Source organism: Microcoleus sp. CAWBG640 (genome assembly GCF_020883015.1).
In the GTDB taxonomy this organism is placed as follows: Bacteria; Cyanobacteriota; Cyanobacteriia; order Cyanobacteriales; family Microcoleaceae; genus Microcoleus; species Microcoleus anatoxicus.
The window spans coordinates 1-57,262 of record NZ_JAHRFC010000039.1; the positions used below are offsets into that span (position 1 = coordinate 1).

Sequence of the window (57,262 nt, forward strand, 5' to 3'; positions counted from 1 at the left end):
ATTCGAGCAAGGCCGCAGCAGCCGTACCACACGGGCCAAGGAAAAAGTTGACCTGCACCATTCCTCCTGTCACGGCCAAATTACTTGGAATGTTCTCCCCCCAGACTTACACCACGAATTTGAGACGGAGTTCGCATCAGTAGTCGTACACCTGACGGAACGGGAAAGGGTTGCTGAGGACGCTGAAAGCGATTTGCAAGGCTTGAAGAAAACCGGATTGATGAAAGAACGTACCGGTCAAACTTTCCAGGGTTTGATTACAGGTGTTCAGTCTTACGGTTTCTTTGTGGAAATTGAGGTGCGGCCACCGGAGAGTGAGATTCTGCGTGTTGAAGGATTGGTGCACGTTTCTTCCCTGAAGGATGATTGGTACGAATATCGATCGCGCCAACAAACTCTAGTCGGCCGCAAAAACCGCAATCAGTACCGTTTGGGCGATCGGGTAGAAGTTCAAGTTAAGAGTGTTGACTACTATCGCCAGCAAATTGATTTAGTTGCTGTCGGTGGCGGTAGTCAAGCTTTTGATGATGATGAATAACTCAGTTGATTGTTGACAGTTGATTGTTGACGGTTAACCCTTTTTATTTTGTAGGTTGGGTAGAGCGATAGCGAAACCCAACTATACTTAGAAAAGCTGCGTAAGTTCCTGAAAAATAGGGCAACGATAACGCTGGTTAGCATAGCCGCATACTTCCTTGCCGTATCCGGCGGCGTTGCAGGTGGCTATAGGTTTCCCCTTGCTATTATGCTCATAATCGGTCTGCTGGGTGGATATGGTTTGTGGTTGATTGTAGATAAAATTAAGCCAAAAAATATTCAGGAGTAAGGCGACATTGGTAATTTTACTGCTTTCGTGCCAGAAGAATTAGTATTATTGAACCGCGAAGACGCGAAGGACGCGAAGGAAGAAGTAAATAAGTAATATTGAGTCGGCAATGTTGGGGTAATTCGATCGCGGTATAATTAATGAGCTTATTGCTGGATCGTTGCCCATGACTAATTTTGTTTCAGTCCCCGCTAAGCCTCTAATCCTAGGAGTTACTGGTGCATCGGGACTGATTTACGCGGTGCGAACTCTCAAATATCTCTTGGAAGCCGATCGCGCTGTGGAACTGGTAGCATCTAAATCTACTTACATGGTTTGGCAAAGCGAACAGAACATCCGAATGCCCGCAGAACCAACGCTTCAAGAGGAGTTCTGGCGGGCACAAGCAGGAGTCCCCACAATGGGCAAACTCCGCTGTCATCCGTGGCAAGATGTCGGTGCTAATATTGCTAGTGGCTCCTTTCGCACCCAAGGGATGATCATTATTCCCTGTAGCATGAGTACATTAGGGAAATTGGCTGCTGGCTTGAGTTCGGATTTGCTCGAAAGAGCGGCCGATGTTCAGCTCAAGGAAGGGCGAAAATTGGTACTCGTACCCAGGGAAACGCCTTTTAGTTTGATTCACCTGCGGAATTTGACTACCTTGGCGGAAGCTGGAGCTAGAATTGTGCCTGCGATTCCTGCTTGGTATCACAATCCGCAAACTATTGAAGATTTGGTAGACTTTGTAGTGGCTCGTACTTTAGACCAGTTGGGGATTGATTGCGTTCCTCTCAAACGTTGGAAGGAAGATAGTTGACAGTTGACGGTTGACAGTTGACGGTTGACGGTTGACAAATAACAAAACAGATAACAGATAACAAATAACAAATAACAAATAACAAATAACAAATAACAAATAACAAATAACAAATAACAAATAACAAATAACAAATAACAACTGCCAACTGCCAACTGCCAACTGCCAACTGCCAACTGCCAACTGCCAACTGCCAACTGCCAACTGCCAACTGACAAATAACAATATTATTATTATGCGTGCTTTATTTTTGCTAGTAATTGTGGTGGGGCTGACTATTTTTGCCCTGCAAAATGTTGCTCCGGTATCCCTGGTGTTTTTAGGAATGCGATCGCCCGCTGTGCCACTATCCATCTGGATATTATTCAGTATCGGCACAGGAGTTGTCACTTCTTTGTTGATTTCTGGCTTGCTCGCTTTCTCAAATTACCTATCTCAAATGCGAGGCCGCACCAGTCGCAACAGTCCCCCTCGCAATACTTTTGCTCAGGATCGGAGGACACCTTACTCACCGTCTCCTGCTCCCAGAAAACAGGAAATTAACCCCGATCGCCCTAGGGGTAATCGGGAAACTCAGCCTACTTCTGGATACCAAACTGAGTATGGTACGCCCACTGCTTATAATGCTCAGACTTTCCAGCAGGATGTTAGGCCCCCAAACTCTGGTAATGCTACAACTTCTGCTCAAGCTGGAACTTCTATCGCAGCCGATGATGAGGACGATTGGGTTTCTGAACCCTCTAAAATTGGCTCTCAACAGGGTGATGATGATTGGGGGGACGAGCGCGAAATTGTCGATCGACCGCCTGTAAATGACGTTTTAGAGGCAAATCCAAGGGATTATGAAGCCAAACAGGAACCCAAAAGCCAGTCCTGGTCAGGATCTGTCTACTCCTATGGCTATCGCGATCCGAGCAAATCTGGGGTTGGACAAACAGAGTCTGTCTACGATGCCGACTATCGGGTGATTGTTCCTCCCCAAGGGACGCCGATTCCTGACATAGCTGATGGGGAAGTAGCTCCAAATAATACAGAAGATGAGGAGGATTGGGGATTGGATGAGGATGATGAGTTGGAGGGCGATCGCCCCAGTGGCGGCCCGATTAACCTGAAAAAATAGCACAATATCGGAGGATTTGATTGTGGATTTGTTGCGAGGAGTTAATCTCTATCTCGTCGGGATGATGGGTGTGGGGAAAACAACCGTGGGGCGGATTTTGGCGAGGGAATTAAACTACCGTTTTTTTGATAGTGATGCCGTAATTGCTCAAGTTGCTAATGAGTCGATCGCAGATATTTTTGCGAATCAAGGAGAGGAAGCGTTTCGGGAATTAGAAACTCAAGTGCTCGGTCAATTGTCGGCTTATACTAATTTAGTCGTTGCTACTGGTGGTGGCACTATTTTGCGATTGACTAACTGGAGTTATCTCCACCACGGTATAGTGGTTTGGTTGGATGTGCCTGTGGATCAATTGTGCGATCGGCTGCGAGAAGACACCACTCGCCCCCTACTGCGGGATGGGGAGATCAAATCCAAGCTGGAAACCTTGTGGCAGCAGCGAGAGCGTTTCTATGCTCAAGCAGATGTCCGAGTCAGCGCTAATATTAGGGAAACGCCGGAAGTTGTTGCTGCTAGGGCGATCGAGCAAATCCAAAAAGTTCTTAAATCAAAAATCCGAAATGATATTAATTAATTGACACGGTGTTAGCGCCGTCTATGTATGAACAAAATCATGAACCGACCATCAAAAGTCATGAAGTTGTAGGAGTTGATTTGGGAGTAAAAGAGTTAGCTACCCTTTCAACGGGCGTAGTATTTCCCAACCCAAAACACTACAAATCGCATCAGGCAAAACTCAAGAGATTATCAAGAGTTCTGGCGAGAAAGGTAAAAGGTTCTGGAAATAGACAAAAAGCTAAAGTCCAGCTAAGGAAACATCATGCAAAAATAGCAAACCGAGCGAAAAAATACTCTGCATCAAATCACTACTTATATCAAATCCGGTAACATCGGAATTATTCATCTCTCTTATCTCCCTCTGTGTTCTCTGCATTCTAGTAAGGTTAAATCATTCCGATGCAGCCGGAAACGATATCATGCGATGGACAGAGATTTGAACGCAGCAATTAATTTAAGCCAGTGCGGTCTTAGGGTGTCCCCAAGTGGAGTAATATCAAATCCGGTAGCATCTGAATGATTCAGATCTCTATTCTCTCCCTCTGTGTCCTCTGTGTTCTCTGCGGTTAAATCACCTGACGATGCAGCCGGAAACGATATAACTGGTGTATCGCGGTTGGCTAAACCGTGAAAGCTTGCTGAGGGATAGCCGCTCCCATGCTCCCGATGAAGCAAGAAGCAAGTGTCTAGACTTGTCTAGTATTTGTATAGCAGCTAGATACAAAGGCGACAGGGATGTCTGTCCAGAATCATTGAGTTGTGCCAAAAAATAAAATGGCCCCACACCGCGGTCGGGCTGTAGGGCGCAAGGACAGTTAAACGCTTCTTTAATTGTCGGGAAATTTATGCTCAACGCTATCTGCCTATGTGACGATTTTATAATCGTCCATGCACTGAGAAAATCTCTTGTATCAAAAAATGTAACCCAGCATCGATCGAATTTAAGCTGCCTTATTCTGAAAATAATACCTCATGCAATTCTGACTAGCAGCTCCTTCAAGCTGCTTTTTTATTGCAAATTGAAAGGCAAAAGCAATCCGTTGTTATATCGTTTCCGGCTGCATCGGAATGATTTAACCTTACTAGAACGCAGAGAACACAGAGGGAGATAAGAGAGATGAATAATTCCGATGTTACCGGATTTGATATTAGGTGACTTCTTGCTTCTTTCCGTGCCCATTCCAAACTAAAACAATACAAGTTTGCCACTTTTTGATAAAAACTCTAGGGTTCCTCCCAAACCCAAACCAGTCAGAGAAATAGTAGCTAACATCAAAAAAGACCGCCATCTCTTGAATCCGGATATTTGAATATCAAGTCTTGCCAAAGCTCCGGCTGATGTCAAGACTAAACAAGTAGTAAAAAGGTGCAGCCAAGTCACAACGATCACTGCTAAAAAAGAGCCAACAATAATAGAAAGAAAAGCACCCACATCTGTCGATAACCACCGCATAATGAAGGTTTTTGTGTTCCTCAATGGGAACGACAAGGCGATCGATAGGATTAAACTAACAGCTACAGTTAAAAACCAAACAATATGGGGAGGAACATCAAATTCCGATAATTTCCAGCCCAAACAAAAATAGGTAATAAAAAGTAGGGTGAGGGAAAGCCAAGAGTTTTTTCTCATCTGCTCAACTGTTTGGGGACGCTCGGTGAAGGGGGAGATGGCGGGCAAAAGGGGAGAGAATTTGATAAATAATTAGTGTTTAGGCCGCCTACAGGTTAGTAGAAATAGCTTGCACCGGACAGGTAGGGATGCACTGTTCGCACACTATACAGCGCGATCGAACAAAAGTTAGTTTAAAGCTTTCTGGGTTCAGGGTCAAGGCTTCTGTGGGGCAAACTCCCGTACACAAGCCACAGTGAACGCAGACATCTTCATCGATGAGTATTTCCCGGCTGGCGAGGGAAACTCCAATATTTTGCGATCGCAGCCAGTCGATCGCCGCTTCTAGTTGGTCTATGTCCCCTGCTAACTCTAGCACCAGTTTGCCCACTTGATTCGGAGCCACCTGCGCCCGGATAATATTGGCAGCCACATTAAAATCCTTTGCCAGTCGATAGGTGACAGGCGTTTGGATCGATCGTTGCGGAAACGTCAGCGTTACCCGTTTTTTCACGCCTTTAATCCTCGGTAATTTACAAGCAATTTTTCTGCTCTTATGTTTTAGCTTACTTGGCCTAGGCTGTGACGCAAGCCAAATTATTGATGGGAAATAGCTTATTATCTCAAAATATGGTATAATGTGAGACGGTTATTTAAAATAAAAACCTAGAATTAAAATTGCAATCAATTTTATGAGTCCCAATTCGCCAAACTCAAGTGCTGTCGAGGCAACCAAAAATTCCGAAACAAATTCAACAGCCTCACGGCTCAGAAACTTATTAATCGTGTTAGCAGCGATCGCCCTGGCGGCATCCATGTTTTTTGGACTACGGACCCAAACGCCATCGAGTAGTCTCACCGAAATGGCAAAAGCCTCCGCACCAATAGAAACAGCTTTAACCAATGGCAAGCCCACACTCATGGAATTTTATGCTAATTGGTGCGGTAGCTGTCAGGCAATGGCAAAGGATTTGAGCGAAATTAAACAAAAATATGCAGAACCGCTAAATTTTGTGATGCTGAATGTGGACAATGACAAATGGCTACCAGAAATTACCAAATATCGAGTAGATGGCATCCCCCACTTCGTTTATTTAAACAATAAAGGTAGCGCCGTTGCTCAAACGATCGGGGAAGCGCCCCGCAGCATTATGGAAGCTAATTTAGAAGCTTTAATTGCAGGGAAAGAGTTGCCCCACGCTCAATCAGTAGGTCAAGTTTCTAATTTTACTCCCGCCACAGGACCAACGAAAACCAGCAGTTCCGACCCCCGCGCCCACGGCAGTCAAGTACAGTAAATAAATCCTGGGGTTTAAAGTGCGATCGCTTAGTCTTGGAGTTGAAAAAAATCGGAAAAATAGCGAGTAAAATTATTAATCAAGAACAAGAACAAACTAGACCGGGTTTGCGTCAACTAATTAATAAAACTAAAAACCAACACAGCACAAACATTCCATCCCCTCCGGCAAAATTTCCCTGGTCAAATACTAATTAGGAATAGCCATGAATATAAATTTTTCCCGTTTCGATACCTTAAGCAGCATACTAGCAGGCACTACCGTCGCAGCCTTAACAATCATTATCAGCCAACCAGCGATCGCCAAAACTCCCCAAGAAGTAGCCAACATTGCCGGACCACTGACAGTACAAGTTAACAGCACCCTAGGAGACGGTTCCGGCGTAATTATTGCCAAAAACGGCAAAAATTACACAGTTTTAACCGTCAACCACGTAGTAGAAAAAGCCGATGTCAAATATACAGTTCGCACTTCCATTGGCAAAAACTATCAAGCAACCTCAGTCACCCGCTTGCAAACATCCCAAACCGAAGCCGATTTAGCCTTAGTCAAATTTGAAAGTCCAGAAGAATACCCAGTAGCAACGATCGCCGATTCCGATCAAGCCGTCATCGGCACTCAAATCTTCGTTTACGGCTATCCCGCTACCGGCGGACTTTTCGGCGCCGAAAGAGAACCAGAACTCTCTCCCGGACTCGTTACCAGCCGCCCGCGAAATCGACCCGAAGGTTACACTTTGCGATATCAAGCAGTAACTTGGAGTGGTATGAGTGGCGGGCCAGTGTTTGACTCCGAAGGTCGAGTCATCGGCTTACACGGACAAGGGGAATTTGGTTTCGCCCAAACCAGTTCCGGTGAAGTCGCCCCAATTAAAACAGGATTTAATGCAGCAGTTCCGATCAATACTTTTATGGCGAAACTGGCCATGACGGGAATGAAACCATCGGAATTGAAACTAGACAATACCCCCGCCATCCAAGGCCCGGTATCGAGCACTAATCCTCAAGATCCCCAAGCCTATTATTTTCGAGGACTTTCGCGGTTAGATCAAGGAGATGCTTGGGAGGCGATCGCGGATTTCAACAAGGCGCTTGCTTCTAAGTCTAACTACACTCCCGAAATATACTTCAATATCGGTAATGCCCGCACTCTCATCGGCAGCGTCAGCGTCGATCCCACCCGTGGTCCAAGCGCTATTCAAGCATACACGCGGGCGATCGCAGCCAATCCCGGCTTTGCCGACGCCTACTACAACCGAGCCCTAGCCCACCTCGAAAACAAAGACAAACCCCAAGCCATTGCCGACTTTCAAAAAGCAGCAGAACTTTACAAACAAGGTGGGAGAACAAGTGCTTATCAAGACGCCCTTAAAAGAATCGAACAGTTGCAATGATTGTTGAATGTTGACTGTTGTTATTAGTTATTAGTTATTTGTGAGGACGAATAACTAATAACTAATAACTCATAACTTATAACAAATTACCAATTCCCAATTACCAATTACCAATTCCCAATTACCAATTCCCAATTCCCAATTACCAATTACCAATTACTAATTACCAAGGCGAACCAATCATTGTAAAAGCCGCCCAATAATAAGGATGCGACAAATTTTTGTCTCCCCGCGCCGTCAACTCCCCAGGTAAAGGTAAAGCCTGACGATTACCCGATCGCACCAAATAACCATCCTCCAAACGTACCTCTCCCCGCAACATCGCCAACTGCGCCTGTCGTAAAGCCTCAGCCTTAATCGGAGCTACACGCAACTGCTGATAAAACTCCGTCATCAACCCCAAAGTACCAGCATCACTCACATACCACAAACTCGCTAAAGCCGACTTCACCCCCGCATTCACCGCCAATCCCGCAAAACCCAACTCAGCCTGTTCATCACCCACCGCCGTCGTACAAGCACTCAAAACCAACAACTCCACCTGCGGATTCGATAACTTCAACTCATCCAACTCGCTCAACCGCAACTTAGTATCCCAAAACTGAATATAAGAATTCTCAGCACCCCCAGGCTGAAACTCACCATGAGTAGCCAAATGAATAATTTTGTACTCCTGTTGACGCTTTTCCCTCAAATTTGGCAAAGTAAAGTTCTCATTCAAAAAAGACAAACCAGGCCAAATCTTACCCACAATTGTGGATATTTCCAGCGGCACCGCCGGCAAAGGATTTTGATCGTACTTTTCAGGAAATTTCGATGCACCCATCGCCAAAACCCTAGCATCTTTAAGATTGCTATAGCGAGTATCAGTTAAGCTCAAACTAGGAATCAATCCTAAACTATACTTCTCCACCAAAAATTGCTTGCCGTCATAAAGAGCAGCCAAAGGTAAAGTTCGCAAACCAGCATCCATCGAAAATGCTAGAGTATCAATTTTATGCAATTCCAAATCTGCTTCCAGGGGTGCAATTAACCACTGGTAAAGTTGCTCGCCCGGTTCCTTATAGTCAGCACTGCTTAATCTCCGGGGACTTCGCACAGCATTGGTAAATTCCTTGGCAACTTGCAGCACTGTTTCGCGGCTGGCTGGTATGCTTTTAAAGATATTTTTGCCATCGGGCAACAGCAGTACCAATTCTAAATTGTTGGCTTTCGCCCATACATAAACGATCGCAGGTTTTACTCCTGTCAAGCGATTAACGCTGCTGAGGGTATCTCGAATAGTTTGTGGCGTTACAGATTTTCCTGATAAATTGCTGCCAAAATAACGTTCAAATTCTTTCCCCTGAATTTGCTCTCTTTGCTGCACTGCGTCGATGGGATTTCGTTGAGTTATGGAATTGTTCGATCGAGAACTTTCGGCAACTACCACACTCTGATAACTACCCGGCTTTTGGGCAGTTGTCCCTCCGTCACTGTTGGTGGAGCTAGCGGTGTCTAGATTGTTATTTAACACCGATGTTGACTGTGGTTGACTTTCTCCGGGAGTGCTAGTTTTGCTGGTCCCCAGGGAGCTGACAGCCTGGTCTGAAGAGATGTTTGTCGTTGTGCTCTTTGATACCGGCTCGATCGCGATCGAATTCGGCGCCGTCACCAATTCTTGGGAATTGGTTGTGGTTTTTAGTTGGATGGTTGTCTTGGGTGCTGGACTCGGTTCGATCGCGATCGAGCCAGTAGTTGTATTTGTCGTGGTGTTAGGCTTAGAATTTGCAGTGGCCAGAGGCGTGACAGTGCAGGTTCCTGATTTGCAACTACTTTGCAACAAAGTCTGGGAACCCGATCGCACTTGGCCCTCTGTGGAGATGCTAACGGGGTCGCCCTCAGTGTTTGTGTTGGTAACTGTGGCTCGAAAAGCTCCTCCTGCGGTGATTTCCACATCACCCCCCGTATTCCCACGAGCCTTGATCGAAGTAACTTGAATATCTTTTTGCCCCGTGATGGTGCTAGAACCGGCTTTTCCTGACTCCGAACTAGAATTAATCACCCCAGTCGCGATCGAACCTGGTGCGGTAATGGAGATATCTCCGCCGCTTTTGGCACCAAAGGCATCGATGTTGCCCGATGCTACAGCATTAGCGCTGCGGATGTTGATATCTCCTGCCCCCCCGTTGGTGGAACGAGAAGATAAAGTTCCTGTGGTGATGTTCCCCTGACTGCTAGTAATGTTGATGCCTGCGGGGGAGGTAATATCCCCAATCTTGACGCTACCGGCGATTAAGGTAATAGAGGCGTTGTCAATCCCCGCGATCGCAGCCGTTCCCATGATAGTACCGGTTCCCAAGGGCGATCGAATCACGATCGGGTCTTGAAAACTAACAGTCGGTACTAGAGTAGAGTTAGGAGCTGAACTCGGCATGGGTGTTGAAGGCGATGGCCCAATCAAAACTTGACCATTACCATCAGAACGCCCGATCGCAATAGAAACAAACCCATTCCGCAAAGTCGCCAACTCAGCCCCAGTCAGATTCAAATCTTCTTTCTCCCCATCACCACCAAGGGTGATATTCTGACGCGCCTCCGTTGGTTGCAACACCAAACTACCATTGCTAGCCACGGAATTTTTGTTACCGGTCAGGTCAATTTCCCCACCAGTTAAAGTAATATTCCCCGCTGTTTGCAAACCACCAGCCTCCACCGGCCCGACACTTACTCCCTCCCTACCAGTCAGAGTCACATTACCAGCAATATTTCCTCTAGTATCGATCGCCCCCACGGTGACATTACCCGCAGCCGTCAGCGTCACATCCCCAGCCACTCGCGACACCGCCCCAGAATTAGAGGAAGTAGTGAGAGTCGCTTCTGTACCTGTGCGTAGTCGATCGGCAATAATGTTACCTGTTTGGCTGGTGATGCGAATCTCCTGACCGTTAGTTGAAATATTACCAGTTCTGATATTGCCATCAGCTTTCAGAGTAATAGAGGCATTATCTGTGCCGGTGAGGGAACTGGTAGTAGTGATTGTTCCCCGATCCGAAGGTGACTGAATAATCAGCGGGTCTGAAAAATTCAAATTATTAGCAACCAGAATCGAACTACTACCATCACTACGCCCGATCGTGATTCCGGCAAAACCATTTTGTAAACTTCCTAAATCGCTCGCCGTCAGATTCAAAAAACTATTACTACCCAAGTCACCCGCACCCGCGATCGCTATATTTTGACCAGGACTCCAAGGTTGCAACACCAAAAAACCAGTCCCACTCACCGAATTATTCCCACCCTTCAAGTCAATTTCATTGCCCGTCAAACTAATATTTCCCGAACCGCCCGCAATCCCCCCAACACTCAGAACATTCTGAGCAGTTAAATTCACAATTCCCGCACTTCGGGAACCACTCACATCAACTTTTTCTGCCCTTACGCTCAGCCCTTCCAGCAAAACATTGCCACTGCGACCATTGTTGGGATTCGATGCCGAAATATTATTACCAACAATCGCTCCCTGACTCGTCAAGCTAATATTTCCCCCTTTGCTCAACAAATTACCTACAGTAACTTGCCTGCCAAAAATTGCGATAGCCCCACCTTCAGTGCTAATAGTATCCCTACTATTCATTGCAAACAAACCCGTACCATTACCATCGGCATCAGCCCGAAAAGTCACAGAACCAGTAGTAGTTTGAAAACTCAACCTATCGTCTGCCAAATCAGAAATTTTAATATCATTGAAAGCTTCCAAAACCACATTAGTAGTCGCCGAAATACCCTCCAAAGCCCTCGCTGAAATAGTCAAAGAACTCCCTGAACTACTGGACAATCCTGGTGAAGTTGCAGCCCCCAAAATACCACCATTAGCCAAAATTGCAGCATCATCAGCACCGGCTGCGGCATCTGTCACCACAATATTTTCCGGGTCTAACAACAAAGTCCCCAAACCATTTGTACCCCTAGTATCTACACTCCCATTAAAAATCAACCCTTTTTTACCAGAAACCTCGACAAACCCACCCGCACCACCAACATTAGGAACTGTAGAAACACCCCTAGCATTCACATTCCCGGAAAACACGGTTGTACCATCCGCCCAGACGACGGCGCTACCCCCATTGCCCGATCGAGTAGCATTAATGGCGATCGAACTCTTGCCATCGACATAAGTCATATTTGCAGTAGGCAGAGTTCCCCCACCTCGATAATCTCCCCCAACTCGCACCGTACCCCCACCCTCAGCTCCCGAAGCATCAATCTTGGCGGAAAACAGCCCTACTCTTTCCCCCAACACATGAACAGTACCTCCTGTGCCATTGGGAGTTGACACATTGGCAGCACCCGATACTATAGCCGTTCCTGGACTTGCCGAAATAGCTTCTCCTCCAGTCAGTACCACTTGACCTTGGGAATTGGTGCCCAGTCCGGTGGCGTGGTCACTCCCTCCACCAGAAAGCAGCCGAGGTAAACTCAGTGGCGAAAACGGCAAAGAAGTTGAGTCAGAAACACCAGTAGGCCCAGAAACTTCCAAACTCAGCAACATCCCATTTTGGCTCAAGCGCACCAGATTCTCTCCCGGCACTGCTGCGACTGTGATTTTACCCCCAGGAGCCGAAAGTTCTCCTGTGCTGATGACTGTGCCCCCAAGCAGAGTTAAATTTTGTCCATTGCCAACGGCTAATTTACCAACATTAACTATGCTCCCTGACTGCGCTGAAAAAGCAAAAGCACTAGGTGTTCCCACCAGGGCTGCATAATCATTAATCCCTGTACTATTAAACCAACGATTATCAAAACCAATGCTGCTAGCAGTAGTAGCAAAAAAAGACCCCGGCACATCCAGGCGGGCATTACTGCCGAAAATGATTCCTGCGGGGTTGACCAAAAATAGATTGGAATTACCACCGCTAACTTTTATCAACCCATTAATAAACGAAGCATCGCCACCAACAACGCGGCCAAATATATTTTTTATGCCCTGATTTGAAATAAAATTCGCTGTTTCCCCAGAATTTAAACCAAATCGAGTGAAACTGTGGAATTGATTTTTACCATCCTTTGAAGCAGTGCCTCCTGTAATGTCATAGCGCCCTGTTACACCAGGGGTGACAGTCGTGTTCGTCTTGTCTGTAGCGGGAAGAATGGATTGGGCCCAGGCAATTTGAGATTGGGGATAAATTTCTATAATCACCCATCTAGTGCTGTTTTGTTTCGCCAACAGCAGACTGGGTGAAAAATCTAATATCCAAAGTCCGGCAATGGGAATTGCTGCCAGAATTGACCGTACAGCACGTTGAGCATTCATAATAGTTTGCCTCGGTCTAGACCTTAATTGGAGTAAAAAATGGAGATTTTAGCCAAAAAACAGTCGATCGCACCCCAATCCTCACAATTCCTAACGTGAGCTCTCGCTCTCAAATCTTAAATTCTTAGTCTAATTTTGAGTGTGTCACCAACATAGCAAACACTGGCAAGCACTGTCCAAACATAGAAATTCAACAAAAAGGCAATATGAGCGATCTAATTTTGCGGATCATTGGTTTGACAGGGGGCATCGCTACGGGTAAAACCGCTATCTCTAATTATCTGGGCGATCGTTATGGATGGAGGATTTTAGATGCCGATATTTATGCCCGCGAAGCTGTGTGTCCAGGTTCGCCAATACTGAGTTCTATTGTAGAACGCTACGGTGCTGGTGTTTTACTCCCAGACGGCAATTTAAATCGCCCAGAGTTGGGAAATATTATTTTTTGTAACCCAGCCGAACGGCAGTGGCTAGAACAACAAATTCACCCTTATGTCCGTCACCGTTTTGTTGAAGCCACTCAAAGTTACATTGCTCGATCGCCTCTTGTATCCACAAACACATTGCCTCTGGTTTTAGTAGTGCCACTACTGTTTGAAGCTAACATGACAGATTTGTGTACAGAAATTTGGGTAGTTTACTGTTCACCCTCTGTACAGTTAGAACGGCTAATCAAGCGAGATGGCTTGAGTGTCGATCTAGCTAATGCCCGCATTAATAGTCAGTTTCCCCTAGAGCAAAAGTGTCAGAAAGCTGATGTTGTTTTGGACAACTCCTCCAGTCTCGACTCCCTGTTTGTCCAGGTAGATGCCATCATTAGTCGATTTTAAATTTTCCCTTGAAAAATTTCTGCGCTCTCCCCGACTTCTTAAATAAGTCGGGGATATCAAGCCTAAAATTCTATGAGATTTAATTAGGTTAGTTTACTTAACAATAAATTATGAAGGAAATCTGAATAATTAAATAAATTTACAATTAGCGCTCTAGCATTCCTCACGCAAGTGAGGTTTTTGCCAGTTAATTGACGCCCCTTATTCCGGGGACACCAGTGAGGGGTATCACCCCCTAAACTGGAAGTGTGAAAAACTTGCAGATTGCATCGATTATTAATTGGTAATTTTGCAAAACTTGCATTTTTTTTACCCTGATATCAGAGCAGAGGCTGCGTATCAAGAAGCGGAAACTACAAACACCGAACTTTATGATGCGCACTTACTCTTCTATCCTAATGTCAACTCTGTTATTGAGCAGCACTCCAGTTAACGCTCAAAGCCTACAAATTCCTCAGACATTTTTTGCTGAGCACAAATCTGTTCCCGAATTGTTAACATCCCAAGCCGATCCAAATTCTTCCACAGAAACAGATAAAGATTCTGCTCCCGAACGAGGCAGTGGAAGATAAACAGTCCTCGACGCAATAGGCATCCGTAATATCGAATTGTAGAGTGCATCAGGCGAGTTTTTTGAACAATTTTTAGTGATTCTGGAACTCGCCCCCCTGACCAATTAATCCAGATATTAAAGTTACGCTACCTCGGTCAGTGAATTTAATAGCATTACCGATGAGATTAATTAATACTTGACGCAATCGCTTTTCATCGCCCTGAACTCCCAGAGGTAATTGCGGACGCTATCCTCGATATTTAACCGCACCCAGGGGAAAAGTGAGGGCGATTTATCCATAAAGTTGATTCTACCTTGGACTGACCACAAGATTCCTAAAATAAATAAAAAATTACTAGCACATGGTCTGATTGGGATTTTGTGTTACATTCAACAGAGAATCCTGTCCATGATACCATTTTTGTACGCTCCCTTAAATTATAGGAAAAACTAAAAATGAATATTGATTTGCCACAACTGATTACCACAGGCGGTTATTTAGGAGTTTGGGCGATTGTGTTCGCTGAATCTGGCTTGCTGATTGGTTTTTTCTTGCCGGGAGACAGCTTGCTATTTACCGCTGGCTTTGTTGCGTCTCAACCTGTAAGTAATATTAATATTTGGACTTTGGTATTTGGGGCGTTTGTATGTGCCGTTATTGGCGACAATTTTGGCTATGCCACGGGACATCGTTTTGGTCGGCGCTTATTTCAAAAAAAAGATTCGTGGCTATTTAAAAAAGAATATTTAGAAAAAACTGAAAATTTCTACGAAAAACACGGTCAAAAAGCAGTTGTCATGGCAAGATTCATGCCAATTATCCGCACTTTTGCGCCGATAGTTGCCGGAGTGGCGGCAATGAAATACAAAACTTTTATGTCTTACAACTTAGTAGGTGGGTTTTTGTGGACCTTTGGCATCACGCTGATGGGTTATTATTTGGGACGGGTAATTCCTGATGTGGATAAATATTTATTGCCGATAGTTTTGGGAATAATTGTGTTGTCTTTTGTGCCTTCTATTATTCATATCATTCAAGAACGCCGCGACAACAAAAAAGATTGAGGGCGAGGACCCCAGATCGATCGATGGAGCCGATCGCACTAGCAAGATAACACGACCGAAAGTAATGGGGTCTATTGCCCGATTCCGTAGATTCGCCTAGAAAATCGCCAATCTAACCTCCATTTAGCCCGTCTGCGTTTCACCAGCATCCAATCCGGGAACTTGCCGCTCCCTAGGTTAATCTGGTACAACTAACACAGTTGAATGATTTGTCAGAAATAACATAAATGGTTGCAACATCAGTTCAGATTAAACACGAAGTCAAAGACTTATCCCTAGCCCCCTTGGGAAGACAACGCATCGAGTGGGCAGGCCGGGAAATGCCGGTGTTGCGCCAAATTCAAGAACGATTCGCTAAAGAAAAGCCCTTCGCAGGCATCCGTATTTCAGCTTGCTGCCACGTTACCACAGAAACAGCTCATTTGGCGATCGCCCTGAAAATGGGCGGTGCAGACGCCGTGCTCATCGCCAGCAACCCCTTGAGCACCCAAGACGACGTAGCAGCTTGCTTAGTTGAAGACTACGGCATTTCCGTCTACGCCATGAGAGGAGAAGACGCAGCTACCTACGAACGTCACGTTTACACAGCCCTAGACCACCGTCCCAACATTATCATCGACGACGGTAGCGACGTAGTAGCAGCCCTGATCCAACACCGCCCCAACCAAATTTCCGACTTAATCGGCACCACCGAAGAAACCACCACAGGTATCGTGCGTCTGCGGGCGATGTTGAAAGATGGCGTGTTGACTTTCCCAGCCATGAACGTTAACGATGCCGACACCAAGCACTTCTTTGACAACCGCTACGGTACCGGTCAATCTACCCTAGATGGCATTATCCGCGCTACCAACATCTTGTTAGCCGGTAAAAATATTGTGGTTGCAGGTTACGGTTGGTGTGGCAAAGGCACGGCACTGCGGGCTCGCGGCATGGGCGCTAACGTAATTGTCACCGAAATCGATCCAATTCGGGCGATCGAAGCAGTGATGGACGGCTTCCGCGTGATGCCAATGGACGAAGCAGCCACCGTCGGAGACATTTTCATCACCGTTACGGGCAACAAACACGTCATTCGTGCCGAACATTTCGACACCATGAAAGACGGCGCAATGGTTTGCAATTCCGGTCACTTCGACATTGAAATTGACCTCAAATCCCTCGGCGCAAAAAGCACCGATGTCAAGACTGTACGTTCTTTCACCCAAGAATACCGTCTCAATAATGGCAAGTCGATTATTGTCTTGGGCGAAGGCCGTTTGATCAACTTGGCCGCCGCTGAAGGACACCCCAGTGCCGTGATGGATATGAGCTTTGCTAACCAAGCCTTAGCCGCCGAACATCTTGTCACCAACAAAGGCAAATTAGAGCCGGGTATTCACTCCATCCCAGTGGAAGTTGACAGAGAAATCGCGCGTCTCAAATTGGAAGCAATGGGTATTTTCATTGATACCTTGACTGCCGATCAAATTGAGTACACCAACTCTTGGACTTCGGGCACTTAATCATCGTATTGAGTTGTAGGGGCAATCCCATTGCTGACAACTTAATGTTAAACCGACAGTCTTTCTTGTTTGTGTCGAAGTCTAGATCCCCCCTAACCCCCCTTAATAAGGGGGGAACCGGAATCTTCTCAAAGTCCCCCTTATTAAGGGGGATTTAGGGGGATCTAGACTCAGGTAAAAACGAGATTTATCAGGGCTTTCAGTCTTAAGTTGTCACCAATTGGCAGAGCCTAGGAACGAGAAAACTAATGACTACTGACTAATGACTACTGACTAATGACTACTGACTACCTATTACCAAATTTTTAAATCAAAATGGTTGAATGGATAACTAACACAATGCAGTCCATGAGTTATCTGGGCATTGCATTATTGATGTTTTTGGAAAACCTATTCCCGCCCATCCCTTCAGAACTGATCATGCCCTTTGCAGGATTCACCGCATCGAAAAGTAATGAGATGCAGTTGGCACCGGCGATCGCAGCCGGAGTCATCGGCACCGTTCTCGGAGCACTTCCCTGGTACTATGCGGGTAAATTATTGAGCGAAGAACGGTTAAAACATTTAGCCGACAAATACGGCAAATGGATTACTGTATCAGGTGCCGATATTGACAAAGCAAATAGATGGTTTAACAGACACGGCAACAAAGCCGTATTTTTGTGTCGCCTCGTCCCCGGAGTTCGCACCCTGATTTCCCTCCCCGCTGGCATCAACAATATGCCTTTAATTCCATTCCTGGCATACTCAACAGGCGGCACTATTTTGTGGGTTAGTTTTCTCACCTTTGCCGGATATCAACTAGGGAAACTAGGGAAAAATTATGAACTTGTAGATCAATATCTCGCTCCTGTTTCCAAAATAGTTGTCGTGATTATAGTCATCTGGTTTATTTTGTGGATTATCAAAAAGAATATGCAAAAAGAATAGAATCACAGATAAATGCAGATATCACAAAAAATCTGCGTTTATCTGCGTCCATCTGCGATTTAAAATCAATTAATATAATCCCAATTTGGTTACAATAGATACAGCAGCAGATCGCATATTCAAAATTTAGACAATTATTTAAAATTTATTGAAGTTTAGACAGACAATCGTGGCAAAATAAGAAGAATTGCTATCCGCACTATTAAGATATGTACGAAAAGATTGTAGCCCCCACAACTGGTTCTAAAATTACATTCAAAGACGGTTTGCCGATCGTCCCCAATGACCCGATCGTTCCCTTCATCCGCGGCGACGGCACCGGCGTAGACTTGTGGCCAGCATCCCAGAAAGTGATGGATGCTGCGGTAGAAATGGCCTACGGTGGCGATCGCAAAATCAACTGGTTTAAAATCTATGTAGGCGACGAAGCCTGCGATATCTACGGTACATACCAATATTTGCCCCAAGATTCCCTAGACGCCATCAAAGAATACGGCGTCGCCATCAAAGGCCCGCTGACAACCCCCATCGGCGGCGGAATTCGATCGCTAAACGTAGCTTTGCGACAAATCTTTGACCTTTACGCCTGCGTGCGCCCCTGCAAATATTATGATGGCACCCCATCATTGCACAAAACTCCTGAACTTCTAGATGTCATTATTTACCGGGAAAATACAGAGGATATTTACCTGGGAATTGAATGGGCTAAAGACAGCGAAATTGGCCAAAAACTAATTGAATACCTCAATAATGAATTAATTCCAGCCACACCAGAACACGGCAAAAAACAAATTCGCCTCGATTCGGGAATCGGCATTAAACCGATTAGCAAAAGCGGTTCGCAGCGCTTAGTGCGGCGCGCCATTACCCACGCCTTGCGGTTGCCAAAAGAAAAGCAGCAAGTAACATTGGTGCACAAAGGCAACATCATGAAATACACCGAAGGAGCTTTCCGAGATTGGGGTTACGAATTAGCAACAACCGAATTTCGGGCCGAGTGCGTGACTGAAACAGAGTCTTGGATTTTGGGGAACAAAGAAAAAAATCCTGACATTAGCTTAGAAGACAATGCCCGCCAAATAGAGCCGGGATACGATGCTTTGACTCCTGAAAAACAAGCTAAAATTACTCAGGAAGTCGCCGATGTCCTAACTGCAATTTGGGATAGTCATGGCGACGGCAAATGGAAAGAGAAAATCATGGTCAATGACAGAATTGCTGACAGCATTTTCCAACAAATTCAAACTCGGCCCGGCGAATATTCCATTTTGGCGACAATGAATTTGAACGGCGATTATTTGTCCGATGCCGCCGCCGCCATTGTCGGCGGATTGGGCATGGGCCCCGGCGCAAATATTGGCGATGAATGTGCAGTTTTTGAGGCAACTCACGGCACTGCACCGAAACACGCTGGCTTGGATAAAGTCAATCCCGGTTCGTTGATTTTGTCTGGGGTGATGATGTTGGAATATATGGGATGGCAGGAAGCGGCAGACTTGATTAAGAAGGGTTTGGCTGCGGCTATTTCTAATGGTGAAGTTACCTATGATTTAGCTCGCTTGATGGAGCCACCTGTGCCAGAGTTGAAGTGTTCGGAGTTTGCGGAAGCGATTATTAAGCATTTCGCAGATTGAGTAACAGAGGAAGAGGACACAACAGTGTTCATTGGTGTCAACTTAAGCCTGAAACCCATGAGGAATATCGCTTTTGTTCGAGTCCAGATCCCCCCTAGCCCCCCTTAGGAAGGGGGGGACAGGAATCTTCTCAAAGTCCCCCTTCTTAAGGGGGATTTAGGGGGATCGAGACTAGGGTAAAAACTAGATTTCTCAAGGCTTTCAGTCTTAAGTTGAAACTGATGAACAGTGTTCTGTCCCTACCAATAATATCTATTTATTTTTGTGCAGCCGGAATTGCCATTCCGCGCTGTACTGCGGGACGCTTTTGCAAGGTTTCTACCCAACGTTTCAGATGGGGATGGTTGTCGAGGGTTAATCCTTGAAATTCATAAATAGCCACCCAGGGATAGGTAGCAATATCCGCAATTGAATAGTCGCCGCAGATGTATTCGTGTTTTGCTAGTTGATTGTCTAATACTCCGTAGATTCGCAAAGTTTCTTTTTCATAGCGTTGAATTGCATAGGGAATTGGTTCTGGTGCAAAGCGTTTGAAGTGGTTGAGTTGACCGAACATTGGGCCGACGCTGGCCATTTGAAACATCAACCATTCCATGACTTGAAAGTATTTTTCTTTGTCGGTGGGTAGAAATCTGCCTATTTTTTCGGCAAGATATATCAGGATAGCACCGGACTCGAAGACTGTGATGCCGTTATCGCGATCGACTATAGCGGGAATTTTGCTATTCGGGTTGATGGCGATGAATTCTGGGCTAAATTGGTCGTTTTTTCTGATGTCTATGACGTGCACGTTGTAGGGTAGGCCTATTTCTTCGAGCATGATGGAGACTTTGCGGCCGTTGGGCGTGGTAAAAGTGTAGAGGTCAATCATAAATTATTGGTTTGTTTCTCAAGAATATCAAAATTATATTATAATAACAGAGGAATGATGATTTATCAAAATGGATATTATTGAAATTCTCAAAGACGATTATCAAAGATTTCCCAAAAATCAGACCTACAGCATTTATGCAAAGGATGTCTATTTTGAAGACCCGGTGAATCGATTTACAGGAGTCGAGCGCTACCGCAAAATGATCGGGTTTATGGGGACTTTTTTTCAGAATATACATCTAGATTTGCACGGGATTTCGCAGTCGGGAGATAGCATAGAAACTCGCTGGACGCTGAGTTGGACGGCACCGCTACCTTGGAGGCCGAAAATGGCAATTAGCGGGAGGAGCGAACTTAAAGTCAATCCCGATGGTTTAATCGTTTCTCACATCGATTACTGGAACTGTTCGCGGTTGGATGTGCTCAAACAATTGGTATTTCCAGTCAAGACTAATGTTTGACGATTATGCTTTTGTTTTTTAGCAATAAAAGATCGACCCGTAACAGGTCGATATCAACAGTGGTATTTAGCAGAGCTTTTTCAACTCTCAGGACTTACGCAAAAAACCCGGTTTCTTCCAAAAATAGTCGCTTTTTTCGATAAATTTTGACGCCGAAACCGGGTTTTTGGCCCTTCGTGCGTAAGTCCTGACTCTCCTATCGTCAAAATTAGATTAGTGAGAATTAATCACGCGACAACCACCAAATGAATGCTCCAACAGCGACTACAGGTGCTGCAATTGCAATGGCGGGTGCGATCGCGACTGACATTGCTGTTCCTGTTGCTGTAGCCACAGTAGAAATACCAATACCACCAGTAGTAGTGGCAATCCCAGTGGCAGTTGCACCAGTAAGGGTGGCTAATTTACCGACAACTAATGCACCACCTACAGCAGTAGTGGTTAAACTGTTATTACTGTTCATAATCGAATGACTCCTTTTAATCCGAAAGTAATCAGGTTATTGCTTTATGGAAGCTTTACTTCACTGAACTTAGTGTGGCATTCATCTATTGATTTAACAAGGAGTAGATAGGGAGCAGATGGGGGCTATACGGCTGCCCCCATCTGCCCTTGACTAAAGAAAAGAGTAGAATGAGTTAAAATATGATGGAAAGTAAAAAAAAAGGTATTATTTATCATGCAATAAAATAGACCTCGTAGCATTAAGGCTAACGATCAAGGAAGAGAAAAACTTAAACAAGCAAAGGAATCTATAAGAGTCAGTAATGACGGACGCTTAAGTTTAGCTAAAATAGCTAAAAAAGCTTATGTAGAAGAGAGTACAGTTAAGCGTTTTTTTCGAGGAGAGCGAATTTATACAGATAATGCTGAGGCAATCTGCAAAGGATTAGGTTTAGATTTGGCTGATATTGTCGATCCAGAAGAATTAAATCAATTGGGGATTTTAAATGGGACTCAAATTACCCTCAAAGGTCGTGTCGATGAAGTGAAGCCAAAGCTAGACAATCTCCTTGATGCCTTAAGAAAGGATGCTGGAGATCAAACAATAACTATAAGAATAATCAAAGAGGGCAGTGTGATCATAATTTGGGATTTGGTAACGCATTTGGCGACGGCGCGTTTGGTAGTGAGTAATCGCAATGAAACGACTGAGATAGAAACGGTGGAAATTGTACATGAGGCTTTGATTAAAGCATGGCCAGATTTGAGGAAATGGATTGAGGAAAATGATACTTTTTTGAGATGGAAAAAGCGGTTAAAGGTGGCGTTTCTGGAATGGGAAAGGAATGAGAATAAGGAGGGTTATTTGTTGCAAGGCGCACCCTTGGGAGAGGCGGAGGGGTATTTGTTGCAACAGTTGGAGGATATAAGTAAGGCGGAACGGGTGTTTATTCAGTTGGGGTTGGGGTTGCGCGATCGCCAGAAACAAGAACAAGAACGCCTAAGACAGCGAATCATTTTAGGATTAAGTGCTGGTTTAGCCCCGATGGTAAAACCTTGGCTTCTGGCAGTTATGACAAAACCATCAAACTCTGGGATATCACCACGGGCAAGGAAATCCGCACTCTCAAGGGGCATAGCAATGGGGTTTATAGTGTCAGTTTCAGCCCCGATGGTAAAACCTTGGCTTCTGGCAGTGATGACAACACCATCAAACTCTGGGATGTCACCACGGGCAAGGAAATTCACACTCTCAAGGGGCATAGCAATGGGGTTTATAGTGTAAGTTTCAGCCCCGATGGTAAAACCTTGGCTTCTGGCAGTTATGACAAGACAGTGATTTTGTGGAATTTGAACTTTGACGATTTACTGGTGCGCGGTTGCGATAAGGTGCGTGCGTATTTGCACAACCCCAGTGCCAATGTCAGTGACAGCGATAGACACCTCTGTGACGGAATTAGTAAAGACCAATAAAAGAGCAAATAAAAATCAACTATTAGCGACAGGGTGCGATCAGTTAAAGGATTATTTCGTTACTCGTCCAGAGGAAAAACAAAAATTAAAAGTGTGTCAAGATTATCCCAAGTCTAAATAAATTAGGACTTACGCAGGGCCAAAGAAACCGGGTTTATGATGAGGGACTGTTGGGGAAAACTAGATATCTATGAGAAACCCGGTTTCTGACTTTTGGGGCGATTCAGTTGCGGATGATTTACAATAAGAGGCGAAGTCAGTTTGTCAAAGGTATGTGTGGAGTCGGGAGTAAGTTGGATCGTAGTTAAATTATTACCCGAACAGATAGGAGCATCAATAGATGGCTATTGTCAAAATTCCCAAAGATGGTTTAATGACTAAGGATAAAGATTGAATGACATTTTGCCAGAATGAATAAAATAACCTTTCACTGGGATGAGCAAAAAAACAAAATTCATCAACAAAAACATGGTATTTCTTTTGAAGAATCAGAATCAGTTTTCTTTGATGATTATGCCATTCAATTTTGGGACGAAGATCACTCCCAAGAAGAAGAACGTTTTTTACTTCTGGGCATAAGCTCTAAAATGAGAATATTACTTGTAGTTCATTGTTTTAGAGAAGAAGATTCTATCATTAGAATTATCTCAGCCAGAAAAGCGAATAAAAATGAAAGTCAAGAATATAGGATATAAAACAATGGAACCGGAATACGATCTGTCAAAAATGAAAAAAAGACCTAATCCTTTTGCCAAACAGTTAAAAAAACAGGTCACTATTTCTCTCGGAATTGATGTGATTGAATATTTTGAAACGATGGCTCAGGAAAAAGGTATATCTTCCCAGGAACTAATTAATCTTTATTTGCAAGATTGCGTTGTTTCTAAGCGTAAATTATCTCTGAATTAGCGACCGGGTGCGACTGGTTAAAAGATTATTTCGTTACTCGTCCAGAGGAAAAACAAAAGTTAAAAGTGTGTCAAGATCATCCCAAGTCTAAATAAATTAGGACTTACGCAGGGCCAAAGAAACCGGGTTTCTGATGAGAGATTCTTGGTGAAAATCAGAGATATCGCAGAAACCCGGTTTCTCAAGTCTCAGGCTGAGATGCGATCGCGCTTTTGATGCGTTTATTACTCCCCCTCAATCAAACGCCTTTTCATCACACAAGAAACTTCACCATATATACTACCTTCTAAACCCTCTAAATAATTATGTTCTATATCCTCATACTGACCTAATTTGCTAGTCCACTTCCCATTAGGAAGTTGTCGGGAGGCGTGTTGAGGTTTTCCATCTAAAACATAAATCGCTATCTTTTCAAAACCAGCTTCCAGCAAAGCATTTTCACAGACTTCATACCCTAAAGTTTGATAAGCCATCATAAAAGCAGTCAGAGATTCCTCTCGCAGTATATTAGGCGGCCAGTAGTCTCCACCTTTGGCATCTGGCCACCACCATTCTTCTGTATTTCCAGCAGCCCAAGCAATACAATTATAATCAGTTGTGTCTGGGCTGGTAATTTTATATCCCGTTGTCACTAAATTAGGATGATTTTGTTCAATCCATTCTTTAATATTTTGCATCCAAGCGTTATTTCCTACCATTTGTAACCTTTGGCTTTCCCCCAATCTAACCATAACTGAGTCATCTCTTTAGTTTTACCCCGTTTTTCTAAAGGTACTGGATCTTCTCCAGTAATTTCACACAGAGCATGAAACCAACGCCCCGATTTTCTTTCGACTTCCCTTAATAACAGAGGAATTACTACTGAACCCATCCTAATAATTTGTTGGTAAGCAGGGTGCATGACTAAATCTGTAGTGGAGGAAATACCTATCGTTTCATTGCGCCATTGTTGTACTAAATTTGTAAAAGTGCGATCGATTTCCTCCATCGCACTTGGCATTGCACTAACTGGATAAAAATAGCCAACTAATCGCCCATTATACTCTATTGCTAGAGGCTCAGTTTCCTCTAACAAAACTTGCTCATTTAATTCATGCAAATTTGTTTGTTTCATCAGGCATAAATTAAAATATTTAGTATTAAGTTTTATCGTAAGTGAAAAGGATATTTTTGTCAAGGACTAAATGCGTTGCGATCGCTGCTTTAGCTCCAAACCAGATATTTCTGAAAAACCCGGTGTCTGTCTGGTTCGCCTTTTATTGAACAAGCATTAAGTGCGATCGCCCTTTTTGAACACCTACAAATTAAATGCGATCGCCCTTTAAGCTCAACTTTCTATTGACATCGCACAGATTTAGTGCATCAGTGGAAATGTCCTGTATTAGCCCTGGACGCATAGATACCAAAGAAACCGGGTTTTTCATTTTATTTAAAGGCTGGGATGCAGTTTTTTGGTAAAAAACCCGGTTTCTGCCTCTGTGTGGCTAGTTGTCGCCCAAATTAATTCCCCGACTAAATTAATCTTCGTTACATAACGTTACAATATAGGCATAAACAAATTTCAGGCGAGCTAAACAATCAATGCGCTTAATATTAATGACCGGAAAAGGCGGCGTCGGCAAAACCTCCGTAGCCGCCGCCACAGGGCTGCGATGCGCCGAATTGGGATACAAAACCCTAGTGCTGAGCACCGATCCCGCCCACTCCCTAGCCGACAGCTTCGACATGGAACTCGGCCACGATTCCCGACAGGTAAAACCGAATTTGTGGGGAGCAGAATTAGACGCTCTCAGGGAATTAGAAGGCAATTGGGGAGCAGTTAAACGCTACATTACTCAAGTTTTGCGCGCCCAGGGACTCGAAGGCGTTCAAGCTGAAGAATTGGCCATACTTCCAGGAATGGATGAAATCTTTGGTTTAGTGCGAATGAAGCGGCATTACGACGAAGGCGAATTTGATGTTTTAATTATCGATTCTGCTCCCACTGGAACAGCATTGAGACTGCTAAGTTTGCCAGAAGTTGGCGGCTGGTACATGAGAAAATTTTACAAGCCGCTGCAAGGCATATCCGCCGCCCTTCGACCTTTAGTTGAACCTATTTTTAGACCAATTGCCGGTTTTTCTTTGCCAGACAAAGAGGTGATGGATGCACCTTATGAATTTTACGAACAAATTGAAGCGTTGGAAAAGATTTTAACTGACAATGCTGTTACCTCAGTTAGGTTAGTTACTAATCCTGAAAAAATGGTAATTAAAGAATCTTTGCGCGCTCATGCCTATTTGAGTTTGTACAATGTAGCCACAGATTTAGTCGTAGCAAACCGGATTATTCCCGCTGAAGTAACAGACCCATTTTTCAAACGCTGGAAAGAAAGCCAGGAGCAGTACCGTCAGGAAATTCACTCTGATTTCATGCCACTGCCAGTTAAAGAAGTGCCGCTTTATTCCGAAGAAATGTGCGGTTTGGCAGCTTTGGAACGGTTGAAAGAAACCCTTTACAAAGACGAAGACCCCAGTCAAGTTTATTACAAAGAAAATACGATTAAGATTGTACAAGAAAACAATCAATACAGTCTGGAACTGTATTTGCCGGGAATTGCTAAGAATCAGATTCAGTTGAGCAAAACGGGAGACGAGTTGAATGTTAGGATTGGGAATCACCGTCGCAATTTGGTGTTGCCGCAAGCTTTAGCGGCGCTGCAACCTTCGGGGGCGAAGATGGAGGATGATTATTTGAAGATTAAGTTTGCTTGATTATAGCAATCCTAAATCAGCAAGGGCGAAGCATTCCGGCACACAATTTATTAGTGAAAATCAGAGATTTACTGCCGGAATGCTTCTCCCCTACGAATATATTGGCAAAAATGAGATGCACCTACTTCACTTGTCAATGTGCTGAAGTTCTTCTCGTACAACTCTTCGCAAAGTTTCTTCCAAAGGCTCAGAACTCTGCTTTCAGGACTATTCCTCTCCTTCTTCTTTTCCATCCTCTGTGCTCTCTGTGCCCTCTGCGGTTCCTTAACTCTTTCCCCCATTAACCTCAATTTTTGGCGATCGACCATCACACCAATAAACAGTCTTGTTTGTGTCCCCACTAATTGTGTATCATATTGCAGAGAAACAAAACTGTTGTATCCCTACCTAATTATTTTCCTTCCGAATCATATCTTTAGCTAGTTTTCCATCCAGTCCTGAAAAAATTATGACTTACACTCAACCGCAAATTAAACCCCAAGATGTTAAAGTTAAAATCCTGCTCGCGGGCGGACATCAATGCACAATTACCCTCAAATCTGACGCCCCCTTATTGCACAATCTGGTTAAAACCTTAGTCGATCGCACCCAACAGAACCCCGGTTTTCCCACTTTATTTCAGATTCCCATAGACGAAGGGCGATCCGCACTTTGTTTTCCCAGCGAACACCTAGTGGGATTAGTCACCGAACCGCCCATTTACTTAGCTCAACTGCCACCGCCACAGCCAGAAGTTCCGGTAGAGATTCCGCCAGAAATTCCCCTAGAGATTCCTATAATTCCTGCTCATGTAAACGACGACTTAATATCTCGCTACGCCCAAATTGAGAACTTCCTCACAGCCAGTGAAAAAAATAAACTCATCAAATATGTTTTAGCAAAAGAATCAGAATTTGTGAGTACCAGCACCTCAACCAAGGCCGAAGATTATCGGCGTTCTATGGTTCTCCATTCCTTCCCCGAATTTTCACAACTGATGATTAATCGCATTAAAGCTATTCTCCCCGACGTGCTGCGAAAATTAAACCTGCCTTCATTTTCTGTTGGTGATATAGAAGCTCAATTAACGCTGCACAACGACAATAATTATTACAAACTTCATAACGATAGTGGCTCTCCAGAAACAGCAACCAGATTTTTCACCTATGTTTACTATTTCAATCGAGAACCAAAGGCTTTTACTGGCGGAGAATTGCTGATTTATGATAGCAAAATTGAGAACAATTTCTATGTAGCGGCTGATTCTTTTAAAACTGTTGAACCTCGCAATAATAGCATCGTATTTTTTCTGAGTCGCTATATGCACGAAGTTTTGCCAGTTAGTTGTCCCTCGAAAGCTTTTGCTGACAGTCGCTTTACGATTAATGGTTGGGTAAGGCGAACAGATTGAGGTTGGTAGTAAGGACTAAGGTCGCGATCGCTCGTCAGACAAAGAAAGGACAGAAGTCCTTACTACAAACTTAAGGATAACACCGATATTATTCTCTTGCTCCGGAACTTTTGAGCAGTTTCACCACATCTTTATAACCGTTAAATTCAGCCAGCATTAAAGCCGTATAATTCCCCTGATTTTTATGATTTATATCCGCACCGGCATCAATTAAAATCTTCACAGCACTGACAGCACCCCGATGGGCCGCCCACATTAAAGCAGTGGCACCGGAAGCATCCCGCCTATTGACATCAGCACCGTTGTCAACTAATAATTTGGCGATCGCCACATGACCTCGAATACAGGCTTTCATTAAAGCCGTTTTTCCTTGCTCCCCTGCGATATTAGGGTCAACACCACCTTCGAGCAAAGCCTTTACTGTCTCAGTATGTCCTTGAAAAGCCGCCAGAGTTAAAGCAGTCTCCTCAAAGTTTTTAGCATTCAGAAAATCAGCATTATCGTGATTGACTTTTTGCAACAAAGCTGATACTATCGCAGTGTAACCGTGAACAGCAGCCACCAGTAACGGGGTATCGCCCAACCGATTTCTAGCACCAACACTAGCGCCCCGGTTTAACAGCAATTCCACAACATCCTCATAGCCTTCGACAACAGCAAAATTTAAAGCAGTTTCATCATCTTTGTCCTTAGCATTGATATCGGCACCAGCATCGAGTAAGATATGGGCGATCGGCAAATTTCCCCCAGCAGCAGCCGCCATCAAAGCCGTTCCCCCATCCCCATTTTTCCCATTCACATCAGCACCAGCACGCAGCAAAACCTGCACCACATCAATATGACCAAAATCAGCAGCCAAAGTTAAAGCAGTTTCACCATCTTTATCGGGAATTCTGACATCAGCACCCTCCGCTAACAACACCTCTACCACGGACAAATTACCCGCAGCAGCAGCCTCCATCAAAGCAGTTTTGCTATCGGAATTTTTAACATTAGCATCAGCACCACAATTGAGCAAAATTCGGATAATTTCAGCGCGACCTTGACTAACTGCTAAAAATAGGATAGAATTATCTGCAACAGCACCCGCATCAGCCAAAGCTTTGACAATAGCTTGATTCCCCGATAAAGCAGCTATTTTCAGAGCAGAGTCTCCATCGCGATCGCGCACATTCACATCAGCATGAGCAGCAAGTAACAGCCGCACGACATTGATATCACCTTTCAGAGCAGCCGCCATCAAAGCCGTACTCCCATCATCATTTTTAGCATTAACATCCGCACCCCCAGCCAACAACAGTCGCACAGAATCAGCCTGCTTGTGAGCCGCAGCAAGCATCAAAGCCGTCAGCCCAAAACGCCTTCTGACATGATTGACATTAGCGCCATTATTTAGTAAAATACGCACGATTTCGGCATAGCCCTTTTGGGCCGCAAACATCAAAGCTGTCGTCCCCTCAGAGTCTTTGGAGTCTGGATTAACACCCTTAGCGAGTAAGGCTTGTACGTGAATAATGTTGCCAGTTTTGGCAGCTTGGATTAATAAAGCGTCTTGTTTAGTGGCAGGCATAACAGTGTCTCATTTTATATATTTGTACCGTCGCATGAGACGGCCTGACTGGTATGCTAAGTTTTATGAAGTATTTTTGCTAATCCTGAAAACACCATGAATCTGGAAATTCCGCAGTCTGTTAAAGTTTGGAGCCAATTTTTCCACCCAGTGTTAATGTGGGTACTGCTGGCCATCTCATTGTATGCTTTGTATCTCGGCGTTCAAATCCGACGCACCAGGAGTGCGGAAGGCGAAGTCAAAAAAGAGTTAATTAAGGGCAAATTCAGCATCAAGCACCACCAGATGGGTTCTTTGCTGCTAGCCTTGATGGTAACGGGTGCGATCGGCGGAATGGCCGTCACCTATATCAACAACGGCAAATTGTTCGTGGGTTCCCACTTGCTAGCAGGGTTAGGCATGACGGCAATTATTGCCATATCTGCGTCGCTGACTCCTTTGATGCAAAAAGGTAATGATTTTGCCAGATATACTCACATCTTTCTGAATGTGGCGCTCTTAGGGCTGTTTGGCTGGCAAGCGGTAACAGGGGTGGAAATCGTGCAGAGAATTATCAGTAAAATGTGATCGTTTGGGTAAGATTGCTAATTGCCTTGGGGCAATTAGTGATTAGCAATTGAGTGGCGCAAAGTTTAAGATCCCGCCGTTGTGGGCGGATAGCTGGCGTCAACGATGTTTTATGGGGTTTGGGGAGATGAAAGAGTATCAGAAATCTTGGTGATTCCTTGAGACAACAAGGTTCTGTATGCTTGCTGAGGATGAGTTGGTTCGTCAGGATATTTGAGTTCTAGTAATTTTTCTGACAACATTGGATTAATAAAATGAGTTCTAATTGTTTCAGAACTGCGATTCAATAGCTCAGCTAATCTTTTGACAGTTAAATATCTTTCCGAGCAAAGTTTCAGAATAGTATTTCTCATCAACTCAGGACTTACCCGATTCTTTTCTCGAACAGGAGTAGCTATTTCTAGTAAAAATAAGTTTTCATCATTATGCACAGAGTTAGGCTCGTTATGCACGGAGTTAGGCTCGTTACGCACGGAGTTAGGCTCGTTACGCACGGAGCTAGGCTCGTTACGCACGGAGCTAGGCTCGTTATGTTCGGAGTTTGGAAGCAGTGAAAGCAAATCCGATTGACCTTTATTTGGTAGAGCATACTGGGTTCCACGCCCACGTCCTGATTGCGCCAACCAGCCGTTATTGACCAAGTGCTTTAGGCACTCTCCTATGTCTCTAGGATGTTCCTGTCTGTAACACTGAATGTCACTATTACTAATTTCTCCAAACTGATGCGCTAGTACCAAAATAATCCGATCTAATTCTGTTAGTTGACAGTAGTTATCTCCCACTATTTCTTTTAGTTCTTGCTCAACGTCTTCGGGAATTAAACTAAGCATTGGTAGGGCAACTGATGTCATTTCTAAATCGAATTTTTCTGAAACGAGTGGCCTAAACCATTGTTGTTCTTTCCATGCTCTTAGAATCTTTCTAAAACCAGAGCCTGCTTTTTCACCTAAACCAAGCATTTGAAACATCGTTTGCAGTTTAGGATTGCGCGGATCGCTGATACCCCCATCATAAAGTTGCAAAAGAGAAATCCTTAATCGACCTGGATTAGTGAATAAAAAACCATTAGGAAACTTAGTTACTATAACAGGACGAGAAGATAAATGATCGGCATGAATTAAAGCATTGACCAGAGCCTCTCTAACAGCTTCATGCACATGAGTTTCTCCTCGTCTCACGGCATCTTTATCTAGTTTAAAGGGAATATCTAAATCATTAACTAAACGACTATAGACGCGATAATAAAAATTGAAAAGATTCGGCTCCCACTTGCCATCAAGTGTCAGCCGATATGTCCAGCGAACTTCTGGATCGTTAGACAGTCGTTCTTGATAGTCTAGTTGATAGCGGGGAAGTGCATCTAAAATACTATTTCCTCTCCCAAACATCAGTAAACCAGCTATAGTTAACCCTTCTTTATCAGTATTTCTATCGCGCCTCCATCCGCCTAACTGAATCAATAAATTGCGATCGTCGAATCCGAGCCAAGGATGATCTGGTTCTCTGGAACTAAACCGTTGGCGAAAAGATTTTAAAGTTTCTGGATCGAGGTCGCCAAGGTCAAAGTTATCTAAAATTTGGATATCTTGAGGATCGTTGCTGGCATCGCGCAACATTTGACGAACTTCATCATCAGTGCAAGGATAATCCCCGTCATGGTTACGTTTATAGGTTCCCATCATGGGATTTTTATTAATATAAACTGGGCGTTGCGTTCTTGTTGCTCTGGGAACTTTAATAATAACTAAATTACGATCTTCTATCTTCAAAGTTTGTACGTCAGAATTGCCGCAAATTGAGAAGCTCAGTTTTTGCAGATTATTATGATTATTCCAAAACTCTTTAAGTAAAACGTTAGGATTGCGGACACCTGAAATCTCGAACCTATTTCGATTTTCCGTGACACCCAGAACAATATAGCCGCCATCTGTATTTGCAAATGCTGATACAGTTTTCCAAACTTCCTTGGGGAAACCACCGTCAGCAGACTTAAATTCAATATCTTGGTCTTCTCCAAGGTTTATGCGATCGAGTAATGTTTCTAAATCCATTACCTTTATACCCTCCGAAATGTTAAAATCTCTGTAATGTCAGTCAACATAATTCGATTAGCTTTAGCTTTATTATTCATTCTAGCCATGTGTGGACTTTGGTTTTGCTGGATTCTTCGACTTGAATAAGCCTTATCGTGAAGAATATATAGCAATCCTAAATCATTTGTGAATTTCTTACTCCCTCCCCTTAATAAGGGGAGGGTTGGGGTGGGGTAAAAAACTTTACGACTCATTTAGGACTGCTATAGCCAGCAGACTCCCACAAAGAGCGGATTATATCTGTAACCATTACGATTAAACCATTGGCTACATCCCGATAATTTGGAGAAATAACAGTGCAAAGAGTTCCAGTTTTTTGTGCTGTGGCACAATTTTTAGCAATTCTAGCCATTGCTATCTGCCAATCTTCTAAAGACATATTGGCTAAATCTTCCGACTTATTAGAATACTGTTGGGCAACCATTCCATAATAAGGAATGTCCATAACAATATAATCAGGATTGGCAACTGGAAAACTTTTTATCAAATCATGTTGAGTAATTAAATCTTTGAATTTTGATTCATATCATATCATACCTAACATTTTCTAGTTTTTAAATTAAGGTTTACTGGCGATCGCACCTACCACCTCAATCGACTTACCAAACGCTGGTGTATCCGATCGCACCAAACCGGAATCACAAGCTCACCAGATTTTAAGGAAGCGATCGCCCTTGCCATATCAAACTCTACCAGATAGAGCGATCGCCTAAATGGAAAAAAGTCTGTCATGAGTGACAAACAACTTGTTACTTTATAAACTAAAAAGGCGGCACCCAGATTTGAACTGGGGGTGGAGGTTTTGCAGACCTCTGCCTTACCACTTGGCTATGCCGCCGTTACGTCAGAAATTTAACGCTTTACTATATTACACCAAATCTTGATTATTTCAACACTTTTGTCAAAAATTTCCATCGCCCTTGTTCCCACATCCCCAAAACCCCTGTGACAGGGTACTCTAGAACTAGATCGATCGCGCGCAACATCATCTATGACACCAGTTTCTCCCCTACTCGTCGCCCAAATCACCGATACTCACTTGTTTGCTGAGCCCGATCGCACATGGAAAGGCCTCTCAACCGCCCACACCCTCAAAGCAGTTCTCGAACACTTGCAACAGATTCAGCCCCAGCCAGACTTACTCCTGCTGACAGGGGATTTATCCCAAGATGAAACACCCGAATCCTACGAGCTCCTCGCATCCCTGATTTCTCCCCTCAACATCCCCGCTTACTGGATACCTGGAAATCACGACAACTTCTTGGTAATGCAGCAAATATTAGATAAGCCGCCGATTTCCCCAGAAAAATCGTGGAACCTCGGAAACTGGCAATTTCTCTTGCTTTCGAGTGTGGAAGCTGGATGCAGTGGGGGGCGAATTTCCCCAGAAAGCTTGGATTGGCTGGATTCTCAATTGCAACAAACGGGCGATCGAGCTGTTACGATTGCCTTGCACCATCATCCCTTGACGATCGACTGTGAAATAATGGATGGCATGATGCTCCACAATGCCGATGAATTTTTCGCAATAGTCGATCGATATCCTCAAGTAAAAATCGTCCTTTGCGGCCACATTCACCAAGAATTTCACCAACACAGAGGCTCAGTTACTTACTTGGGTACGCCCAGTACCTGCATCCAACTTTTACCCAAAAGCCATCCCATTATAGTTGACCACATCCCGCCTGGATTTAGATTGCTCGAATTGGCGATCGATGGCACTTGGAACACCAGAGTTGAGCGAATAGCCACAGAAGCAACAACCTCTTAATGTTTTTAAATGTTCTGAAATATTTTAACATCAACTTTATGTTTTTTGTCAATCTATCTATTGATAGATTGTTTCGATAGACCCCATATTTTATGATATCTATTGACCACAAATTGCAGGCATATCTATACTAATTAGTAACATAAACTAATAAGCCCGCAGCTTTACCAAACAGGAGAAACTAAATTTATGTCTGAAGTCAATGGCGTCATGATGCAGTATTTCCACTGGTATACCCCCGCTGACGGCAACCTCTGGAATCAGTTAGCCGAATCTGCCAAAGATTTAGCCAAAATGGGCATTACATCTCTGTGGTTGCCACCCGCGTATAAAGGAACGGGCGGCGGTATGGATGTGGGTTACGGTGTCTACGACATATTCGACTTAGGTGAGTTCGATCAAAAAGGCTCGATCCGGACGAAATACGGGACAAAAGAGGAGTATTTGCGAGCGATTAAAGCAGCACAAGATCTAGGAATTAAGATTTATGCTGATGTTGTCTTTAACCACAAATTAGGAGCTGATGAAGAAGAAGAAGTCGAAGCTACACCCTTCAATCCCGACAACCGCAATGACACCGTAGGCGAGTATCAAAAAATTAAGGCTTGGACTCATTTTACCTTCCCTGGTCGTGGCAAAACCTATTCCAGCATGGAATGGCATTGGTGGCATTTTGATGCCATTGATTACAATGCTTACGACACAAATGCCAATGCCATTTACTTGCTCAAAGGCAAAGAATTTGACCAAAATGTAGACTTAGAAAAAGGCAATTTTGACTACCTGATGGGTTGTGATTTGGATATGGACAACCCAGAAGTCACCGGGGAATTAAAATACTGGGGTGAGTGGTATGTCGATACAACAAACGTTGACGGCTTTCGCTTTGATGCCGTCAAACACGTATCAGCAGAGTTTTTCCAAGAATGGTTAGAACACGTTCGCAACTATGCCAAACGCGATCTATTTGCCGTCGGCGAATATTGGTCTTACGAAGTCGAAGCTTTGCACCACTTCATTACTGTTACCGATGGTAAAGTATCCTTATTTGATGCACCTCTTCACTACAACTTCTATGCAGCCAGCAAAGCAGGCAATAATTATGACTTGAGAACAATTTTTGACGGCAGCCTCGTCCAGCACCAACCAACTCTCGCCGTTACTCTAGTAGATAACCACGATTCCCAACCTTTACAATCCCTAGAGTCTGTTGTCGAGTCTTGGTTTAAGCCCCTTGCTTATGCTTTAATTCTGCTGCGTCGTGAAGGATATCCCTGTATTTTTTACCCCGATTATTACGGGACTCATTACAAGGATAGAGGAAAAGATGGTAACGAATACGAAATTTGGTTAGAGAAACATCAATGGATTATTGATAAATTCCTGTTCGCCCGCCAAACTTATTCCTACGGTAATCAATACGATTACTTTGACCACGCCAATACTATTGGCTGGACGAGACTTGGAGATGAAGAACATCCAGGTGGCATGGCTGTGGTACTGACTAACGGCGGTGATGGTACTAAGTTTATGGAAGTCGGACAACCGAATCGTACCTATATTGATCTTACCGAAAACATCAAAGAATCTATCACAACTAATGACGAAGGTTGGGCTGATTTTAGGTGTAATGCTGGTTCAGTTTCAGTCTGGGTTCCAGAATCCTAAAGACCCTATAACAACTAACAAGATGTATTTCTTGTTAGTTGTTATATCAAATCCGGTAGCATCGGAATTATTCAGAACTCTATTCTCTCCCTCTGTGTCCTCTGTGTTCTCTGCGGTTAAATCATTCCGATGTAACCGGAAACAATATTACTTGTTATTTGTTACTTGTTATTTTGATTGTTAGAATCCTTCAAATATTTTATATATAAAAATTATGAATCTTTTAGATAAAGTTGCCGTTATTACTGGTGGCGGGTCGGGGATTGGTCGTGCAGCAGCAATTTTAATGGCAAAGGAAGGAGCAAAAGTTGCTATTATCGATCGCCTTCTCGATAGCGGGCAAGAAACTGTCAGCCAGTTGGTGAATCAAGGAGGCAGTGGACTGGCACTTGTCGCAGATGTAGCAAATTCTGAACAAATGGAAGAGGCATTTAAAACAATTTTTGAACAATATAAAAAAATAGATACTGTGTTTGTGAATGCGGGGATTAATGGTGTCTGGTCGCCCATAGAAGACCTCGAACCGGAGGAGTGGGATAGGACAATTAATACTAACCTCAGAGGTACTTTTTTGACTGTCAAGTATGCTGTTCCTTATTTGAAAAAACAAGGAGGTGCTATTGTCATTACCTCATCGATTAATGGCACTAGAAATTTCAGGAAAGTTGGTGCCACCGCCTATGCTTGTTCTAAAGCTGCTCAAGTAACTTTTGCCAAAATGCTGGCGCTAGAACTTGCTGCTAGCAAAATCCGAGTTAATGTCATTTGTCCGGGTGGGGTGCTGACTGGGATTGAGGAAAGTACCACTAAGCGACATCTCGATCATATTCCAGGCTCGGCTGATTTCATTCACGATCTGATTCCTTTGACTAATAATACCGCAGGTTCTAGTGAAGAAGTTGCCCAATTAGTTTTATTTTTAGTATCAGATGCCTCCATGTTTATCACAGGTACGGAAGTCTGGATTGATGGTGGTGGTTCTTTGATTTAAACTCTCTATAGTTTATTATTTGATCCCTCGGCGGTTGAAACCGGGCAACCACGGGGGGATTGCCCCTACAGCAACGAAGTCCACTCCCAGCGGACTAATAAATTAGAATAATTAATGACTAACTCTCCAGTGTTTTACAGCAGTTTGTAATGTCTGGGGGAGCCAATTGTCGTAGTGAGGATAAACAGGCAAACGCTGCACGAGTTGCCATCCTGCGGCTGCTAAAATTTCTGTTAAAGTTTGGTGTTGGAGGTGAGGATAATCGGGATTAACTTCATCCACTGGCCCAATTCCTCCTAAATCTCTAGCACCTGCTTCTAAGCAAGCGATTAATATGTCTGGCTTGGTCACTAAATTTGGCGGAATTTGTAAGGCGATTTCATCAGGTAAAATGCTGCGGGCGATCGCAATTAATTCCGGCATTTTTGTAACATCAAAAACTTCACCATCCCAACTTTGCTTATTTCCCGGACTGTAAGGTTGCAGGATAACTTCTTGAATATGATTGTAACAGGAATGAATCCGGGCGATCGCCTCTAATGTCTCCACCCAATCTGCCTCACTTTCCCCGATTCCCAGCAGCAAACCAGTGGTAAACGGAATCTGCAATTCCCCAGCCCATTCTAACTGTTGCAGCCTCCGGGCAGGTACTTTACTCGGTGCGTGTCGGTGAACTGTTGTTAGCAAACTCGGTGTCAACTGTTCCAACATCAGCCCCATGGAGACATTCACCTGTTTTAACTGAGCCATCTCCTCAAAACTGAGCGGACCTACATTAGTATGTGGCAAAAATCCTAGAGCAAGTGCCAGTTCACAGAGCTCATAAATGCGCTGAAACCAAGCTTTGCGCCGTTGACTTTGGGGATGTACCTCGCCACTGAGGATGAGAATTTCAATCACACCTTGAGTTTGCAGTAGCTGGAGCCGTTTTTCGGCTTGTGGTAGCGTCAGCCAAGGACTTTCCAGCGGTTCAGCTCGAAAATTGCAGTATGTGCAGCGATTAAAACACTCATAAGTGGGAACGATGGTATGAGCAGGGCTGTAGGTGACGGTGCGGGACATTCCTTGGGGTTTTTAATAATTTTTAGTTTTGCGCTTGGCGATCGCCCCGCTTAACTTATCTTAACACTGACACCAGTCCCGCTCTCCTTGTGCAGCTACATTATCAGCATTCTGCTTCTGAGGCGATCGCCAACAAATTCCGCATCCTGCATTTAAAACCCATATACAGCAACGGCTTCGCCATTATATCAGCTATACTTATGATAGTCATAACAAAAGTTGTGCTGAGAAGGCCTTTACAAATTGAAATAAAAGGTTTATGTTATTTACATGGCGGAACAAACAACCGCCACGAACATTGAAAACCAAATAAAGCAATCATAAAACCATGACAACAACCTTACAGCAGCGCGAAAGCGCCAATGTCTGGGAACGGTTCTGCGAGTGGGTCACAAGCACAGACAACCGGATTTATATCGGTTGGTTCGGCGTCTTGATGATTCCTACCCTCTTAACTGCCACCATCTGCTACATCGTTGCCTTCATCGCTGCTCCTCCTGTGGACATCGACGGCATCCGCGAACCAGTTGCTGGTTCCTTGATGTTCGGTAACAACATCATCACCGGTGCTGTTGTTCCTTCTTCCAACGCCATTGGCTTACACTTCTACCCAATCTGGGAAGCTGCTTCCCTCGATGAGTGGTTGTACAACGGCGGCCCTTACCAGCTAGTGATTTTCCACTTCCTGATCGGCATTTTCTGCTACATGGGTCGTGAATGGGAATTGTCCTACCGCCTAGGTATGCGTCCTTGGATCTGCGTCGCTTACTCTGCACCAGTTGCAGCAGCCACCGCAGTATTCTTGATCTACCCAATCGGTCAAGGTTCCTTCTCTGACGGTATGCCTTTGGGTATCTCCGGTACCTTCAACTTCATGATCGTGTTCCAAGCTGAGCACAACATCCTGATGCACCCCTTCCACATGTTGGGAGTTGCTGGTGTCTTCGGTGGTAGCTTGTTCTCCGCCATGCACGGTTCCTTGGTAACATCTTCTTTGGTTCGTGAAACAACCGAAACCGAATCGCAAAACTACGGTTACAAATTCGGTCAAGAAGAAGAAACCTACAACATCGTTGCAGCCCACGGCTACTTCGGTCGTTTGATTTTCCAATATGCTTCTTTCAACAACAGCCGTTCTTTGCACTTCTTGTTAGGTGCATGGCCAGTAGTTGGTATCTGGTTCACAGCACTAGGTATCTCCACCATGGCTTTCAACTTGAACGGTTTCAACTTCAACCAATCGATTATCGACTCTCAAGGTCGTGTCATCAATACATGGGCTGATGTCATCAACCGCGCTAACTTGGGTATGGAAGTAATGCACGAGCGCAACGCTCACAACTTCCCACTCGACTTGGCCGCTGGCGAAACCACACCAGTTGCTTTGGTTGCTCCTTCTATCAACGGTTAATTTTTAACTTGAGATAATCAAAAAGCGCTCCTAGAAATAGGGGCGCTTTTTGTTTGGGCTTTTCCCCAAATCCAAGAAACCGGGTTTCTGCGACAATCTCGGAATTCCCACCAAAATTCAGGAAGAAACCCGGTTTCTAACAGAATCAAACTCGGCGGTTAAAATCGGGCAACCACGGGGGGATTGCGTCTACACAAACGAAGTCTGCCTCCGCAGACTAAAGAATAGAATATTAGGATAGGCTTATATTATGGAAGAGCGATCGTAAAAGGTAAGTCAAATGGTTGTCGCAGTTTCTAAAGCGGGATTGGGTACAGGTGCGGCTTTCCTGTCAAACGTGACATGGGAGACTCTGGAAAAATTGGATGCAGATTTGGCGGACACTGGGGCGCGTTTAACATATTTGGATGGGTGTTTAGAAATTATGGCTCCTTTATCTGAGGAACATGAAGAACCTAAAAATACTTTAGGTCAGGTTTTAGAGATTTATATGCGGACGAAGGACATTCGTTTCTACGGGCGAGGGAGCACAACTATCGGGATGAAGGAGTTGGGTGCACGGAAGGAACCAGATGAGTCTTATTGTTTGGGTACGCGCAAGTCGGTTCCAGATTTGGCGATCGAGATAACGGTGACGAGTGGTGGAATTGATACACTGGAAATCTATCGTCGGATAGGTGTGCGGGAGGTTTGGTTTTGGGAGGATGGGGTAATTTCGGTTTATTGTTTGCGTCCAACGGGATATGAGTTGGTTAGTAAGAGTGAACTTTTGCCGGAGTTGGATTTGCGATCGATCGAGTTTTATTCGCGGATGGCGGATCAATATGATGCGGTGAATGCTTTTGTGCGATCGATGTAGAAGTTGAGAAGTGCGATCGTATGGTTTAATTGCTTTTGGAGCTGGTGAAACCACCCATAGGTTATGTAAGATTTAACTTTCAACGAATGAATCTAAACGATATCATAGAAGCAATATTAGAAAATCGGGTGCGAATTACAGACCATGCTGATGAAGAAGCAGAGAATGATAATCTCTCATTTGATGAAATCTACTTTTCCGTCCTTTATGGTGAAATTATCGAAAATTATCCCAAAGAAAAACCCTATCCCCGATACTTAATTTATGGTGAAAGCTTTAGAGGCGATCCCATTCACAGTGTTTGGTCTTATGTCCCTAGTAATAAACTAGCCATCCTAATTACAGTTTATCGCCCCGATGCGAATCGATGGATTAATTGGATACAAAGGAGAAATTAACAATGCTATCTGTAGAAAAATGCCCTATTTGCGGTGGTGAAATAGTTATCAAAGAAGTCGATAAACTTTTACGGGGCGGCAACCATACTGCTATCTTAAAAGTGTCGGCTGAAGTTTGCCTAAGCTGTGGAGAACGGTTATACTCTGTGGAAACAGTTAGGAAATTTGCCAAAATTAGACAGCAGTTACAGCGGGAAGAAACTCAAGAATTTCAACCGATGGGGCAATCTTTTCGCGTCGGGTTAAGATAGTACCGGCGGTTGAAACCGCTACTCACAAACCCGGCGGTTGAAACCGCTACTACACAAACAAAGTCTGCCTCCGCAGACTAAGAAATAAAGAGGTGGAATGTTACTTAGATTGAATATATTGTTGAAATACACGATTAATCTGAAACTTCGATCGCGTTCCTACTAACACTTTTTCCACTAAGCCACGTCGGGCTAAGGATTGTATGGCTTGCCAAAATTCTGATTTGGATAAGAGGCTATCAGCAGCTTGTCGTGAAATATCTACAGCTTCATTTTGACTGGCTAACCAGTATAACGCCTTTTTTTCTGAGTCTGATAAACGCTCTAGGTGAGTTTCTAAAAGGGGTTCTAAGTCACCTAAAAATAAATCACTTCCATCTGCTAAAAACAGGGAAACGCTACCATCAAATAATTCTAAAATTGTTGCAGCGATGATATTTAGCCAGGAAGGATGACCTTGATAAAGGGTGATTAATTCTGACCATTTTTCCTCATCTGCTAATCCTTTTTCTCTGAGAATTTCTGCGGCTTCTTCTCCTAACCCTTTGAGGTGTAATGTTCGGGTAGCTAGGTTTTCGGCTTCTAAAGCAGTAATTTCTCTGGGTTTTTCCCAACTGAGGAGGATTAAACAACTCTGATGAGAGGATGTGGCAATTTGTTTGAAAAATTTGCCATAGTCTTCATAGCCTGCTAAATATTGACCTGCTAATTGACTGCTTCTAAAAATATTTTGTACGTCATCAAGGATTACTAAACAGCGTGAGGTGCGAAAATAATCAATGATTGTGGGTAATGGGGGTTGTTGCGATCGCCCAAAAAATTGCTTGAGTTCGGTTTGGAGGGTTGAAAGTGTGGGTGTATTGGTGAGACTTAACCAAATAATATAATCAAATTCGGTTTGAATTTGTTCGATGAGTTTGAGGGCGATCGCGCTTTTGCCAATTCCGCTTAAGCCGTAGACGGTAATCAAGCGGGTGTGGGCTTGCAAAATCCATTGTTTGAGGGTGGAGAGTTCGGATGTGCGATCGTAAAAGTAAGGGAGTTCGGGTGCTTCTGTTAAATCGATGATTGGGGATTGATTTTTGTTTTGGGGAGAGTCGGGGGGAAAGGGCGATCGGGTTTCTGCATTTTTAATATTTTGTATAAATTGACCACAAATCACATTATCAATTTGTAATAAAGAGTCATGCAAATGAGAAATGTTAGAAACTATATGCTTTTTTTCTAACTTGGAACGAAAATTAAATTTATTAAGGTCTTCTCCTAATTCCTCACGTAACTTTTCCCATAACTTAGCCGCTTCTTTTTTAACGTGAGATTCACTACAATTAAACTCTTTAGCGATTTGAGGATATTTTTGTCTTTGCCAAACACCCGTTAATATTGCTTCCTGTAGGGGTGTGAGATGTTCTCCCGTTTTGTTAACAATCAAATTATTTACCCATTGTACAACATCTTCAACATTCATGGTCAGGGTTGAGTGAGGTTGAGTGTACTATATCCTACTAAATCCTACTTTGTCAACTGAATTCTACCAAATTATACTAAATTGGTTCGGGATGGTTAGAAAAATTGGGTACTGAATGCTACGGTTTTGAGTTGTCAAAGGTAAATATTAATCAATATAATTATACTAAGAATATGTAAATCGTAAATTTTGCACCTAATAGGAGAATATAAACTGTGAAGTCAAAAAAAAAATGGCATCGTTTAGTTGCCGTCATAACTCTGACTGTGTTCTTCCTTACTATCCAGGTTCCTATACTTTCTAACCAGGCATGGGCGGCAGGTGAAACTATTGTCTGTACTACAGAGACAGACAAAATGAGCCATACAGACCATCAAATTTGTACTAATACCACTAATACCACTAATACCACTAATAATACCACAGTAATTATTCATCCGCCAGGTGATTCAGGTAAAGCTGAAGCTTTTGTAGCAGGCGTGATCGTTGGAGCTATTGGTGGTAGCGCTAGTACAATTACAGCCGTTTCTACTGCGGGTTCTGTTGCTGGACTCGGAGCTGCTGGAGTTACTTCAGGTTTAGCGGCAATTGGTAGCATTGCAGGTGGTGGAATGGTCGCTGGATTAGCAGTTTCATCTGCGGTTCCTGTGATAGCTGCTGTTAGTGTTGGTTATCTTGCCTATAAAGGTTGGGAATTGTTACATCCTCCTCAAACTCAAAATGTAGAAAGTAATCCCTACTAAATTTAATTTTTTTCAGTAGGAAGGATCGGCAAAACTTCAGCTAATACAGTAGATAAGGATAAAATATGATGGTTCACTTAGGTTCTGGCGAACAAAAAAAAGATATTCGTCTAATAATAACTATTTGGATTTGGGTTTTATCTATCTTTTTACTCTTAGCTTGTGTGCCAATATTAGCTCTTACGGAAAATAGTTTTTTCCTGCCTTTTGCAGTGCTTATTTCTGTTACTATAAGCACTGCATCTATTTGGTTTTTTGGAAAGCCCATAAATTTAGAAAATGATAAAATAATTAAAATTTTACAAGCTAGAATTGAAAATTTAGAAACACTTTCTGATATTACTGAGTTTGATAAAAAATTAATTAATGATAACTATAAATAAAAATATTTTAATCACAAGCTTAGATGTAGGGTGCGTCAAATTTAGATTGATTTTAGATAAAAGAGTAATTTTTATGACACACCCTCCTACATCTTACAAATCGCCCTACCTCCTCACTGGCTGAAATCCCTGCACAAAAGTTATCCAGCGCGGTACTTTATTACCTGTAATATCTAGGATGGGAACGTTGAAACTGCTGACAGAGGGGCGACCGATTTCACCAGCCGAAAAAGTAACATTCGTAGGTTCTGATTTACCTAAACCATAGGCACTAGCTATTTGATTAGCAAGTCGGCAGGTTATTACAAAACTTCCCATATTAATCGTGCCACCTCCAGCCTCGTAATTCCATGTAATACCGGGTGTTAAAGTCCCCTCCTGACACATAAAGTGAGTGACTTCAAACATTTTAGCAATGTGAACATCATATCGCCTTAAGCGTCCTCCATAGGCCGATGCTGTGGTATCACTTTCTGGTACTACAATCGATCCAAATCCTTCGTCAAAACCAAGCTTCATCGGTAGTGCTGTGGAACTTGTAAGCGGTTGATTCGTTTGGGGTTGTACGCGAGTCGATGACATCTGTACTGGTTTGACAAATTGACTATTAGCGCGAACGAAACAACGTTGCACCCCACCAGTAGCGTAGTTTTTTCCTACAAAAAGCCAAGGTAAACCCCTGCTATCGTTGAAAGTACCAGCAGCATTACTAGGAAAGCTTTCAAAACGCTGTCCCTGTTTTAAGACACCAACTAAAGACCAATTAAAAAACTCAAATGGAGTGCGGTTGTCAGCACGCATAAGTTCTTCAAAAGAAGAATTTGTCATGCGACAATTTAACCCATTTGGATCTGGATCTACTACTTCCCAATAAGTATGATAAGCTCTTCCCATATAATCCCCTTGATTATTAGGACTTGGGAGAGGTGCAGTAGAACCCAGTTTAGCTGTTCCTAATACCAGAAGTGTTGCAAGAGTAATGGTTCTTAATTCTTTTAACATGGGTATCACTTTTTAAATACTACATTTGTTGGCAATCAAATAGTCCCCACATTTAACTAGCGAGGCCCAGCTTCAATTGCAGAATTGGCTATGTTAACGAGCATTTTCTCTTGCCCATTCTTCATCGTTACTCGGTACAAAACGCCTTGATACTGCCATTCAACTAAGGCCGTGCAATAAGCACCACAACCATTATAAAAAACTCCTTGTGTTCGGCCTGCTAATTGAATGGTTTTGAATTCACTCCTAAATCCTCTGATCGGTGGTTGGGCTGGTTCTCCACCTCTTTTTGCTGAAATACTCCCGATATAGCATGGCGTAGCGCTGCAATTAGGTATGTGGCCCATTACAACGCTATAGCCCTGTGTTTCGACTCGGTTTTTCAAGTAAATTTTTTGTGAGAATGGAAGCTGACTGGGGAGAAAAATTGGGACTCTCGTCTTACCTTCCATGTGCGAAACAATTTCACTAACTGGAAAAGAAATACTCGATCGCGAATTACCACCTTCAGAATTAGCAGACTGAGGGCGAAACCCTTGCACAAAATTAGTCCACCGCTGAATTTTATTACCAGTAATATCTAAAATAGGAATAGAACGAGTCCTTGATATTGGCCGCCCAGCCTCCTCCTGAGAATATTCGATCGCAGTACGCTCTGGTTTCCCTAAACCATAAGTATTAGCAACATCGCTAGCCAATTGACAGTTGATTCTGAATTGCCCCATGTCAATTTTACCATTTCCAGCGAAGTAATACCAAGTCCTACCGCCAGCGTTGGGTATCTCCTGACAATCAGAATATGTCACTTCAAACATCTTGGCAATATGCACGTCATAGAGGCGCAACTGACCCCCATAAGCAGATTTTGTGGTATTGGTTTCTGACACAGTAAGGGTATAGGTTCCTTCTGCGTGTTGTAATCTCATTGGAACTTGTGTTTGAGCGATCGCCTCTGGTATCCTCTGAATAGGAGTTCCGAAAACCCAACTCAAAGTAATAATAGCAAAGCTGCTTAGGAATAGTTGTTTTACGCCTCTCATTTGTTCCTATAAAACTATTGGATAGTTGTATTATAGAGCCTTAATTTAACCGAAACAGGACTTATCTGCGTCGATGCAAAAAAACCGGGTTCGATCCAAATTCTCGATCTATTTCACCACGCCCCAAGTGTTTTAGGAGTCGAGATAGCAATATTACTTGAGAGTCTTGTGGAAGTGCAAGAATCTCAGCTTCCAGATTTTCAAGTGTCATAGTATTTAATAATTTTCCGATACATTAACTCTCTCATAATTATAATTCATTTCTAGCATCATTAACTGTCACCATAAGTGTCATCGGATCGATAGGTGAAGCAGTAAACCCGCACTTCTCATAAAACTGCTTTGCCTCTTCCGAAATAGCGTGTACCAAAATTGCCCTTATTCCCGCAATTTCAGCAGCTTGCAAAGTGCGAAGGATAGCATCTCGCAGCAAAGCACGCCCGATACCTTTACCTTGCCAGTGCCGATCGACTGCAAGTCTTCCAATTACTATAACTGGAATTGGATCTGGCATATTACGCCTAACTCTACCTGTTGCAGTAGTTTGTGCTAGTGCGCCATTAGCAAGACAGTAATATGCAATAACCACTTGGCCAGCGCAGACAACGTAAGTCCTTGAAGCACCCTCTAACTCATTTTTTAAAGCACGACGTTTTAACCATTCATTTAACTCATTGTTATCTGAATTAAAGCTGTCAATTTGATGTGATAAATTCAGTTTTTCGGGAGGAGAAAGCTGCTGTCGATCTTGTTCTAATCCCATGGATATTTAGTTGTTAGTAATGTGTGTAGCTTTTCATTTCCCATAGGTTGAGCATCTAGCAATGCCACAAATTCCTTAAATTTAACTTCATCTAACCCAAAAAAACACCGGTCTAAAAGAACATCTTGGGCTTTTTGATAAGCTGACTCTACCATGAACTCTGAGGGACTTTTTCCTTGTATTTGAGCCGCGCGATCGATTAAATCGCTTTGAGGTTGATTCATTCGGATATTGATTATCGTATCGCGCTTTTGGGCATCCTCACCCCCGATAGATCCAACTTCTCGATCTATTTCACCACGCCACAAGTGTTCTATAAGTCGCGATAGTAGTGCTGCTTGAGAGTTCTTTGGAAGTGCAAGAACCTCAGCTTCAAGATTTTCAAGTGTCATAGTATTTAATTATTTTTTGATACATTAACTCTATCATACTTTGGGATGAAGAACTATAGCCCGATCGCCCAATTAATTAAAACGCCAGTTTTTGAAATAACTCCGCAACCGGAAGAGTAAAGCCGGAGACGATTTCTTCGCCATCTAGGGAGTCAACGGATTTGAGCAGGCGATCGGGTTCTTGGGACGATCGATACACCAACACATACTTTTCTTTAGGGTTAATCACCCAAACTAAACGCGCTCCATTTTCAAAATATTCTACGAGTTTGTCGTGAATTTCTGCCACAGTATTGCTAGGAGAAAGGATTTCTACGGCAAGATCGGGCGCACCTTCTAAAAAGCCATCGGGTAGTTCTTCTAACCCTTGCAAGCGTTCTTTTGCCATGAATGAAACATCGGGCGATCGCTTGTTTCCTGATTTCATCTTGAAAGCAGTGCTGGAATCGAACATCGCGCCTAGTTTTTGAATGCGGACATAACCACCGAGCAAAATCATCAAGATACTGCAAACATAACCGTGTTTTGCACTCCTGTTTCCCATGTCAATTAGTTCTCCATTTACAATTTCGTAGCGGTGTCCATCTCGGTTGAGTGCCATGAATTCAGCATCAGTCCAGACTTTTTCCTCTGCTGGGGTTTCAAGTTGGTTTTGCCCTGGATGTTGAATTAGAGTAACCATAGCTTTCTCCTAAACTTATATTTTTAGTTAAACATGATTCATTTCAAACTTGAAAAAATCGCCCTTAAAGACTAATCCGGCGGTAGACTTCAGCCATCGGAAGCTCTATATTCAAGCTGTGCAGGACGATCGCCCGATCGAGCCCATCGTACACTTGCCATTGCCAGCGATCGCTATTTGGGCGATCGAGATTGTGATATTGCTCAATATATGGTTCAGTTTGACTCACCAGCAGATATTCACAGAAACTAGCAATAGAGCGATATTTTCGGAACTTTTCACCGCGATCGTAGGCTTCCGTAGATGGCGAAAGAACCTCGACAATCAGTAAAGGATTGAGAATTTCGTCGGTGCGAGATCCATTGAATTCCGGTTCGCCATCAATTACCATAACATCGGGATAAGTGCCGTGATTGAAGCTAGGAATCCAAATTCGTAAATCGCCGTTATAGGTTTGAAAATTGGTGTCTCGGAGAGCCACGTTGAGAAAAGTCGTAGTATCTACGGCAATACGGCTGTGAGCGGGGGAACCTCCGGGCATAGCGATAATTTCTCCGTTACAATATTCGTGACGTTCTTGGGCAGTTTCCTCGATCGCCCTATATTCATCTAGAGTGAAGCGAGTCTTTGTCGCGTCGGTCAGATTTGGTGGGTTGGTTTGAGTAATAACCACGATCGCACCTCCTAAATAATTAGACTTTAAATAATTATGGCTTACAGCTAGATAATTGTCTCAACCCAGAAGCGATCGGATTTGTAGAAATTTATCTTTCATCAATTTTACCCGATCGCCTATTCATTATTGAGGGCGAAACCTTTGCACAAAATTAGTCCACCGCTGAATTTTATTACCACTAATATCTAAAATAGGAATAGAACGAGTCCTGGATATTGGCGGCCCAGCTTCTTCCTGAGAATATTCGATCGCAGTACGTTCTGGTTTCCCTAAACCATAAGTATTAGCAATATCGCTAGCCAACTGACAGGTAATTCGGAAAGAACCCATGCTAATTCTACCATTTCCGGCGTAGTATTCCCAAATCCTAAAGCCAGCTTTGGGTATTTCCTGACAATCAGCATATGTCACCTCAAACATCTTGGCGATATGCACGTCATAGAGGCGCAACTGACCCCCATAAGCAGATTTTGTGGTATTGGTTTCTGACACCGTAAGGGCATAGGTTCCTTCTGCGTGTTGCAGTCTCATTGGAACTTGTGTTTGGGCGATCGCCTCTGGTATCCTGTGAATGGGAGTTCCGAAAACCCAACTCAAAGTAATAATAGTAAAGCTGCTTAGGAATAGTTGTTTTACGCCTCTCATTTGTTCCTATAAAAATATTGGATAGTTGTATTATAAGTCTTACAACAATCATTAGTGTTGGGTTTATTTCCTGTTTTAGTAACGCAATCCAAATCTAAGAAACCGGTTTCTGCGATAATTTACGCATCCTCATCGAAATTTACTGAAGAAACCCGGTTTCTGACTTCCCAAGACTCCAAAAAACCGGGTTTCTGGCTTCCCACAAATCGCCTAAATTCAACTAAACCAAGCTAGCCACACTGGAAGCATCAACAGCAACCCCACAGAAGTTATGGCAATACTGCAAGCTAACAAATCGCGATCGAGTTCATAGACTTCTGCTAAAATCTACACAGAAAGTGCCGTGGGTGTTCCCGACATCAACACCAGCACGAGTCTCGGATCGCCACTCAATCCGCAATAACTAGCAGCCAATCCTATGAACATGGGGACAATTATTGCTTTTAACAGCAATATGTTTTTTCGTTGGCGGTTGTTTATGATATTTTTTACCGCAGAGGACGCAGAGAGCGCAGAGAAAGAGAAGTGAGAGATGAATGATTTCTATGTTAATGGAGGAGTTGAGATTAATTGAATGATACTGAATTACACTGATTAATTCAATTTCAAAGCATTAACAGGTACTTCATCCCAAGCGCTGACAGTGCGCAATGTAGCAACCCAGCCCTGTTTTTTTTGTTCTGGGGTTAAATTTTGTTCAAAAGAATCATGGCATTGTTTAGCTTGAGTCTCATTGACACAAGCAATGCAAGCATACAGAATGCCTGATGGATCGATTTGTTCGTTTACCCAAATAATCATAATTTACTCTCCTAATTTACTTTTTTTTCACAGGCAAGATGCCTGTGCCACTTGTTTTTAACTCCTAGCTCGATCTGAATTACTTTGATGCCAAAGTCGCCAGAGATTCACCCGCCAGCCGACAAATCCGCCAGTCGGGCATCACATTAGCACCTATGCCTTTGTAAAATCCGATCGCCAATTCATTCCAATCCAACACACTCCATTCCAAACGCCCGCAGCCGCGATCGACTGTCAATTGCGCTAAATATACTATTAAAGACTTGCCAATTCCCCGCCCTCGAAACTCAGGGAGGACAAACAAATCTTCCAAGTAAATTCCCGGCTGAGTCAGAAAAGTAGAATAGTTGTGAAAAAATAGCGCCCACCCCACGACTCGACCTTCGGACTCTGCTAAAATTGCTTCGGCAAAAGGTCGATCGCCAAACAAATGGTTCTCCAAATCCACAGCACTGCCCGTGACAGCATCCGATAACTTTTCGTACTCAGCCAAAGCTTTAATCAAATCAAACAACACGGGCACGTCTGCCCGCGTAGCTGGACGCAAAATTATTTCAGAAGACATAAACCAGCATTAAGTGACAATCAAACATCAAAATACCATTATTTCTTAGTCCGCGGAGGCGGACTTTGTTTCTGTAGTAGCGGTTTCAACCGCCGAATGATCTTATTTCAGCCATCCCTTTAAGCGTTCTGTCACTTGAGGTCGCCGGAGTTTCCGCATCGCCTTATTTTGAATTTGACGGACTCGTTCGCGGGACAAATTGAACAAACTACTCACCTCTTCTAAAGTGTAAGGTTCCCCGGTTACTAAGCCATAACGCATTGCCACAATCTCTTTTTCCCGCTCTGTCAAAATATTGTCCAACACCTCCAAAATATCTTGGCGCATCATCATCTCATTCATTTGAGCTTCAGGAGATTGCGTCACGCTATCTTCTATCACATCCAACAGTTCCGAACTTTCTTCCGAGCCGATACGGTGGTTGAGAGACAAAGATTGTCGGCGTACTTGCTGGAGGTAACGAAGTTGTTCCGAAGTAACTTCCATGGCTTTAGCAAGTTCAGCTTCGGTGGGATTGCGTTGGAGAGAGCGCTTAACATCCCGATAAACTCTTTTTAGCTTATTTAATTGTTCGACAATGTGAACCGGCAATCGAATCGTCCGCCCTTGATTGGCAATTGTGCGAGTAATTCCCTGGCGAATCCACCAATAGGCATAGGTAGAAAACTTGTAACCTTTCTCAGGATCGAATTTTTCGGCTGCTCGATTTAAACCCAAAGCGCCTTCTTGAATTAAATCCAGAAAAGGTACGCCCCGATTCAGATAGCGTTTGGCGATGGAAACCACCAACCGCAAATTCGAGCTAATCATTTTCCGTTTCGCTGACTGACACTGATACCGGAGATTTTGCAGTTGAGTTTCGCTCAAACCCAAAGCCGCTGCGAGTTCAGCTTTTGTGGCACTTCTCCCCAATTCGTGCTTCAAATTCTGTTCTAGTTCCTCAAGGGCTACTAATTCTTGGACGCGACGAGCTAATTCTACCTCTTCGGTGGCAGTCAGCAGGGGATAGCGAGCCATTTCCTTGAACAAAGCTCCGACGGGATCGTCGGCAGACCAGTTGTTGTATGCTGACGAGCGAGTTAAAGTCGGAAGATCGATCTCGATGTCTTCATCTTCTGCGATCGCGAATGAGGCTTCCGGTGCCACCGCAAAACTGCCTAGGTCAGATTCTGCCATATGGTGCTTGGTGTCGGTGGAATGATTTCAAATGTCTGCCTTTACTTTAACTAATTTAAAGCCAAATTCCCGAAATCCCCCATTCAAAATCCAAAATCAATTGGTTCGAGCCAATAAAGGAGCAGCTTGCAACAACTGCTGAGTGTAAGGGTGCTGTGGATTCGTAAAAATATCCCTAGTCTTGCCAATTTCCACAATTTTGCCAGCATTCATCACTGCAATGCGATCGCAAAAAAATCGCGCCACCCACAAATCATGGGTAATAAACAAATAAGTGAGATTAAATTCCTGCTTCAATTCCAACATCAGTTCTAAAACCTGGGTTTGAACACTCGCATCCAGCATACTCACCGGTTCGTCGCAAATAATCAATTGTGGGCGAGTAATCAAAGCGCGAGCGATGGAAACCCGCTGCTGTTGTCCTCCTGACAATTCCGCTGGATAGCGACTCCAAAAATCTTCCCCAGGAGTCAAACCCACCCGTTCTAACATTTGGATTACTTGTCTTTTAGCTTCGCGGGTATTAGCTAGTTTGTGAATCAATAAAGGGTCAGCAATACTTTCTCCCACAGTCATCATCGGATTCAAACAAGCGTGGGGGTCTTGAAATACCATTTGCATTTGGCGGCGGTGTTTCCTCACAGCATCCCTAGTCAGGGCTGTCAAATTTATTCCCTGAAATTCCACTTTGCCACCCGTCGAGGGAATTAGCTGCAAAATCGTCCGTGACAATGTACTTTTGCCACAGCCTGACTCCCCTACCAGCCCTAGGATTTCTCCCTTTTCTAGCTGGAAATTAACCCCATCTACTGCTCTAATTACATCACGTTTCCCAGAAAATAACTGTTCTAATAAATTGCTTTCTAAACTGTAGTGCTGCTGCAAATTTGTCACCCTCAACAGAGGAGAATTGCTTTCCTCGTTCCCCCCTTCCATGGGGTTAGGGAGGGATGAACTTTCCCCCCTTGGGAGGGGCTGACTTTCCCCCCTTGGGGGAGACTGAATTTCCCCCCTTGGGGGAGACTGAATTTCCCCCCTTGGCAGGGGTTGACTTTCCCCCCTTGGCAGAGGCTGAGTTTCCCCTCTTGGGAGGGGCTGACTTTCCCCCCTTGGCAGAGGCTGAGTTTCCCCTCTTGGGAGGGGCTGACTTTCCCCCCTTGGGAGGGGCTGACTTTCCCCCCTTGGGGGAGACTGAATTTCCCCCCTTGGGGGGGGTAGGGGGGGGTTATCTTCTCCCGGTACGGGGTTGTATTCTTCCTTCTGAATGTGCAAAGCTGCTTTTAAGAGCGATCGAGTATATTCGTGTTGTGGTTGTTGAAAAACTTGCTCCACTGGTCCGGTTTCTACCACTTTGCCACCATACATCACCGCAATGCGATCGCAATACTCAGCCACCATCGCCAAATCGTGAGAAATCAACAAAATAGCCGTTCCCCGTTCAGCACAAAGTCGCGTTAATTCCTGCAAAATCTGGGCCGCGACAGTAACATCCAAACTGGTAGTTGGTTCATCCGCCACAATTAATTTAGGTTCGAGCAAAAGAGCCAAAGCAATTGCCACTCTTTGGCGCATTCCGCCACTAAATTCATGAGGAAATTGCGACCAACGAGAAGCAGGAATTTTTACAGATTCCAAAACTTCAATCGCCCGTTTTTTAGCTTCCTTTCTTGACAAATTCGGTCGATGAGCCTGCAAAGTTTCAATACAATGTTGACCGACAGTCATCAAAGGATCGAGGCGAGTCATGGGGTCTTGAAAAATCAGTGCCACAGCTTCGCCCCGAAACCCTCTGAGTCGCGAAGCATTCATTTCAAATATTGACTCTCCACTAAACAGAACTTGCCCCTCAATCAGGGTTGACTCCGGCAGCAAACGCATCGCCGCCCGTCCCAAAGTTGACTTGCCGCATCCCGATTCCCCAACTAATCCCAGCTTTTCCCCCGGTTGCAGTGTCAGGGAAACGCCGTCAACGGCCCAACCGGATTGGCCACGGCGCTGAGGATAAGCTACTCGTAGATTTTCAACGCAAAACAAAGAATATTCATTAGTCATTAGTTATTAGTCCTTAGTCCTTAGTTATTGGTTATTTGTTATTCGTTGTTTGTTATTCGTTGTTTTTTTTACTCTCAACAGTCAACAGTCAACAGTTAACAGTCAACCCTTCGACTACGCTCAGGGCGGCGCTGTCAACTGTCAACTAACAAAGGACTAAATTTCCTTTCGCTTCAACTCAGCTTTCCGCAGTATATAAGTAGCCGCACAATCTGCATGGGGATGGTCTGCTAAAACTTCTGCAAGTTCCAATACATAGCCGGCGATGTCTGGACCTAGCTTTTCTATCAGGACTTGGCGCTCCCTTTCCGCCAGTTCCTGCAAGCGGGCTTTAGCTTGCCAGGTGGGAGAAAACATTTGGTCAATCTCGGTGTGGAATCCCAGACTTTCGAGAAGGTCCCACTCGCCGTTATCGCACCAAATTCCCCCGCATAGCGTACACCGCTCTATGTAAAACGGTATTCTGCTAAAAGGAACTTTTGTTCGCGACAGATAGTGACCATCTTCGGGACACAGGGCGGCTTTGCTGTCGTAGGGAGATGGTGTAAATTCTATGCCGACGGTGGCTGTCTCCCGTTTGTCGGATTTGAGGGACCACTGGCGCTGGTTTTTTTGCCAAGTTTCGTATTCTCGGCCTGGAATCCAGATACCATAACAGTTGGGACACCATTGCACCGAAATAGCACCGGCTAATGTGCCACCCTCTAAGTTGGGATGTTTGCATTTTGGACATTCCACGGCTTTAATTTCTCCTTACCTGCTCAATTCTTGGTTAACTCAGTTGTTAATTCTGCCTTTTGGGCGGTATCTAAAGCTACATAATTTTTGGGCAGCAGCACACCACAGTAGCCAATTAGCGTGTTAATCCTCTCCATTGCCGCAGTTTGTCTGGCTGTCGCTGTCGCTGGCTGGCGGGATGCTTGCAAAAATGTGACATCTGTACCCAACATTCGCAGTTGCTTGTGAATTTCCGTCAGATAGGACTGTTCTGCGGGTGTTTCTGAGGACTCTAACTCACTGTTGTCGGTTGTCATAATTTGGTTTCCGAAAAATTGTTGCACTTTTTTGTATTCCGCCATCAGTGCAGCTCGATCGAGATTATCCTGTGCAGCAGTTTTTTGGAGCTGCTCTAGTGCTTGCTTTAATTTGTGATACCCCTGATAGCGATTTTCGGACAAGATCATAATTTTGTAAATAAATTTCTATTTATAATCAAAGTAGATTTTTTCTTAAAGTTAGTGAGATTTTTTTGACGGGAGGGCATCTCTCGATCGCCCTTGTCTGACCTCTCACTGCCCAAATATTCTGATTCTACAGTATCGGTCTCCCGTAAGGGCGGCCATAGTGTCACTATATTTTCCTCCCTGGGAGGGGGGACGATATGGAATTTAATCGCTATAGTTGACAAAAAAAATTGACTCTTTTTGGCGATTGCAACTTCTGACATCTAATTAGTTTAGTATAGCTAAACACATATTTTTGGCAATTGAACCGATAGTGGACTTTTCACCATTTGTATTTGTAAGTTTTAAAGGTGCCTACCATGAATGCTCAAACTCTCACTCCTGCTATCGATCCTGCGATCGTTCCCGATTGGCTACAAGAATGCCTGAATGCCCGATCGACCCTAGAAGCAGACTCTAGCTCCCATTGTCCCACTGGCAACAACTTAATTTGTCAGGCCTTTGAATTTGCCCGTGACTTGCACGAAGGACAATACCGAAAGTCAGGAGAACCTTACATTTGCCATCCGATAGCTGTGGCTGGGATGCTACGCTATATGGGTGCTAACAGTGCGATGATCGCAGCAGGCTTCCTCCACGACATTGTTGAAGATACAGACGTGACTGCCGAAGACTTGGAACAAAAGTTCGGCTATGAAGTGCGACAGTTGGTGGAAGGGGTCACAAAACTTTCTAAATTTAATTTTTCCAGCAAAACTGAACGCCAAGCTGAAAATTTTCGGCGGATGTTTTTAGCAATGGCTAAAGATATTCGAGTCATTGTCGTCAAGTTGGCAGACAGACTGCACAACATGAGGACTTTGGAGCATCTGCCAGAAGAAAAGCGTCGCAGCATTGCCCTAGAAACACGAGAAATTTTTGCTCCCCTGGCGAATCGTTTGGGTATTGGTCGGTTTAAGTGGGAATTGGAAGATTTAGCTTTTAAATACCTGGAACCGGATGCTTACCGCGAAATTCAGGATTTAGTGGCTGTCAAACGGTCCGATCGCGAAATTCAACTGGCAGAAGTTACAAATAGTTTGCTAGAAAGACTTGAAAAATTAGGCATAAAATGCTATGAACTTAGCGGCCGTCCCAAACATTTGTACGGGATTTATCGGAAGATGCAGCGCAGTCAAAAAGGGTTTCACCAACTTTATGATATTGCTGCGGTGCGGATAATTGTCGAAACTAATGATGACTGTTATCGAGCTTTGGCGATCGTCCACGATTCTTTCCGCCCCATACCAGGCCGCTTTAAAGATTATATCGGTTTACCGAAGGCAAATCGCTATCAATCTTTGCACACAGGAGTAATCGGAACCAGCGGCCGGCCCATCGAAGTGCAAATTCGTACAGTAGCAATGCACCACATCGCAGAATACGGGATTGCTGCCCACTGGAAATACAAAGAAACAGGTGGTTCTAGCAATACGAAAGTCACCGGAGACGACGAGAAATTTACTTGGCTGCGGCAACTGCTAGAATGGCAAAGCGATCTGAAAGACGATCGGGAATATTTAGAAAGCATTAAAGACAACTTATTTGACGAAGATATCTATGTTTTTACTCCCAACGGAGATGTCATTGCTCTCAATAAAGGTTCCACACCCGTAGATTTTGCTTATCGCATTCACACCGAAATCGGCAATCATTGCACCGGGGCGCGGGCGGGCGGGCGGATGGTGACACTAGACACAGTTTTAAAGAATGGCGATATAGTCGAAATTATGACTAAAAAAAATGGTAGTCCCAGTTTAGACTGGCTGAACTTTGTCAAAACAAACGGAGCGAAAAACCGCATTAGACAGTGGTTTAAGCGATCGCACCGAGATGAAAATATCGCCCGCGGCCGGGAATTATTGGAGAAAGAATTAGGCAAAAGTGGCTTTGAATCTTTGCTCAAATCCGAACCGATGCAATCAGTAGCCCACCGCTGCAATTACCACAGCGTCGAAGACTTATTAGCTGGTTTAGGCTACGGTGAACTGACATTAAATCTGGTAGTAAATCGCATCCAAGATTTGGTAAAACTCCGCCAAAAAGTTGAGGTGGCAACCGTGGGTTCAGCTCAGGAATTGCCCACGCAAATACCTGTGATGATGCCACCGAAACCAGTGCCGAGTTCATCTCCGAACAAATCGCCGATCGCAGGTGTTGAAGGATTACTTTACCATTTGTCAGGCTGCTGTTGTCCAATTCCGGGGGAAGCAATTATTGGAGTTGTGACTCGCACCCGTGGCATTTCTATTCACCGACAAGGTTGTGTAAACGTTGAGTGTGTGCCGGGGGATCGGTTGGTTCCTGTGAGTTGGAATGCGAGCCCTCGCAATGGCAGTCGCCCGAATACTTATGCGGTTAATATTCAAATTGAAGCCCTAGACCGAGTAGGAGTTTTCAATGATGTATTATCGCATTTAAAAGACAATCAGGTCAACGTCCGCAGCGCTCAAGTAAAAACCTATCCCGGTTTTCCAGCCTTAATTGACTTGTGCATGGATATCCAGGATAAAGAACAGTTCGAGCGCACTTGTATGCAAATTAAAAATATGAGCGATATTTTGAATTTGCGGCGGCTCAGTCAAGTGACTGAATAGGGAATTGGGCATTGGGAATAGGGCATTGGGCATGGGGAATTGGGCATGGGGAATTGGGGATTGGGAATTGGGCATGGGGAATTGGGCATGGTTAGTTGTTAGTTGTTATTTGTTAGTTGGTAATATTACCCGAAATCAGGACAAGGCAGTGCCCATTGGTGTCAACTTAAGCCTGAAAGCCCTGAGAAATCTGGTTTTTACCCCAGTCTAGATCCCCCTCTTCCTCCCCTCCAAGGAGGGGCCGGGGGTGGGTTCCGGGGCATTGGTGTCAACTTAACGTCAAACCTAGTCACAGATTGCTGTTTGACTATTAAATCCAGATCCCCCCTAGCCCCCCTTCCCAAGGGGGGGACAAGATTCCGATCAAAGTCCCCCTTCCCCCCTTGGGGGGGGCTAGGGGGGGGTGGGGATTTAGGGGGATCTAGACTTAGGTAAAAGCGACATTTATCAAGGCTTTCAGTCTTAAGTTGACACCAATGGTTCCGGGGGTTCCCGCGATCGCCCCATCGCCCCACCTCCCCATCTCCCCATCTCTCCCTCTCCCCCTCTTCCCATCTCCATGCCCATGCTTATATCCCACATTCCGCACCCCCAACTGGCACATAGGCGGGTTGAGGGGGTAAAAGTGAATCATCCGAGACAAAAATGAGTAGAAATGCTCAACTATCTCGGTCACTCAACATCACCCAGTAGTCC

At 44.0% G+C, this 57,262-nt stretch carries 57 protein-coding genes and 1 tRNA gene; 31 read left to right on the forward strand and 27 right to left on the reverse strand.

Translation table 11 applies throughout. The annotated features are described in order from the left end of the window. The 5 genes from AAFP11_RS18740 to AAFP11_RS18760 all read left to right on the forward strand — a co-directional run. Positions 1-538 (forward strand): S1 RNA-binding domain-containing protein (locus AAFP11_RS18740; RefSeq protein WP_341738422.1); only part of this gene is annotated, 538 nt, incomplete at its 5' end. Between the two features lie 454 nt (positions 539-992). Then, positions 993-1,625 (forward strand): flavin prenyltransferase UbiX, encoded by a 633-nt coding sequence (locus AAFP11_RS18745; RefSeq protein ID WP_341738423.1) that lies wholly within the window; start codon positions 993-995, stop codon positions 1,623-1,625. A 235-nt stretch (positions 1,626-1,860) separates the two neighbouring features. Continuing rightward, the gene (locus AAFP11_RS18750) at positions 1,861-2,745 is read left to right on the forward strand and encodes a LapA family protein (RefSeq protein ID WP_341738424.1); all 885 of its coding nucleotides are present in this window, start codon (positions 1,861-1,863) and stop codon (positions 2,743-2,745) included. A 22-nt stretch (positions 2,746-2,767) separates the two neighbouring features. Next, complete coding sequence (locus tag AAFP11_RS18755) at positions 2,768-3,319, forward strand: shikimate kinase (RefSeq protein WP_341738425.1); 552 nt, start codon at positions 2,768-2,770, stop codon at positions 3,317-3,319. Between the two features lie 23 nt (positions 3,320-3,342). Beyond that, complete coding sequence (locus tag AAFP11_RS18760) at positions 3,343-3,633, forward strand: transposase (RefSeq protein WP_341738426.1); 291 nt, start codon at positions 3,343-3,345, stop codon at positions 3,631-3,633. Positions 3,634-4,489: 856 nt separating this feature from the next. On the opposite strand, the gene AAFP11_RS18765 is transcribed toward AAFP11_RS18760, so the two are convergent. Beyond that, positions 4,490-4,933 (reverse strand): hypothetical protein, encoded by a 444-nt coding sequence (locus AAFP11_RS18765; RefSeq protein ID WP_341738427.1) that lies wholly within the window; start codon positions 4,931-4,933, stop codon positions 4,490-4,492. 88 nt (positions 4,934-5,021) lie between these two features. Then, a complete protein-coding gene (locus AAFP11_RS18770) occupies positions 5,022-5,426 on the reverse strand; it encodes an NIL domain-containing protein (RefSeq protein ID WP_340521243.1) in 405 nt (134 codons plus the stop codon). Positions 5,427-5,604: 178 nt separating this feature from the next. Here AAFP11_RS18770 and AAFP11_RS18775 point away from each other — a divergent pair, with 178 nt between their 5' ends. Both AAFP11_RS18775 and AAFP11_RS18780 read left to right on the forward strand, forming a co-directional pair. Continuing rightward, on the forward strand, positions 5,605-6,210 hold the full coding sequence (locus AAFP11_RS18775; protein ID WP_341738428.1) for a thioredoxin family protein: 606 nt from the start codon (positions 5,605-5,607) through the stop codon (positions 6,208-6,210). A 205-nt stretch (positions 6,211-6,415) separates the two neighbouring features. Then, on the forward strand, positions 6,416-7,603 hold the full coding sequence (locus tag AAFP11_RS18780) for a tetratricopeptide repeat-containing serine protease family protein (RefSeq protein WP_341738429.1): 1,188 nt from the start codon (positions 6,416-6,418) through the stop codon (positions 7,601-7,603). 163 nt (positions 7,604-7,766) lie between these two features. Here the strand turns inward: AAFP11_RS18780 and AAFP11_RS18785 are convergent, their stop codons facing one another. Then, positions 7,767-12,896: a CHAT domain-containing protein gene (locus AAFP11_RS18785; RefSeq protein ID WP_341738430.1), complete on the reverse strand. Its 5,130-nt coding sequence runs from the start codon at positions 12,894-12,896 to the stop codon at positions 7,767-7,769. Positions 12,897-13,102: 206 nt separating this feature from the next. Between AAFP11_RS18785 and coaE the strand changes: the two genes are divergently transcribed. The 6 genes from coaE to AAFP11_RS18815 all read left to right on the forward strand — a co-directional run bounded on the left by coaE (position 13,103) and on the right by AAFP11_RS18815 (position 19,413). Next, complete coding sequence (gene coaE, locus AAFP11_RS18790) at positions 13,103-13,726, forward strand: dephospho-CoA kinase (RefSeq protein WP_341738431.1); 624 nt, start codon at positions 13,103-13,105, stop codon at positions 13,724-13,726. 371 nt (positions 13,727-14,097) lie between these two features. Then, positions 14,098-14,298: a hypothetical protein gene (locus AAFP11_RS18795; RefSeq protein ID WP_341738432.1), complete on the forward strand. Its 201-nt coding sequence runs from the start codon at positions 14,098-14,100 to the stop codon at positions 14,296-14,298. Positions 14,299-14,735: 437 nt separating this feature from the next. Further along, on the forward strand, positions 14,736-15,344 hold the full coding sequence (locus tag AAFP11_RS18800; RefSeq protein ID WP_341738433.1) for a VTT domain-containing protein: 609 nt from the start codon (positions 14,736-14,738) through the stop codon (positions 15,342-15,344). 227 nt (positions 15,345-15,571) lie between these two features. Next, positions 15,572-16,849, forward strand: coding sequence for an adenosylhomocysteinase (ahcY, locus tag AAFP11_RS18805; protein ID WP_341738434.1), 1,278 nt, complete (start codon positions 15,572-15,574; stop codon positions 16,847-16,849). 315 nt (positions 16,850-17,164) lie between these two features. After that, positions 17,165-17,779: a DedA family protein gene (locus AAFP11_RS18810; protein ID WP_341738435.1), complete on the forward strand. Its 615-nt coding sequence runs from the start codon at positions 17,165-17,167 to the stop codon at positions 17,777-17,779. Between the two features lie 209 nt (positions 17,780-17,988). Then, entirely contained in the window at positions 17,989-19,413 is a 1,425-nt protein-coding gene (locus AAFP11_RS18815) for an NADP-dependent isocitrate dehydrogenase (RefSeq protein ID WP_341738436.1), read from the forward strand. A gap of 256 nt (positions 19,414-19,669) precedes the next feature. On the opposite strand, the gene AAFP11_RS18820 is transcribed toward AAFP11_RS18815, so the two are convergent. Further along, complete coding sequence (locus AAFP11_RS18820; RefSeq protein WP_341738437.1) at positions 19,670-20,284, reverse strand: glutathione S-transferase N-terminal domain-containing protein; 615 nt, start codon at positions 20,282-20,284, stop codon at positions 19,670-19,672. Between the two features lie 70 nt (positions 20,285-20,354). Here AAFP11_RS18820 and AAFP11_RS18825 point away from each other — a divergent pair, with 70 nt between their 5' ends. Further along, on the forward strand, positions 20,355-20,747 hold the full coding sequence (locus AAFP11_RS18825; RefSeq protein ID WP_341738438.1) for a DUF2358 domain-containing protein: 393 nt from the start codon (positions 20,355-20,357) through the stop codon (positions 20,745-20,747). A gap of 223 nt (positions 20,748-20,970) precedes the next feature. On the opposite strand, the gene AAFP11_RS18830 is transcribed toward AAFP11_RS18825, so the two are convergent. Further along, positions 20,971-21,210, reverse strand: a complete 240-nt coding sequence (locus AAFP11_RS18830) for a hypothetical protein (RefSeq protein ID WP_341738439.1) — start codon at positions 21,208-21,210, stop codon at positions 20,971-20,973. A 1,004-nt stretch (positions 21,211-22,214) separates the two neighbouring features. Here AAFP11_RS18830 and AAFP11_RS18835 point away from each other — a divergent pair. The 3 genes from AAFP11_RS18835 to AAFP11_RS18845 all read left to right on the forward strand — a co-directional run bounded on the left by AAFP11_RS18835 (position 22,215) and on the right by AAFP11_RS18845 (position 23,573). Further along, a complete protein-coding gene (locus AAFP11_RS18835; RefSeq protein WP_341738473.1) occupies positions 22,215-22,664 on the forward strand; it encodes a WD40 repeat domain-containing protein in 450 nt (149 codons plus the stop codon). 410 nt (positions 22,665-23,074) lie between these two features. After that, entirely contained in the window at positions 23,075-23,359 is a 285-nt protein-coding gene (locus AAFP11_RS18840; RefSeq protein ID WP_341738440.1) for a BrnT family toxin, read from the forward strand. A gap of 31 nt (positions 23,360-23,390) precedes the next feature. Continuing rightward, positions 23,391-23,573: an antitoxin gene (locus AAFP11_RS18845; RefSeq protein WP_340541774.1), complete on the forward strand. Its 183-nt coding sequence runs from the start codon at positions 23,391-23,393 to the stop codon at positions 23,571-23,573. A gap of 224 nt (positions 23,574-23,797) precedes the next feature. On the opposite strand, the gene AAFP11_RS18850 is transcribed toward AAFP11_RS18845, so the two are convergent. Together AAFP11_RS18850 and AAFP11_RS18855 are read right to left on the reverse strand one after the other, a co-directional pair. Beyond that, a complete protein-coding gene (locus tag AAFP11_RS18850) occupies positions 23,798-24,271 on the reverse strand; it encodes a hypothetical protein (protein WP_341738441.1) in 474 nt (157 codons plus the stop codon). Next, positions 24,265-24,687 carry a hypothetical protein gene (locus AAFP11_RS18855; protein WP_341738442.1) on the reverse strand — a complete coding sequence of 141 codons (423 nt, stop codon included), beginning with the start codon at positions 24,685-24,687 and terminating at the stop codon, positions 24,265-24,267. The genes AAFP11_RS18850 and AAFP11_RS18855 overlap by 7 nt, the downstream gene beginning before the upstream one ends. Before the next feature lie 467 nt (positions 24,688-25,154). On the opposite strand from AAFP11_RS18855, the gene AAFP11_RS18860 reads away from it, so the two are divergent. After that, the gene (locus AAFP11_RS18860) at positions 25,155-26,327 is read left to right on the forward strand and encodes a TRC40/GET3/ArsA family transport-energizing ATPase (protein ID WP_340522176.1); all 1,173 of its coding nucleotides are present in this window, start codon (positions 25,155-25,157) and stop codon (positions 26,325-26,327) included. 448 nt (positions 26,328-26,775) lie between these two features. Continuing rightward, on the forward strand, positions 26,776-27,717 hold the full coding sequence (locus AAFP11_RS18865; protein ID WP_341738443.1) for a 2OG-Fe(II) oxygenase: 942 nt from the start codon (positions 26,776-26,778) through the stop codon (positions 27,715-27,717). A gap of 88 nt (positions 27,718-27,805) precedes the next feature. Here the strand turns inward: AAFP11_RS18865 and AAFP11_RS18870 are convergent, their stop codons facing one another. Then, a complete protein-coding gene (locus tag AAFP11_RS18870; RefSeq protein WP_341738444.1) occupies positions 27,806-29,287 on the reverse strand; it encodes an ankyrin repeat domain-containing protein in 1,482 nt (493 codons plus the stop codon). 96 nt (positions 29,288-29,383) lie between these two features. Here AAFP11_RS18870 and AAFP11_RS18875 point away from each other — a divergent pair, with 96 nt between their 5' ends. Next, the gene (locus AAFP11_RS18875) at positions 29,384-29,854 is read left to right on the forward strand and encodes a DUF4079 domain-containing protein (protein ID WP_341738445.1); all 471 of its coding nucleotides are present in this window, start codon (positions 29,384-29,386) and stop codon (positions 29,852-29,854) included. Positions 29,855-29,964: 110 nt separating this feature from the next. Here the strand turns inward: AAFP11_RS18875 and AAFP11_RS18880 are convergent, their stop codons facing one another. The 4 genes from AAFP11_RS18880 to AAFP11_RS18895 form a co-directional block, all read right to left on the reverse strand. After that, positions 29,965-31,905, reverse strand: a complete 1,941-nt coding sequence (locus tag AAFP11_RS18880) for an RNA-binding domain-containing protein (protein WP_341738446.1) — start codon at positions 31,903-31,905, stop codon at positions 29,965-29,967. Positions 31,906-32,137: 232 nt separating this feature from the next. Then, complete coding sequence (locus AAFP11_RS18885; protein ID WP_341738447.1) at positions 32,138-32,392, reverse strand: hypothetical protein; 255 nt, start codon at positions 32,390-32,392, stop codon at positions 32,138-32,140. Positions 32,393-32,529: 137 nt separating this feature from the next. Further along, positions 32,530-32,679, reverse strand: a complete 150-nt coding sequence (locus AAFP11_RS18890; protein ID WP_341738448.1) for a hypothetical protein — start codon at positions 32,677-32,679, stop codon at positions 32,530-32,532. Between the two features lie 35 nt (positions 32,680-32,714). After that, positions 32,715-32,785: transfer RNA gene (locus AAFP11_RS18895), tRNA-Cys, on the reverse strand. A 153-nt stretch (positions 32,786-32,938) separates the two neighbouring features. Here AAFP11_RS18895 and cpdA point away from each other — a divergent pair. The 3 genes from cpdA to AAFP11_RS18910 all read left to right on the forward strand — a co-directional run bounded on the left by cpdA (position 32,939) and on the right by AAFP11_RS18910 (position 36,377). Beyond that, positions 32,939-33,718 carry a 3',5'-cyclic-AMP phosphodiesterase gene (gene cpdA / locus AAFP11_RS18900; protein WP_341738449.1) on the forward strand — a complete coding sequence of 260 codons (780 nt, stop codon included), beginning with the start codon at positions 32,939-32,941 and terminating at the stop codon, positions 33,716-33,718. 189 nt (positions 33,719-33,907) lie between these two features. After that, the gene (locus tag AAFP11_RS18905) at positions 33,908-35,386 is read left to right on the forward strand and encodes an alpha-amylase (protein ID WP_341738450.1); all 1,479 of its coding nucleotides are present in this window, start codon (positions 33,908-33,910) and stop codon (positions 35,384-35,386) included. Positions 35,387-35,600: 214 nt separating this feature from the next. Continuing rightward, positions 35,601-36,377, forward strand: a complete 777-nt coding sequence (locus AAFP11_RS18910; protein WP_341738451.1) for an SDR family NAD(P)-dependent oxidoreductase — start codon at positions 35,601-35,603, stop codon at positions 36,375-36,377. A 111-nt stretch (positions 36,378-36,488) separates the two neighbouring features. On the opposite strand, the gene cofG is transcribed toward AAFP11_RS18910, so the two are convergent. Then, positions 36,489-37,439 (reverse strand): 7,8-didemethyl-8-hydroxy-5-deazariboflavin synthase subunit CofG, encoded by a 951-nt coding sequence (gene cofG, locus AAFP11_RS18915; protein WP_341738452.1) that lies wholly within the window; start codon positions 37,437-37,439, stop codon positions 36,489-36,491. Between the two features lie 328 nt (positions 37,440-37,767). Between cofG and psbA the strand changes: the two genes are divergently transcribed. The 4 genes from psbA (at position 37,768) to AAFP11_RS18935 (ending at position 40,358) form a co-directional block, all read left to right on the forward strand. Beyond that, the gene (gene psbA / locus AAFP11_RS18920; protein ID WP_341737984.1) at positions 37,768-38,850 is read left to right on the forward strand and encodes a photosystem II q(b) protein; all 1,083 of its coding nucleotides are present in this window, start codon (positions 37,768-37,770) and stop codon (positions 38,848-38,850) included. Positions 38,851-39,130: 280 nt separating this feature from the next. Then, positions 39,131-39,709 (forward strand): Uma2 family endonuclease, encoded by a 579-nt coding sequence (locus AAFP11_RS18925; protein WP_341738453.1) that lies wholly within the window; start codon positions 39,131-39,133, stop codon positions 39,707-39,709. Positions 39,710-39,795: 86 nt separating this feature from the next. Next, complete coding sequence (locus tag AAFP11_RS18930) at positions 39,796-40,107, forward strand: DUF4258 domain-containing protein (protein ID WP_341738454.1); 312 nt, start codon at positions 39,796-39,798, stop codon at positions 40,105-40,107. 2 nt (positions 40,108-40,109) lie between these two features. Then, positions 40,110-40,358: a YgiT-type zinc finger protein gene (locus AAFP11_RS18935; protein ID WP_341738455.1), complete on the forward strand. Its 249-nt coding sequence runs from the start codon at positions 40,110-40,112 to the stop codon at positions 40,356-40,358. 100 nt (positions 40,359-40,458) lie between these two features. On the opposite strand, the gene AAFP11_RS18940 is transcribed toward AAFP11_RS18935, so the two are convergent. Continuing rightward, positions 40,459-41,826, reverse strand: coding sequence for an ATP-binding protein (locus AAFP11_RS18940; RefSeq protein WP_341738456.1), 1,368 nt, complete (start codon positions 41,824-41,826; stop codon positions 40,459-40,461). A gap of 356 nt (positions 41,827-42,182) precedes the next feature. Between AAFP11_RS18940 and AAFP11_RS18945 the strand changes: the two genes are divergently transcribed. Beyond that, complete coding sequence (locus AAFP11_RS18945; protein ID WP_341738457.1) at positions 42,183-42,569, forward strand: hypothetical protein; 387 nt, start codon at positions 42,183-42,185, stop codon at positions 42,567-42,569. Between the two features lie 65 nt (positions 42,570-42,634). Beyond that, positions 42,635-42,952, forward strand: coding sequence for a hypothetical protein (locus AAFP11_RS18950; RefSeq protein ID WP_341738458.1), 318 nt, complete (start codon positions 42,635-42,637; stop codon positions 42,950-42,952). Between the two features lie 105 nt (positions 42,953-43,057). Here the strand turns inward: AAFP11_RS18950 and AAFP11_RS18955 are convergent, their stop codons facing one another. The 13 genes from AAFP11_RS18955 to patD all read right to left on the reverse strand — a co-directional run bounded on the left by AAFP11_RS18955 (position 43,058) and on the right by patD (position 53,930). Continuing rightward, positions 43,058-43,954: a hypothetical protein gene (locus AAFP11_RS18955; RefSeq protein WP_341738459.1), complete on the reverse strand. Its 897-nt coding sequence runs from the start codon at positions 43,952-43,954 to the stop codon at positions 43,058-43,060. Positions 43,955-44,010: 56 nt separating this feature from the next. Further along, a complete protein-coding gene (locus AAFP11_RS18960) occupies positions 44,011-44,994 on the reverse strand; it encodes a hypothetical protein (RefSeq protein ID WP_341738460.1) in 984 nt (327 codons plus the stop codon). Between the two features lie 250 nt (positions 44,995-45,244). Beyond that, entirely contained in the window at positions 45,245-45,757 is a 513-nt protein-coding gene (locus tag AAFP11_RS18965) for a GNAT family N-acetyltransferase (RefSeq protein WP_341738461.1), read from the reverse strand. Continuing rightward, entirely contained in the window at positions 45,748-46,149 is a 402-nt protein-coding gene (locus AAFP11_RS18970) for a DUF1778 domain-containing protein (protein ID WP_341738462.1), read from the reverse strand. The genes AAFP11_RS18965 and AAFP11_RS18970 overlap by 10 nt, the downstream gene beginning before the upstream one ends. 76 nt (positions 46,150-46,225) lie before the next feature. After that, the gene (locus AAFP11_RS18975; RefSeq protein WP_341738463.1) at positions 46,226-46,831 is read right to left on the reverse strand and encodes a Uma2 family endonuclease; all 606 of its coding nucleotides are present in this window, start codon (positions 46,829-46,831) and stop codon (positions 46,226-46,228) included. A 64-nt stretch (positions 46,832-46,895) separates the two neighbouring features. Beyond that, positions 46,896-47,504 (reverse strand): Uma2 family endonuclease, encoded by a 609-nt coding sequence (locus AAFP11_RS18980; RefSeq protein WP_341738464.1) that lies wholly within the window; start codon positions 47,502-47,504, stop codon positions 46,896-46,898. Between the two features lie 126 nt (positions 47,505-47,630). Further along, complete coding sequence (locus AAFP11_RS18985) at positions 47,631-48,152, reverse strand: hypothetical protein (RefSeq protein ID WP_341738465.1); 522 nt, start codon at positions 48,150-48,152, stop codon at positions 47,631-47,633. 594 nt (positions 48,153-48,746) lie between these two features. Then, positions 48,747-48,953, reverse strand: a complete 207-nt coding sequence (locus AAFP11_RS18990) for a glycogen debranching protein (RefSeq protein ID WP_341734958.1) — start codon at positions 48,951-48,953, stop codon at positions 48,747-48,749. Positions 48,954-49,032: 79 nt separating this feature from the next. Next, entirely contained in the window at positions 49,033-49,518 is a 486-nt protein-coding gene (locus AAFP11_RS18995) for a GNAT family N-acetyltransferase (RefSeq protein ID WP_341738466.1), read from the reverse strand. A 102-nt stretch (positions 49,519-49,620) separates the two neighbouring features. Beyond that, positions 49,621-50,694: an RNA polymerase sigma factor, RpoD/SigA family gene (locus AAFP11_RS19000; RefSeq protein ID WP_341738467.1), complete on the reverse strand. Its 1,074-nt coding sequence runs from the start codon at positions 50,692-50,694 to the stop codon at positions 49,621-49,623. A gap of 96 nt (positions 50,695-50,790) precedes the next feature. Further along, entirely contained in the window at positions 50,791-52,746 is a 1,956-nt protein-coding gene (locus AAFP11_RS19005) for a dipeptide ABC transporter ATP-binding protein (RefSeq protein ID WP_341738468.1), read from the reverse strand. Positions 52,747-52,902: 156 nt separating this feature from the next. Continuing rightward, positions 52,903-53,484, reverse strand: a complete 582-nt coding sequence (locus tag AAFP11_RS19010; protein ID WP_341738469.1) for a zf-TFIIB domain-containing protein — start codon at positions 53,482-53,484, stop codon at positions 52,903-52,905. Between the two features lie 23 nt (positions 53,485-53,507). Next, positions 53,508-53,930: a heterocyst frequency control protein PatD gene (gene patD, locus AAFP11_RS19015; protein WP_341738470.1), complete on the reverse strand. Its 423-nt coding sequence runs from the start codon at positions 53,928-53,930 to the stop codon at positions 53,508-53,510. A 359-nt stretch (positions 53,931-54,289) separates the two neighbouring features. Here patD and AAFP11_RS19020 point away from each other — a divergent pair, with 359 nt between their 5' ends. Continuing rightward, positions 54,290-56,566: a bifunctional (p)ppGpp synthetase/guanosine-3',5'-bis(diphosphate) 3'-pyrophosphohydrolase gene (locus AAFP11_RS19020; protein WP_341738471.1), complete on the forward strand. Its 2,277-nt coding sequence runs from the start codon at positions 54,290-54,292 to the stop codon at positions 56,564-56,566. 31 nt (positions 56,567-56,597) lie between these two features. Then, positions 56,598-56,777 carry a hypothetical protein gene (locus AAFP11_RS19025; protein WP_341738472.1) on the forward strand — a complete coding sequence of 60 codons (180 nt, stop codon included), beginning with the start codon at positions 56,598-56,600 and terminating at the stop codon, positions 56,775-56,777. The last annotated feature ends 485 nt before the right edge of the window (positions 56,778-57,262 follow it).

Bases quoted from the DNA above. Each gene is read 5' to 3' on its own strand.
- AAFP11_RS18745 (WP_341738423.1), top strand. From the start codon at position 993: ATGACTAATTTTGTTTCAGTCCCCGCTAAGCCTCTAATCCTAGGAGTT.
- AAFP11_RS18750 (WP_341738424.1), top strand. From the start codon at position 1,861: ATGCGTGCTTTATTTTTGCTAGTAATTGTGGTGGGGCTGACTATTTTT.
- AAFP11_RS18760 (WP_341738426.1), top strand. From the start codon at position 3,343: ATGTATGAACAAAATCATGAACCGACCATCAAAAGTCATGAAGTTGTA.
- AAFP11_RS18765 (WP_341738427.1), bottom strand. From the start codon at position 4,933: ATGAGAAAAAACTCTTGGCTTTCCCTCACCCTACTTTTTATTACCTAT.
- AAFP11_RS18775 (WP_341738428.1), top strand. From the start codon at position 5,605: ATGAGTCCCAATTCGCCAAACTCAAGTGCTGTCGAGGCAACCAAAAAT.
- AAFP11_RS18780 (WP_341738429.1), top strand. From the start codon at position 6,416: ATGAATATAAATTTTTCCCGTTTCGATACCTTAAGCAGCATACTAGCA.
- AAFP11_RS18785 (WP_341738430.1), bottom strand. From the start codon at position 12,896: ATGAATGCTCAACGTGCTGTACGGTCAATTCTGGCAGCAATTCCCATT.
- coaE (WP_341738431.1), top strand. From the start codon at position 13,103: ATGAGCGATCTAATTTTGCGGATCATTGGTTTGACAGGGGGCATCGCT.
- AAFP11_RS18795 (WP_341738432.1), top strand. From the start codon at position 14,098: ATGATGCGCACTTACTCTTCTATCCTAATGTCAACTCTGTTATTGAGC.
- AAFP11_RS18800 (WP_341738433.1), top strand. From the start codon at position 14,736: ATGAATATTGATTTGCCACAACTGATTACCACAGGCGGTTATTTAGGA.
- ahcY (WP_341738434.1), top strand. From the start codon at position 15,572: ATGGTTGCAACATCAGTTCAGATTAAACACGAAGTCAAAGACTTATCC.
- AAFP11_RS18810 (WP_341738435.1), top strand. From the start codon at position 17,165: ATGGTTGAATGGATAACTAACACAATGCAGTCCATGAGTTATCTGGGC.
- AAFP11_RS18815 (WP_341738436.1), top strand. From the start codon at position 17,989: ATGTACGAAAAGATTGTAGCCCCCACAACTGGTTCTAAAATTACATTC.
- AAFP11_RS18820 (WP_341738437.1), bottom strand. From the start codon at position 20,284: ATGATTGACCTCTACACTTTTACCACGCCCAACGGCCGCAAAGTCTCC.
- AAFP11_RS18825 (WP_341738438.1), top strand. From the start codon at position 20,355: ATGGATATTATTGAAATTCTCAAAGACGATTATCAAAGATTTCCCAAA.
- AAFP11_RS18830 (WP_341738439.1), bottom strand. From the start codon at position 21,210: ATGAACAGTAATAACAGTTTAACCACTACTGCTGTAGGTGGTGCATTA.
- AAFP11_RS18840 (WP_341738440.1), top strand. From the start codon at position 23,075: ATGAATAAAATAACCTTTCACTGGGATGAGCAAAAAAACAAAATTCAT.
- AAFP11_RS18845 (WP_340541774.1), top strand. From the start codon at position 23,391: ATGAAAAAAAGACCTAATCCTTTTGCCAAACAGTTAAAAAAACAGGTC.
- AAFP11_RS18850 (WP_341738441.1), bottom strand. From the start codon at position 24,271: ATGGTAGGAAATAACGCTTGGATGCAAAATATTAAAGAATGGATTGAA.
- AAFP11_RS18855 (WP_341738442.1), bottom strand. From the start codon at position 24,687: ATGAAACAAACAAATTTGCATGAATTAAATGAGCAAGTTTTGTTAGAG.
- AAFP11_RS18860 (WP_340522176.1), top strand. From the start codon at position 25,155: ATGCGCTTAATATTAATGACCGGAAAAGGCGGCGTCGGCAAAACCTCC.
- AAFP11_RS18865 (WP_341738443.1), top strand. From the start codon at position 26,776: ATGACTTACACTCAACCGCAAATTAAACCCCAAGATGTTAAAGTTAAA.
- AAFP11_RS18870 (WP_341738444.1), bottom strand. From the start codon at position 29,287: ATGCCTGCCACTAAACAAGACGCTTTATTAATCCAAGCTGCCAAAACT.
- AAFP11_RS18875 (WP_341738445.1), top strand. From the start codon at position 29,384: ATGAATCTGGAAATTCCGCAGTCTGTTAAAGTTTGGAGCCAATTTTTC.
- AAFP11_RS18880 (WP_341738446.1), bottom strand. From the start codon at position 31,905: ATGGATTTAGAAACATTACTCGATCGCATAAACCTTGGAGAAGACCAA.
- AAFP11_RS18885 (WP_341738447.1), bottom strand. From the start codon at position 32,392: ATGGACATTCCTTATTATGGAATGGTTGCCCAACAGTATTCTAATAAG.
- AAFP11_RS18890 (WP_341738448.1), bottom strand. From the start codon at position 32,679: ATGACAGACTTTTTTCCATTTAGGCGATCGCTCTATCTGGTAGAGTTT.
- cpdA (WP_341738449.1), top strand. From the start codon at position 32,939: ATGACACCAGTTTCTCCCCTACTCGTCGCCCAAATCACCGATACTCAC.
- AAFP11_RS18905 (WP_341738450.1), top strand. From the start codon at position 33,908: ATGTCTGAAGTCAATGGCGTCATGATGCAGTATTTCCACTGGTATACC.
- AAFP11_RS18910 (WP_341738451.1), top strand. From the start codon at position 35,601: ATGAATCTTTTAGATAAAGTTGCCGTTATTACTGGTGGCGGGTCGGGG.
- cofG (WP_341738452.1), bottom strand. From the start codon at position 37,439: ATGTCCCGCACCGTCACCTACAGCCCTGCTCATACCATCGTTCCCACT.
- psbA (WP_341737984.1), top strand. From the start codon at position 37,768: ATGACAACAACCTTACAGCAGCGCGAAAGCGCCAATGTCTGGGAACGG.
- AAFP11_RS18925 (WP_341738453.1), top strand. From the start codon at position 39,131: ATGGTTGTCGCAGTTTCTAAAGCGGGATTGGGTACAGGTGCGGCTTTC.
- AAFP11_RS18930 (WP_341738454.1), top strand. From the start codon at position 39,796: ATGAATCTAAACGATATCATAGAAGCAATATTAGAAAATCGGGTGCGA.
- AAFP11_RS18935 (WP_341738455.1), top strand. From the start codon at position 40,110: ATGCTATCTGTAGAAAAATGCCCTATTTGCGGTGGTGAAATAGTTATC.
- AAFP11_RS18940 (WP_341738456.1), bottom strand. From the start codon at position 41,826: ATGAATGTTGAAGATGTTGTACAATGGGTAAATAATTTGATTGTTAAC.
- AAFP11_RS18945 (WP_341738457.1), top strand. From the start codon at position 42,183: ATGAGCCATACAGACCATCAAATTTGTACTAATACCACTAATACCACT.
- AAFP11_RS18950 (WP_341738458.1), top strand. From the start codon at position 42,635: ATGATGGTTCACTTAGGTTCTGGCGAACAAAAAAAAGATATTCGTCTA.
- AAFP11_RS18955 (WP_341738459.1), bottom strand. From the start codon at position 43,954: ATGTTAAAAGAATTAAGAACCATTACTCTTGCAACACTTCTGGTATTA.
- AAFP11_RS18960 (WP_341738460.1), bottom strand. From the start codon at position 44,994: ATGAGAGGCGTAAAACAACTATTCCTAAGCAGCTTTGCTATTATTACT.
- AAFP11_RS18965 (WP_341738461.1), bottom strand. From the start codon at position 45,757: ATGGGATTAGAACAAGATCGACAGCAGCTTTCTCCTCCCGAAAAACTG.
- AAFP11_RS18970 (WP_341738462.1), bottom strand. From the start codon at position 46,149: ATGACACTTGAAAATCTTGAAGCTGAGGTTCTTGCACTTCCAAAGAAC.
- AAFP11_RS18975 (WP_341738463.1), bottom strand. From the start codon at position 46,831: ATGGTTACTCTAATTCAACATCCAGGGCAAAACCAACTTGAAACCCCA.
- AAFP11_RS18985 (WP_341738465.1), bottom strand. From the start codon at position 48,152: ATGAGAGGCGTAAAACAACTATTCCTAAGCAGCTTTACTATTATTACT.
- AAFP11_RS18990 (WP_341734958.1), bottom strand. From the start codon at position 48,953: ATGATTATTTGGGTAAACGAACAAATCGATCCATCAGGCATTCTGTAT.
- AAFP11_RS18995 (WP_341738466.1), bottom strand. From the start codon at position 49,518: ATGTCTTCTGAAATAATTTTGCGTCCAGCTACGCGGGCAGACGTGCCC.
- AAFP11_RS19000 (WP_341738467.1), bottom strand. From the start codon at position 50,694: ATGGCAGAATCTGACCTAGGCAGTTTTGCGGTGGCACCGGAAGCCTCA.
- AAFP11_RS19005 (WP_341738468.1), bottom strand. From the start codon at position 52,746: ATGACTAATGAATATTCTTTGTTTTGCGTTGAAAATCTACGAGTAGCT.
- patD (WP_341738470.1), bottom strand. From the start codon at position 53,930: ATGATCTTGTCCGAAAATCGCTATCAGGGGTATCACAAATTAAAGCAA.
- AAFP11_RS19020 (WP_341738471.1), top strand. From the start codon at position 54,290: ATGAATGCTCAAACTCTCACTCCTGCTATCGATCCTGCGATCGTTCCC.
- AAFP11_RS19025 (WP_341738472.1), top strand. From the start codon at position 56,598: ATGGGGAATTGGGCATGGGGAATTGGGGATTGGGAATTGGGCATGGGG.